The following is a 57,671-nucleotide window of genomic DNA, read 5'->3' on the forward strand; positions in this document are numbered from 1 at the left end:
TGACCTGTAAAATCGTTGGATAAATCTTGGCAAAAAGAAGCAATGCTGGCTACCAAATCAACAAACCTTTCCTCTAAATCAAACTTTTTCTGTGTCATAAACCATTTTGATATGATTTTGAGGTTGACCCAATAAATATAAACGATTTACCTGAATTTGAGTCTTGCACTTGAACTTTATACTTGTGCTTGCTCTTATCCTGAGCTTGAGCTTGAACTTGAGTTTGGCACTTGACCCTTATTTATGATGATACAGAACTTTAATCTCCATCTTCGCAAACTGCCTGAACATTTCCATAACGCCGCAATATTTTTCTACGGATAGGTCCACGGCCTTTTTTAATTTATCCTCATTTAGATTGGAACCCGTGAAGTGATATTCTACCGTAACGGAATCATAGTACTTGGGGTGTTCATCCGTAAGATTGGCAATGGTCTCAATGGAAAAATCATCCACCTCCAACTTCATTTTCTTGATCAACGAGGCAACATCCAATCCAGAGCAGCCGGCCAATGAGGAAAGCATTAGGGCTTTGGGACGCAGTCCCGCTCCCGATCCACCATTTTCAGGTCCAGCATCAATTCTCAAAGTATGCCCAGATGGATTGTTACTTTCAAAGGCCATTTCACCCAACCATTTGGTAGTGATGTGATTTGTCATAAGATCAAATTTTTGTTTCTTGTAGTACATCAAAAATACGATTTAAAATCGCACTTATGGCCTTAGTAACTCCCCTTGACCCCAATCATGACCCAGAAACCCGGCAGTTGGCTGAGTTTTTTAATGAGACTCTTGGTTTTTGTCCCAATTCCGTTTTAACGATGCAGCACCGACATGCGATTTCCAAGGCGTTTATCAACCTCAACAAAGCTGTGATGGCGAACGAGGGGCGCGTCACCTCAGCCTTAAAGCGAATGATTGCCTGGGTAAGTAGCAATGCGACAGGATGCCGTTATTGCCAAGCCCATGCCATTAGAGCGGCGGAGCGTTACGGGGCAGAACAGGAACAACTGGACAACATTTGGGAATACCGAACCCACCCTGCTTTTTCTGAAGCGGAACGAGCCGCGCTGGATTTTTCTCTGGCGGCTTCGCAAGTGCCCAATGCCGTAAATGCCGAAATCAAGGGACGCTTGTACCAACATTGGAACGAAGGCGAAATTGTGGAAATGCTGGGGGTGATTTCTTTATTTGGCTACCTCAACCGTTGGAACGATTCCATGGGCACCTCTATTGAAACAGGGGCTGTGGAAAGTGCTGAGCAATATTTGGGAAAACATGGCTGGGAAAAGGGGAAGCATGATGGGTCGAGGTATTAGAGAATAGACTTTAGAAGTTAGACCGCTTCGCTGTTAGATTATTCTTCTTAATCGCTTTTTAAATATTTAAAGCTCGATAGGTTTGTCCTATCATAATTCAATAGATAATAAATATTATTTATTATATTTGTATAGACAAAATCTATTGTATGCCATTTTTATAATTTGATATGGAAGAATTTCTTTTTGTTGGTCTTTTAATTTATGCCTTAGGGTTAAATAAAATACTCTTAATAATTACTCTAAAAGTACTTTATCCCAATGCTGATATTAAGCAAGCCGAAAGTTTTATTAAGAATACAGGGGCAACATATTTCAAAGAAGCTCTTTTATCATTTATCAAGTTTTTGAAATCACAAGGATAGTAGTACAGATTTCTTGATTTGCATCAATATTTATCTTTGGTTCTTGCCGCAACTTTGCCTTAATCAAAAAACGAACAGTCATGGCAAGTTTAGTGCTCACCCCTGAAAACCACATCCAGCGATTAAACGCTATTCTCAACAAAGTTGACCAGCTTCAAAGTCTGGGGTTGCCTTTGTTGACTACTCCTCCCAATAGCAAGTCATGGAACATTTTAGAGGTCTTGGCGCATCTCAATATTGCGTATGGCCATTACCAACAAAAATTCAATCAATATATTCCAAAATTACCAGACACCAAGTCTGAAAACGAGGGTTTTAGAATTAGAAGATGGCAAAAATGGGTGGTTGATAGCCAACGGCCAAAAAAAGGTATTCGCAAATGGAAAATGAAGACCTTAAAAAAGTTTGAACCTCTTTTGGACCGCAACCTATTAGATCCCGAAAAAGCGGAAGAAATCTTTAAAACTTTTTTTGAGCTGCACAACCATCTTAAGAACGCAATCTTAGTCTGCAGGAAAAAAGAGGTCTCCCAACTAAAAATTCCTTCGGCTATTGGTTCTGTGGTCCGTTTTTATCTTCCGGAAGCTTTTGAGTTTCTAATTTGTCACCTAGAACGGCATATGGTGCAGATTGATGAGATTCTTGAACAACAAAAATCCTTGGTTTCTTCGTAACAATCTTCTTTCTTACAGGAATAGATTCCCTATTTTTATGGAAAAACAAGCTACTCTAAAAAATGGACGATGATGCCTACCTCATTTTAAAAAATTTCTTTCCAAATATTGGCTTAGATAAAGAAGAGGAGGAATATTTTAAGTCGCTATGGTCCATTAAAACATTTGATCAATATGACTTAATCACCGAAGCAGGCAAGATTGAACGCTATTTTTACATCGTGCTTGATGGTGTTCAGGCCATTTATCTTTTAAATGAGAAAGGTGAAAAAGTGGTGCTGGGGTTTTCCTATTCTGGGAGTCCGTCTGGAGCCTTTGATTCCTTTATTCAACAAACGCCCTCAAAAACGTTTTTGGAGGCCTTGAAACCGTCAAAACTCTTGGCTATTTCGCGGAGCGACTATGATTCCATGTTCAAAAAACACCCTTGTTTTTATACTTGGGGGCATCATTTTTTTCAGGATATCTTGTTTGGTCGCCTCTCCCGTGAGGTGGAGCTATTGACTCTTACTGCCGAACAGCGGTATATTGCATTTATGCAGCGCTGCCCAGATGAGCTAAAAGTAATTCCCCAAAAATATTTGGCATCGTACCTTAATATGAAACCTGAAACTTTTAGTCGATTAAGAGCTTCTGTTTCCTATTGATTTTTTAGGGTAGTGGAAACTGCTTTTTGAAGCTGAGGGATTACTTCCTCTTCAAACCAGGAATTTTTACTCAACCAAAACCGATTTCTTGGGGATGGGTGGGGCAACACCATATATTTTGGCAAATAACTTTTATAATTCTTCACAGTTTCTGTGAGATTCTTTTCCATGGCGTCCCCTAAATAACGAACTTGTGCATATTGGCCAATGAGTATCGTCAGTTTTAATTTTGGCATTTGGTCCAATAACGATTGATGCCATAGCGGAGCACATTCGGGTCTAGGGGGCAAGTCGCCCGATTTCCCTCTTCCAGGATAGCAGAAGCCCATGGGAATAAGTGCGAGCAAACGCTCATCATAAAACTGTTCATCTGTTACGCCCAACCATTTCCGAAGTTGCTTTCCACTAGGATCGTCCCATGGCACACCGGTTTGGTGCACTTTGGAGCCCGGTGCCTGTCCTATGATGGCGATTTTGGATTCTGGATGGGCAGAGACTATAGGTCTAGGGCCAAGCGGTAGGTGTTCTTTACAAACGGAACAATTCTTGATTTCGGAAAGTAATTGATTCATCTCAACATCCATAACGGGAATTTACAATAAAGAAGAAAATACCCCAACAGAATTATGTCGAGGTATTTTCAACACACAACCACCAGAAAAAAACTAGTTATAGGTGTTCTTTAGCTTGCTCCAATTCTCATTGGCCTTGTTTACCAATTTGGAATGGTTGTTTTCTGCCAGCCACAATTGTTGTGCATCAAGCTCCAAATTGTACAGGTACAAAAAGTACTTTCCGTCCTTCACGATAAATTTGTTGGGGTCGGGTCTAAATTTCGCTCCTGCATAAACTCCAAAAGCACAGTATCCCCCATATTGGGGCAAGTATTTTGAAGGGTTTTTGTCAAACTTCTTCTTTTGCTCCGCATCGGTAAAATAGTAGACCACTTTGTCGTGCTCAGATTTGTGCTCTTTTATCCCTTTTTGGGCAATTCCCAAATCCAAGTAGGAAACAGGACTGTACCCCTGCAACGCAATATTGCTATTGTCTATATTGTAGGACTTTTTGTCTTGGGCAAAAGCCGTGTTCATGAAAACTGCGGTTAGCAGTAAAATTGAAATGTTCTTAATTGTCTTCATTGTTCTTGTTTTTTGTTTAAAATGAAAAATTATTTGCTCGCGCTTAGCGAGACCACTAAAAAGACCACCGTTGCATTGAACCAATAGTAGATAGCATCTATTCCTTTTAGTGCAAACACAAACGGTACGATCATAAAGGTTACGGCCACCAAAAGATCTATGGCCAAATGACCTTGAAACGGGATAACACGCGCCAAGCTATATTTGTAATCAGTAAGCAAACTGGCTACAAATACGGCCAATCCCGTAGCCACCGAAAACCAAACTGCTACGTTCGAGGATTGACCAAGACCTAATAAAAATGGCGCAACGATCAACCCCAAACCGGCTGTGTAGTCTGCAACCCCATGAAGGGTCGGTGTAATAAATCTAAGGTTCATGATGTTGGATTAAGCGTTAAAGTATTCCTCATGAATTACTTTGCCCTCACTGTTCCAAAGGCGTCTAATAATTTCATGCCAGTACACTCTGCTGTTGTCCTTCATCAAAAAATCGAAGGTAAATTCCGATGCAGATGCATTACCATCTACCAAGGTTCTGTGCAGTTCTATCCCATTCACTTTTGCAATAGCATCTGCAAAACCTCTCATTTTTTCCACCATTTGTGCTTTTCCGGAGGTGGTTACCTGATTGTAGTCCGAAGTGTTTGCATCCTCAGCAAAGAACTTCTCCACAGCTTCAACAATTGCACCTTGTGCAACAATGCTGTCCATTTCTGTAGCTAACGTTTTAATATCCATTTGCTCTGTTTTTACGGTTAAACAATCTTTGTTGTAATTACATGGCAAATTTGCGGTGGTAACGTTGCTTAAAGGCTACAAAAAAGGAGCATTCCCTTGTACTTTTTCCAGTTTAAATTTTGATGGGTTGCTCCCCGTATACTGTTTAAAAAAAGAAGAAAAATGATTGGGTTCCTCAAACCCCAGTGCAATGGATATTTCCTTTACGGAGGCATCTGAGCTGAGTAGTTTTTTAGAGGTATTGATGAGTTCATTCCTTATGAGCCGGCCCAAGGAATCGTTCATCTTATCCCTAGTCTTTTTGGCCAAGGCCTTTACGGAAAGGTTCATTTTATCGGCATAAAAGGCCAACGACCGTTCTTGCATGTGATGCTCCCGTAGCAGAAAAACCAAATCTTCCACAAAAGGATCTTTTCTTTCAAAGTCAAAGTTTTCGCGGAACTGGGTGGGGCTGTAGCCTGTACGTTTTTTAAAAACCCTATTGAAATAGGCAGGGTCCTTGAACCCCATATCATAAGAAACTTCTTGAATGCTCTTATCGGTGAAGGCTACATCTTTTTTACTTTCCACCAATCGTTTCTCCTCCAACATAGATTTAACGGTAATTCCCAATTTATCCTTTATAAGTGCATGGGCCTGATATCCGTTTTCCCGAAATAGGGCTTCCAATTCTGCATTGGTTAGGTGATTCGGGTATTCTTTGTCGATTACATCCTTGATATCAAAAATGATTTGATACTCACTCTTACTGGCATTGAAGGGATTCTGCCAAAACCATTGCTTCAAAGAAACGTCCATAATCTGACGGGTATTTCCTTCGAATAAGCTCTGTGAAAGGTATTTTTCGCAATCCACACACTCCTTAAAATTGATGTAGCCCAAAGAGATGAGATGTTTGAACAGCACCCGAACATCCCTGTTCTCAAAAACATCTTTATTGGGAAACTCGATGGTTCTTACTTCAAAATCTTCCGAAAGGAATTTTATGTATTGCCCTTTTTCCAAATAAATGGCCTTATCCTTCCAATCGGTGTAATTTTTAAAATCGACCTGAATACTTCCTGAACCGGAAAGAATATGGAAAAGGGTGTATTGGTTAATGAAGTAAACCTTATTGATTTCTGGGTTGAATTTTCGGACCATGGTTTTGAGTTAGCTTACCCAATAGGTCGGATTAGCAACGGGTTACTGACATTACTTTTTCCCGCCAACCACTACCACAAATTCTCCTTTGGGCGGGTGATTGGTAAAATGTTGCAATACTTCAGATAACGTTCCCCGTATTGTTTCCTCGTAGAGTTTAGTGAGTTCCCGCGATACAGAAACCGGTCTGTCTGCCCCAAAATATTCCACAAATTGGGTCAGGGTTTTTATGAGTTTGTGGGGAGATTCGTAGAAAACCAAGGTTCGGGATTCTTCCGACAGCTGTTCCAATCGGGTTTGACGACCTTTTTTTAAAGGGAGGAACCCTTCAAACACAAAACGGTCATTTGGTAATCCACTATTTACCAAAGCAGGCACAAAAGCAGTGGCTCCGGGAAGGCATTCCACTGCAATGCCATTTTCAACACAAGCTCGGGTCAATAAAAATCCTGGATCAGAGATGGCTGGTGTCCCAGCATCAGAAATTAAGGCGATTGTGGTTTCGCCCTTCAATTTGTTCACCAAAGCATCCAACTGTTTGTGCTCATTGTGCATGTGGTGACTTTGAAGCGGGGTACCAATTTCAAAATGTTTGAGTAATTTTCCACTGGTACGGGTGTCTTCGGCTAAAACCAAATCCACATCCTTCAAGACTTTTATGGCCCTAAGGGTAATGTCGTCAAGGTTTCCAATAGGGGTCGGAACCAAATATAGTTTTCCCATGGACCTAAGTTACGGTCTTCCTTCTAAAAAGTAATTGGAATGTTGTTGAATTAAGCGAATCGACGTTCAATCAGAGCCATCAAGCGGGTTTCGTATTCCTCCTTGCCTTCCCAGTTATCATACTCAGGTTTTACCATATTGGTGATAAAGGCAATGGAACGCTCCTCAGTTTCTATGGTATTCAACTGGGACAACACTCGGGTATAATCCTCCATGTTACCATTGAACAGGTGCTTTACAAAAGCTAGCTTATCATTCAGACCTATTTGAAGGTCCTTAACAAACCTATCATTCAAAGATTTTGACTTGCTTTTCTGCTCTGTTTCTTCAATTTTTTTGGCTACCCCTACATTCTCCTTATCGTTTTTCATAAGGTCTGGCTTGGCCACAAACTCAGCAAAAACCTGTTCCAGTGCGGTTTCAGTAGGCATCTCGGAAACCATATCCTTTATGGTCTCCATTCCAGGCGTCATAATATCTTCTTCGTGGGGATTGCTTTCCGGAACGGAAATATTCCCGCTCAAAACAGCATTGGCCACTTTTTCAAAACGTGAAGCGATTACATTTTTGGAAACATCGACCTCAACATCACTCAACTTCTCATCTATAAACTTGAGCACTGCCAATTTCTCATAGATCTTCCGTGACTTATCATACAACTCCGCCAATTCCTGATCTTCCCTTGCGGTGATGATCTCGGTGGAGAGCTTTATCAATTCTTCTCGTAACTTCCGTATCATAGCTCGTCTTCTTTACTATAAAAATATAATCATTTTGTGCTTTCCCGTGCGAACAAAAGGTTAAATTTTAACCCATCTGCTGGGGTGCATTTTTTTAGTAGCTTTGTGTTTCGTTTTCTAAACAACGAAAAATCACGCAATTTCTTTCAAAAATACGGTATGTTTCTCGAAAACACGGTAAACCCTAAGGAGCAGTTTGGATGGATAGAGGTTATCTGCGGTTCCATGTTTTCTGGTAAGACCGAAGAGCTCATCCGAAGACTGAAAAGAGCCCAATTTGCCAAGCAAAAGGTGGAGATTTTTAAACCCATTGTAGATACCCGCTACCATGAAGACATGGTGGTTTCCCACGATGCCAATGAAATTCGTTCTACTCCCGTACCCGCTGCGGCCAATATTCGTCTGCTTGCAGATGATTGCGATGTAGTGGGCATTGATGAAGCCCAGTTCTTTGATGATGAGATTGTTACCGTTTGTAACGACTTGGCCAACCGTGGCGTACGTGTGGTGGTTGCTGGTTTGGACATGGATTTTAAAGGCAACCCTTTTGGTCCTATGCCGGCCCTCATGGCCACAGCGGAATATGTTACCAAGGTGCACGCCGTCTGCACCCGCACTGGAAACTTGGCCAATTACAGTTTTCGAAAATCCAGCAACGACAAGCTTGTCCTTTTAGGCGAAACGGAAGAATATGAACCTTTGAGCAGAGCCGCTTTTTACAAGGCCATGCTGCGCGAGAAGGTCAGACAAATGGATGTGGAGGTTGAAGAGGTGGAAGCTAAAAAGAAAAATGCCGATGGGTAAGATTGGGGAAACCACGTTGCAAATAGACCTTTCGGCTCTGGAACACAATTACAGGTACTTGCGCTCCAAAATAGCTGCAGAAACCAAATTTTTGGCTGTAGTAAAGGCTTTTGCCTACGGAAGTGATATGGTGGCCGTTGCCCAAAAGATGGAACAGCTGGGTGTGGATTATTTGGCGGTGGCCTATGCCAAAGAGGGTTCATTGCTTCGCGATGCGGGAATTAAAACTCCCATTTTGGTGTTGCACCCGCTACCATCAAATTTTGATGAAATCATAGACCGATGCTTGGAGCCCAGTCTGTATTCCCGAAAGATTCTCACTGAGTTTTTAGATGTGGCCAAAGCAAAACATCAGAAAGCATATCCAGTGCACATCAAATTCAATACGGGATTGAACCGATTGGGTTTCAATGAGAGTGATGTAGACTTTATTGCTGAACAGTTGGAAGACAATAAGGAGGTAAAAGTGGCTTCGCTATTTTCCCATTTAGCCGCTTCGGAAGATTTGGAGGAAAAATCATTTAGCCTGGACCAAATCAATACCTTCAAAAAAATTAGTGAGAATCTCACGGAAAAATTGGGGTCCACGCCTATGCGACACATGCTGAACACTTCAGGGATAATCAACTATGCTGAAGCGCAATTTGAAATGGTACGCAGTGGCATCGGATTGTATGGTTATGGCAATGATGCGATTATCGATACCGAATTGAAACCGATTGCCTCATTAAAGACCATCATTTCGCAAATCCATACCATTAAAGCAAACGAAACGGTGGGGTATAATAGAGCTTTTACTTCAAACAGTTCCAGAAAAACAGCAACCCTGCCTTTGGGTCATGCCGATGGTATTGGCCGGCAATATGGTAATGGAAAAGCCAGTGTGCTTATCCGTGGTAAAAAAGCGCCTATTATTGGAAATGTCTGTATGGATATGATCATGGTGGATGTCACCGGTATTGATTGCCAAGAAGGAGATGAAGCCCTAGTTTTTGGACAAGATAAGTCTGCGGAGGGTTTTGCTGAGGGGGCCAAAACTATTTCGTACGAAATCCTTACGGCCATCTCCCAGCGAGTGAAAAGGGAAATCATAGCGAGTTGATTTTTAGCTTTTTTTCTTCGAACCAATCCCTTTTTTAGCTATTTTGTTTTCATATTAACCAAAAACCTTAACTATACATGGGATTTGTAAAAGAATTTAAGGACTTTGCCATGAAAGGAAACCTGGTGGATATCGCCGTAGGTTTCGTCATGGGTGCCGCATTCAATAAAGTGGTATCTTCATTCACTGGAGGAATCGTCTCTCCGCTAATAGGTCTGTTGTTCAAATCAGATTTCAACGATTTGAAATATGTAATAACTGAAGGGACCGTGAACGATGCAGGAGAAACCGTTGGGGAAATTGCCGTACTCTACGGAGAGTTCCTAACCAACGTCATTGATTTTCTAATTGTGGCCTTTGTGATGTTCATGATCGTAAAAGCAGTGAACCGAATGAAGAAAAAAGAGGAGCCTGCTCCAGAACCACCAAAAGGTCCAACTGCGGAAGAATTGCTTGTGGAAATCAGGGATGCCCTTAAAAAATAAGATTTGATTTCCCATTCAACTGGGAAACCGCAACACCACAATAACCATTTAAAAACCATCAATGTGTTTCGCTAACATGTTGATGGTTGTTTTATTTGTAACATTTTGTTATTTTTTGATTATTGGATGGTAAAAAGCTTGTTTAAATGGCTAACAGCCGTACCTTTGTTCCAAGAAAATTAGTAAACAATGAAAGTAGCAGTTGTTGGTGCCACCGGAATGGTAGGCGAGGTCATGTTGAACGTATTGGAAGAACGCAACTTCCCCATTACCGAATTGTTGTTGGTAGCCTCGGAGCGCTCTGTGGGCAAAAAACTTACCTATAAAAATGAAGAACATACCATAATCGGTTTGGAAGATGCCGTTGCGGCCCAACCTGATATTGCCATTTTCTCCGCCGGGGGTGACACCTCATTGGAATGGGCACCAAAATTTGCCGAAGTAGGTACTACCGTCATTGATAACTCCTCCGCTTGGCGTATGGACCCAACCAAAAAATTGGTGGTTCCCGAAATCAATGCCAGTGAGTTGACCACTGAGGACAAAATCATAGCCAACCCCAACTGCTCCACCATTCAATTGGTGATGGCGTTGAACCCCTTGCACAAAAAATATAAAATGAGACGGGTGATCGTTTCTACCTATCAATCCGTTTCTGGGACTGGTGTAAAAGCCGTTCAACAAATGGAGAACGAAGCTTCTGGCGTAGAAGGTGAAATGGCCTATCCGTATCCCATCAATCGAAATGCATTGCCCCATTGCGATGTGTTCTTGGAAAATGGCTATACCAAGGAAGAAATGAAACTGGCACGCGAGCCACAAAAAATATTGGATGACCGAACTTTTTCCGTAACAGCTACTGCAGTTCGTATTCCCACCGCAGGCGGACACTCAGAATCCGTAAATGTGGAATTCCACAACGATTTTGATTTGGCTGAAGTACGAAAATTGCTTAGCGAAACACCAGGTGTCGTGGTTCAGGATAATCCCGAGACCAATACCTACCCCATGCCAATCTATGCCAATGGTAAAGATGAGGTTTTTGTGGGACGTATTCGAAGAGACGAGACCAACGCCAATACCTTAAACATGTGGATTGTGGCGGATAACCTTCGGAAAGGTGCGGCGACTAACGCCGTACAGATTGCGGAGTATTTGGTGGAGAACAATTTGGTAAAGAATTACTCACTTAGCCAGTAGTTGACCAACGGTTATTCATAGCATATACCATCACATGGGGTGGCATTGTTATAATTTTTGGCATCTATGGTGTATGTCCATGTGTCCCCTTTTCTTTGGTAGGCACTAAAATCAAACAAGCTATTTCCAGCAGGCTCATTGTAGAACAATTTATGATTTTCAATCCGTTGATTGTCAAAAATTAGCTCAATGGAGTCTGCTTGAAAAATTTCGTGAATCATCACTCCAGTATCTGTATCCCCATCCCGAAAAATCTCTCCTTTCCCTTGTCTGGAAATCACTTTCTTCCCGCTGGGAAGCCCTTGGCTAAAAAACCGCATTTGGACTTGGAGGTCCAATCCATTAGTAATAATTAAATTAACCGTCCCTATCATTTCTCTCGGCCAACAAGACTGAAGAAACATAAATAGAACTAGAAAGACTGTCTTTTTTGTGTCCATAACTTAATTACACCCATTTTCACATAAGATTGAGGCATCAAGGTTTGCTTGATTTACCCGATAAAGAAATTTACCATCTCCCAACTTTTCATAGTCTTCCTGGTTCAACAAGCACATCGCTGCTGGTTCAAATAAATTATGCCCTTGAGCCCTTTCTCCATTAAAAACTATTAAAATGGAGTCTGCGTTTAATACATCGAATGGGGAAGTGGACGAACCCAAACTTTCTCCTGCTTTTTTGTACGTTCCTCCAGAACTTTTGAGTGAAACTGGGGCAATTTTGGCATTTGGCAATCCATTTCTAAAAAACCGCAAGGTTACAGGCGTATTAAGAGTGTTCTCTATGGTGTATTCTGCTATTGTGGATTGTTCAGGGGTACATCCAACAAACACAAAAAGAAGTAAGGCTATCATTTTTTGGTTTTTCATTTGCTAGCCCTCAATTGCACGGCCCATCACAAGGGTTGGCGTGGTTATAATTTTCTTCGGTAATGGTATACGTAAAATGGTCTCCATTTCTTTCATAGTTGGTAAGCATTGAATTACCCGCAGGGCTGTTGAAGGTATGCCCTTCAACTCTTCCGTTGTTGAAAATAAGGGCTATGGAATCCGCTTCGAAAGCTTCACCTGGATTATTCGTCTCTAACGCATAGGTTTTCAATGTCCGTTCAATGACTATTCCCGAACCGTCCAACTCCGCAGCAAATACAAAATTTGTTTGTCCTTTTAGAGGAAACTCATAAAACCGAAGCTCTACATCATGTTCTGTTTCATTTGCAATCCTATATGAGGCGTAATAGCTCCCAATGTCTGGACATCCGAACAAAAAGAGGACAAGAAAAACAAACCATATTATTTTTCATGAATTCTCAATTACACGGCCCACCACAAGAGATGGCATTGTTATAGTTTTCTTCGTTTATGGTATAGGTAAACTCAACACCATTTCTTTCATAATCTCCTAAATTCATTATCGAACCAGACATCGGTTCAATAAAAACATGCCCCTCGATTCTTTCCATGTTGAAAATAACGGCAACAGAATCTGCTTCATAGACATCTGTTGGCCCGTTAGTGTCAGGAGGATACGTTTTTAAGGTTCGTTCCAAAACCAAACCTTCTCCTTCAATCTCCACTTTAAAGACAAAACTTCTTTCTTGAGTTGCTATGCTTGCTTTGTAAAAACGAAGTTCCGCAGCATGGATAGTCTCGTTAATAATTCTATATTTTCTTGTTGTCGTGCTAGCATCGGTACAACTGAAAATGAAAATCAACGCGATTATGCCCAAAGTAAGAGTTTTCATTTTGTCAAATCATCAATTGCAGGGCCCATCACACGGTGTGGCATTGTTATAATTTTTGGCATCTATAGTATAAGTCCCTGTATTTCCATCATTGTCATACGAATCATTACTAAACAAACTGTGCTCTTTTGGCTCTACTGTATCCAGAAGATGGGTTTCAAAACGTTCATTGTCAAAAATTATGATAATAGAGTCAGCTTGAAGAATTTGATTGATGAGCACAACTGTAGAAGTATCTTCCCCTCTAAAAATTTCTCCTTCCCCTGTTTTGGAAATTTTTTCTTTCCCGCTAGGCAAGCCATTTCTGAAAAATCGCATTTGCACATTGTTTTCTAAGCTATTGTTTATGATAATAATGCCTGTTTCTTCATAATCTATTACTCCACAGGAAAACATCAATACCATAACACCAAAAATTGCGGCTACTATTTTTTTACGTTTCATAATTCATATTTACCAATTTCCAAACAATTCACGAATTTGAGACGACCGCCCAGAAATAGCAATGTTTTTATCCCTACATTCTTCCCATCTAGTCGTTCCAATTAAAGATTTTTCCATATTTCGCCATGTTACTCCTGACACCCTGTCTAAGGGAACACTTATACCATGCTCATTCCTTTGATTAAATGAATCGTACATATCATAAAATGCTGTAGTATAAAACTTAGATTCTGACCCGTTATCAATCTTTCTATCTTGCAAGTTTGTGTCCTGATAGTCATAGCTATTCGGCCCCAAGCGTCTATAGCGCATATTGGTAAGATATATTTCCACACCTGTTGCCCAACTCTCTATAAGTCGTCGGGCACTTTCCCCAGCTGGCCCAGGGTTACTGCTTCCAAAATTATAAAGATAGCCGCGTTCCACCAGATTGTCCCATGAAATGGGATCCACACGCCAATGCGCTGCGTGCGCCAACTCATGAATGGTTCTCCCATAAACCATCTCTGGGGAATCACCATATGCTTTGATCTTAATATGGGGTACTATACCAAATGTCCCATGTCCCAACTGCATTTTTGTGGATGAAGGCCCTTGGTTTTTTTCAACGGCTGCAATCTTAATTTGGGTTTTCCAAAACCCATTCGTGGGTGGCCGGGTCAACCCGCCAATATTATGATAGTAAAAATGCATGGCCGCTTGGAAAATTTGCCCCCTGTACTTCATTCTACCCCCTGTTATCTTAAGGTTCCACGGTTGGTTGTACAGTTTGGGCCCCTTGTCCTCGGCTTGGAAAAACCCAGAATTGTCCCGTATACTAAATTGATGGCGGTCCCACTTGATTACATAGCGCACCTTGGCCCTAACTTCTTTGAACCTAAAATTTCCTTGGGCATCGGCTATGGCACGGTCCAAGGTCCAAGTGTCCCGTATAAGCATATTGGCCCCATCAATGGGTACATAACTCCCCGGCCGGCTCTTGGTCACATTTTTGCAGCTCCTCCTCTGAATTCTTCTAGGACAGTTGGCATAATCTCCACGGTAACATGGGCTAAAATCATAAGTATAGGAGGTTGTACATTGCGTAACCGTATAAGTAGATGTTCCCATATTGTCATCATAGATTTTTACATTGCCCCGGGGTCTCCATTTCCTTCTGAGGTTAATGCCCAGAAAACAGGTTTCGCAGTCACGCTTTTCTTTGCTTGAAGTTGGGCTGGGAAGTAAATCTTTATTGTTGGTGTCTATATAGGCTTGTTCCAAAACATGATTCATAAGGTCCACCTTGTCATCCACAAAACCCCTGCGTGTATTTTTATCCGGTTCTGTATCAGTGTCTAAGTTTCCGTCATTTTCCGGCATGTACATTTCTTGAAGTATGGTGTGGGATATTTCTTTTGGATACTTACTATCAATGGGAATACTTGCATAAAATGACAATCGCTCCCCTTCCTTTAAAGGGTTTTGCCGATGGAAATGCTCACCATTTTCATATTCAAAAGGATAATCCACAAAAACAATGTTTTGATGTTGTTGCAATATATGCTCTTGTTCATCAGTTTTTGGGCTGAACTTGATGTAGAGGTGATTCGGCTTGATATCATAGGCATTGCGATTGACGCTTTTATCTTGTTCATAGGCCTTTCCCGTTTTATAGGTTCCCGTGTTTACACTGTCCAAAACTTTCTGATAGGCTTTTCGGAACGTTTGTATCTCATACGGGTTTTGCAACAGTTTTGGCTTGAAATTTGTCTTTTTCTTCTCTATGGATGCAACAGGAAGGTCAGCCTCAATAAATTCTTCTTCACAGCTTTGTAATGTGTAAAAAATGGCCAGTAGGATAATGTACGGTTTTCTCAACAGTAGTTTTTTCATGTTCATCGATTTGGGTGTTCTAAAGTTTTGGCGCTCTGCCAAAAGATGGAGGTTGATGAATACAGTTTAAAAACCTGTAAGATTTTCTGCGTTAACTCGATTTTAAGGTTAAAGCTTTGGTTTTTTGGGTTTCAATTGACAGAAGAGTATTCTAGGTTGACGTATGGGCGTTTTCAATTGACCAAACAAACTAAACGTCAAGACTTCACTTTTTTGAACCCTGTTTTTAGCCGAAGGCGTAAAAAAAAGTTAACTACAGGAGGGTCTTGTAGGTAAAACCAATATTACTTGTACATTTATCCGAATCAATCTGATAAAAATGAAAACTGCATGCCTGTTGACTGTTGTAGTCTTGTTCGCTGCATGTCAAAATACTCCAAAAAGAGAGCTCATTACCGTGAATTACCCCACTACCCTAAAAGTTGATACTGTAGATACGTATTTTGGAACGGAAGTTCCCGACCCCTACCGTTGGCTGGAAGATGACCGAAGCGCCGAAACCGAAGCTTGGGTCAAGCAACAAAATGCCGTAACCTTTGGTTACTTGGAGAAAATTCCATTCCGAGAAGATTTAAAAAATCGTCTTGAAAAATTGTGGAACTATGAAAAAGTAGGTTCCCCGTTCAAGGAGGGCAATTATACCTATTACTATAAAAACAATGGGTTGCAAAACCAATATGTGGTGTACCGAAAGAAAGAGGGTGGCGAAGAAGAGGTTTTCTTGGACCCAAACACCTTCTCGCAGGACGGGACCACCTCTTTGATGGGTCTAAGTTTTACCAAAGACGGCTCCAAAGCGGGGTATCTAATTTCTGAAGGTGGCAGCGATTGGCGCAAGGCCATTGTTTTAGATGCAGAGACCAAAGAAATTGTTGAGGATACGTTAGTGGACATCAAGTTCAGTGGTATTTCATGGAAAGGCAACGAAGGTTTCTTCTATTCCAGTTATGACAAACCCGAAGGAAGTGAACTTTCGGCCAAAACAGACCAGCATAAATTGTACTACCACAAATTGGGAACGCCGCAATCTCAGGACCAAGTAATTTTTGGTGGAACGGAAGATGAAAAACATCGCTACGTTTGGGGCTCTGTTTCGGAAGATGAAAAATACCTCTTTATCTCTGCATCCGTGTCCACTTCAGGAAACAAATTGTTCCTAATGGATTTAACCCAAGACCACCCAGAGCTTGTCACCATCTTGGATGACACGGACTCCGATACGAATGTCATCGATACCGAAGGGACCAAGCTGTTTTTGGTTACGAACCGAAATGCACCCAACAAAAAAGTCGTGGTGGTCGATGCTACCAATCCAACCCCGGAAAACTGGAAAGACCTTATTCCCGAAACCGAAAATGTGCTCACCGCAGGAACTGGTGGTGGCTATTTCTTTGCCGAATATATGGTGGATGCCATTTCTAAAGTGTTGCAATATGATTATGAAGGGAATTTGGTCCGTGAGGTAAAATTGCCCGGTGTGGGAAGCGCCAATGGTTTCGGTGGAAAAAAGAAAGAAAAGGAATTTTACTTCTCATTCACCAATTATAGCACGCCCGGTTCCTTGTACAAATACAATGTAGAGACGGGTGAATACGAACAATATTGGCAGCCGCAAATCGATTTTAATCCAGAGGATTACGAGTCCAAACAGGTGTTCTACACCTCAAAAGACAGTACTAAGGTTCCCATGATCATTACCTATAAAAAGGGACTGGAACTCAATGGGAAGAACCCTACCATTTTGTATGGGTATGGCGGGTTCAACATCAGTTTAACGCCATCGTTCAGTATTGTGAATGCCGTTTGGATGGAACAAGGCGGCGTGTATGCAGTTCCTAATCTTCGCGGTGGAGGTGAGTATGGAAAAAAATGGCATTTGGCTGGGACAAAACTTCAAAAACAGAATGTTTTTGATGACTTTATCGCAGCGGCGGAATATCTGATTGAAAACAACTACACCTCCAAACAATATTTGGCCATTCGGGGTGGATCCAACGGTGGACTCCTGGTAGGGGCTACCATGACCCAACGCCCAGACTTGATGCAAGTGGCATTGCCTGCGGTGGGTGTTTTGGATATGCTCCGCTACCACACCTTTACCGCTGGCGCAGGTTGGGCGTATGACTATGGAACTTCTGAGGATGACGAAGAAATGTTCAAGTATCTCAAAGGGTATTCCCCAGTCCACAATGTAAAAAAGGGTACGGAGTACCCTGCCACTTTGGTGACCACGGGCGACCACGATGATCGTGTGGTTCCCGCCCATAGTTTTAAGTTTGCCGCAGAGCTTCAGGAAAAACAAGCGGGACCTAACCCCACTTTGATTCGGATTGAGACCAATGCCGGTCATGGTGCAGGTACCCCGGTAAGTAAGACCATCGAGCAATATGCTGATATTTTTGGGTTCACGTTGTACAATATGGAATACGATGCATTGCCCAATCAGGCCGTGCTCAAGGAATTTAAGGATTAAAAATTGTCAGAGGTCACTAAAATTAATTTAAATCGTCATTCTGAACTAGTTTCAGAATCTTTTATATTCATCAACAACACTTTATGAGAACCTGAATCAAGTTCAGGTTGACAAAATTTATATGCTCAAAGTTCATATTCCTTCATTTCAGTATAAATCCCGACCTATTTTAGAGGATATTTCCTTTGAAGTGGCCCCCGGCGAACATGTGGCCCTAATGGGCGAGAGTGGTTCTGGAAAAAGCACCCTCCTTAAAATTATTTATGGGCTTTTGCACGTGGAAGACAGTTCCATTTTTTGGGGTGAAAAACAGGCGTTGGGACCCAACTTCAATTTGGTTCCAGGTGAACCATACATGAAGTATCTCTCCCAAGATTTTGATTTGATGCCTTTTACCACGGTTGAAGAAAACATTGGTCAACATTTATCGGTTTTTGAGCGAGAGACTCATCAAGAACGCATCGATGAACTTTTGGCGCTTATTGAATTGGAAGCGTTTGCCAAAACCAAGGTGAAAAACCTCAGCGGAGGTCAACAACAACGCGTGGCCCTCGCACGGGTCTTGGCACAAAAACCTGAAGTACTTTTGCTGGATGAACCTTTTGGCCACATTGATAATTTTAAACGGGGTTCCCTTCGGAAAAATTTGTTTCTCCATCTCAAAGAAAAGGGAATTACCGTACTCACCGCCAGTCATGATCCAAGTGATGTGCTTCCGTTTGCCCAGCGAACACTTATTCTGGAAAAGGGCAAAGTCATTGCCAATCAGAAAACCAAAAAACTCTACAACAATCCACCCAACCATTATACTGCAAGCTTATTTGGTGAGGTGAGCCAAGTGCCCATTAAATTGTTGAAATCCTACTCCCAACTCGATAGGTCGGTGTTGGTGTATCCACATGAATTTCAGATCTCAAAAAGCTCTGGAATGAAAGTAGAACTGACCCATTCCTTTTTTAAGGGCAGCCATTATTTAAATGTTGGAAACGCAGAGGATGGAACACTTTTGTACTTCAATTCCACAAAAAAGCAGAAGTTGGGCAATACCATTTTCCTTAATGTATCTTTGAAGACCATCAACAGACGGCTTCAAGTTAATGCGAAAGTAAAAGCCCATTAAATCATAGCATGCAAATCTCAAACTATTGATTTTCATGGATAAAATGGATACAGACTTCACCCAATATAAAGGCGACATTGGAATAAAACTTAAAGTATCCGTGTTACTTCAAAAAATTTTATCCCAATATCGCCATGATTGAACAGTCTATTTTACTGTTCCAGTGTACTACAACTACTATACCTTATTGAAAAAGGTTGCCTAGGTCTAAATCTTCAAATTGGTTTGCAGTTTCCGCATCGTCATTTATGTTGGCCCTATTGTCTTCTACTGCAATACCATAACCCAACCCGTTGGATATTATACAATTAGCAATGTAAAGGTTGGCAAGATAATCCCCATCCAGTCCAATACTGGCTACCTTGTTTACGCCCATCATTGCTGTTTTTCCAGCATTTTTAATATTCACATTGCTGAACACATTGTATTCACTGCCAGACTGAAAAAGAATTCCGTTCCAAGAACCCTTAACATCATTTTTGCCTCTAAAAGTAATCTGAGATGTATTATTGCCGACCGCATGCAAATATGCATTGCCAAAAACACCGATCATTGCATTATCTGCCATTTGAAGCACAGTGCCTGGACTCAATTTCAATCCAGATTGCAGGGCAAGGTTCCCACTGACCAGATAGGTGGCACCAAAATGGAGTGCGGGCCACACGGTTTCTGACCCTCCCAATTTTAACAGGATAGACTCAAAAATTTCTACACCATTATGCCCATTTTCCAAATACTCAACTGCATCCGCATGATTCATGATTTCCGCTGCGTTGGCAGATAAGGAAATTGCTGAATTTTTGTTGTTCTTAAACTGAACAAAACCCAAAGAATTTAAGTGGGCATGGTTTTCAAGGAACAAACCATGTCCTCCACTACTTAAAATTTTGGAGTTCGTCAGTTTTAAGGATGCTTTGGTGGAACCTTCCAAGGCAACAGCTGCCTTTTGGGTAAAGCCTTCCATTTCCTCGCTACCTGCCCCAGAGATTTCCACATATTTAAACTCGTTTTTGGGACTGTCAGAAGTTATGGAAATCCCTCTCCAAAAACCACTTTCAGATTCAATCTGCTCCGAAAAGGAGATGGGATAGGTAGCTGTTCCTACAGCCATTAAGGAACCTGTTGGTAGTACATTGATTTCCGCATCTTGGCCCATTACAAACCTAGTACCTTCAGCAATGTACACCTCCGAAGCGATTTCTATGGTGCCTCTTACAAAGTAAGGGATGCTGTTGGTAAACTGACTGGAATCGGTCTGTGGACTTGACCAAAATGAAGTCTCAGTAGAATTTACCCGGTTACCGATAACCTCAACCACATTAATATTGTTGTTTTTGAATTCCTGTAGCCCATCAATCTTGCTTAGTTGGGACGCCGCAATGAGCATTGGTTTATGGTTATTGGAAAATGTATTGCCCACATTCGCGTTCCAAGTGGTTCCCGGTTCAACCAGCAAGCCGTAGCCAGCACTGGCATGTATGGTAGAATTGGACATGGTAAGGATGGAAAAACTTTCATTGTCCAAAGCCACCGAAGCCGGTAAGTCCATACCTCTGCCATTATAACCTCCAGCATATTCCACCCTTGTCCATTGCAAAAGGTTTTGGTCCTTGTTGGAGTTGATAATCAATCCTGTCCAAAAACCCGATGTCTTGGTTTTTCCTGTAAAAACGATGTCTCCGTTAGCTGTGCCATTGGCATTAATGGTTCCAGGATTGTCAATGTACATCCCTTTCCCTGCTTCAAATGCTATGGTTACCGAAGGGTCAATGGTCAACAACGCTCTTACCGAGATATCCTCCGTCACCAAATAGTCAATCTTGGTGTCATCTTCAAAAATATTGACCAAATGGGTGTCTTCAAGAATGTCCGCATCTAAAATCACCGTTTCTTCCCCAGGCTGGGTGTCGCGCTCTTCCACGGAAATGGTAATTTCATCAGTGTCGTGAGAGGTCTCATTGTAAATTTTCAGTTCAACCACATACTCCCCTTCCATATCTGGGGTAAAACTTGGTTTTGCCGTATTCTTGTTTTGGAGTTCCGATTCACTATCGGTCGGCACTTCCTTAAATCGCCATGAAAATTGGAAAGGTTTACCATTGGTATCCTTGGATTTTGAACCATCTAAATTGATGGCCTCTCCAACATACTGAACCCCTTCAATGGTTCCGGCGTCTGCTTCGAGTGAGCTGATGGGTTCAGCAGTTGAATCATCTTGCTCACATCCCAACAAACCATACAGGATCATTGGGAATAATACTATTATTCTTCTCATTGTTTTTTGATTTGATGAATGAATTTTTTAAAAAACCCGCCAAAATTAGAAATGTGTTCCAAAATCCAGCTAGAATTTAAATCGAAGTGCAAAAAAGCCTCATTGAAGTGCTTTGATTTGAATTTGGAGTGTTCTTTTTAGTTCAAATTGAAGGGTTTACCGCTACTTTTTAAATGCAAATATTTTCTAAAATTAAATCGCCATGATTTTATTATCGCCTACCTTTAACTTTAATAAGCACCTATTGTTCAGGGTAAAGAATGTTTCTCTATCGGAACAATGGATTCTTTGCTATTCCATAATTTGGGTTTCGCATAGAATCATTTAACTCTTAGCGATTTAATCATTGTAATGCATTGCAATGTTACATGACCAAGGCCATCATTATCGAAAAGGAACCTTCAACGGCTAAACGTTTGAAGCGATTGATCAGAGAATTGGATTCTTCGATCAAAGTGATTAAAATTCTAGATTCCATCAACAACAGTTTGGCCTATTTTAAGAAAAATGAAGAGCCCGATCTGCTGTTTATGGATGTTCAGCTCAACGATGGGGAAAGCTTTGCCCTATTAGATAATTTACCTTTACAAACCCCTATAATTTTCACCTCACATTGTACTGATCGTGCAGTGGATGCTTTTAAATACAACGGTTTGGGTTATCTAAAAAAGCCAGTTACCAAAGCCGACCTTGGATTTACCATAGAAAAGTTTAAAAAGCAGCGCGGCCTTGATGAAAACATTGATTACCGAAAATTGCAGTCCTACTTTAGCTTTATTTCCTACAACTCTCCTCAACAACAGTACAAGGAACGATTTGTGGTCTGTTCGGGAAAAACCAATCTTGTTGTGCCGTCCACGAATATCGCTTACTTTGAGAAAGACGTACTCATTTATTTGACCACCTACGAGAATATGACCTATACAACCGATTTCCAAACGTTGGAAGAATTAGAAAAAGTAGTGAGTCCTGATCAATTTTTTAGGGCCAACCGACAAATTATCGTTCAGGCCAATGCCATTGAAAGTTTTAGAAACGATTCGTATGGAAAACTCATAGTTAAACTTCATAAACCCATTCCCAAGACCGTTGTAATCGGCAGGGAAAAATCCGTCGTTTTCAAACAATGGCTTCAAGGACATCATTGATTCCCCATTGCTTCATGTATCTTTGAAGACCATCAACAGGCGGCTTCAAGGTGAAAAAGCAACAAGTCCATAGCGAATTACAATTTAAAGCTGTACGAAGCAGCGGTGCCGGTGGGCAGAACGTGAACAAGGTTTCCTCTAAAGTGGAACTGTCTTTTGATGTGCCTGCTTCGGAAGGATTGTCCGATGTAGAAAAAGAACGCCTCCTGCAAAAACTAAGAACCCGACTTACCAATGATGGCGTCTTGATTTTGCAATGCGATGAAGCCCGAAGTCAACACAAAAACAAGGATTTGGTAATCAAGCGGTTTTTTGAGGTGTTGAGAAAAGCCCTTACCGTTCCCAAAAAACGAAAGCCCACAAAACCGACCAAATCTTCTATTGAAAAACGATTGAACACCAAAAAGAAAGCTGCTGAAAAAAAGGCCAACCGTAAGCCGCCGGATGTGGGTTAGTATCAACCCACCGTCAAAACCGAATGGGTGGCTCCATTAAAAACGAAATTCTCACCAGCCTCTTTCCCCACCAACAATTTTGCAATCGGCGATTCCATGGAAATGCAGTAAACGGGTTTTTCTTCCAGTGTAAACGTTCCGCAGGAAACACTGATAAAATAATTGGCCAAACTTGTGGTCACCAGACTCCCCAAACCAATTTTGGTGGACTTTTTTGTAATGTCAATTTTTTTGAGAATCCCTTTCACACGGTCCAATTCTTGAACTTGTTGAGCGAGTTTTTCCTGCTCCAACTGCACCATGGCCCTGCCAGTCTCGTGCTTGTCCCCAGCCGTGTTCTTGGTTTCAGAATCCAGTGATTCCTGTAGGGCGGTATTGGCCTCTTTTAAGCGTTCGGTCCGTACATTGACCTGGTTCCAGCAAAATTGTAGAAGTTCCTCTTTTTTACCCATTTTAATTGTAATACATCACGCAAAAGTAAGTCGAAAAACGGTTTCTTGGTTGGGTACAGAGTGAACTTGTATGCCTCCACCGTGCAATTGCATCACCCGTTTGGAAAGACTGAGTCCAATTCCGGTGCCTTCGCTTTTGGTGGTAAAAAAAGGCACAAAAATTTCATCCATCATTTCTGGGGGAATTCCCGGGCCATTATCTCGAATTTCAATGTATTTTTTACCATTGTTTTCAATGCCGGCCACCATAAGAACCTTACCTTTTTCCACAGCGCTGACGGCTTGCAGCGCATTTTTGCCCAAATTGATAAGCACTTGGGATATCAGTTTTTCATCAACGAACAATTCCAAATCTTCGGGATCGTATTCCACGGAAAACTCTGTTTGTCCATCATGCAATCGGGCGGACATTAAAACCTCCATTTTTCCCAAAAGTTCCTTGGCACTTACAATGGTTTTGTTTGGTTCTGGCACATGTAATAAACTGCGATAGGATTGCACGAAATCCATAAGATCGCCACCTTGCTCCTTAATGACCTCCAATCCTTTCAGTGTATTCTTAATTTGACTTTCCTCCAATTCTTCCAGTGGAACAATTTTTCCATTGTTCCGATAATACTTGATAATGGAATCTGAAATAGAAGCAATCGGGGTAATGGTATTCATAATCTCATGGGTCAACACCCGGATGAGTCGCACCCACGATTCTGTCTCCTTTTCATCCAATTCCTTATGGATATCCTGTACCACCACCAATAAAAGTGATTTTCCATCCAGCATCAGCGGAGTGGATTTTATGGCCAATTGGGTTTGCTCCCGCTCGTTGGAGAGTTGAAACAGCTTTCGCTCAAAAGGTTCAAACGACTCAAAGATTTTATACAGATTTCCATCCACCTGATTGAGTTGTTTAATGTGATTCAACGGGCTGTGGTCCAACAATTTTTCCAATGTGGGGTTGGAAAACAAAATATGACCCTTTTCATTATAGGTCATTATGCCGATACTGGCCTGCTTCAGAATTTCTTGATAGTATTGTTCTCTGATCTGCAGCTGCAGATGTACCTCTTGGATCAGTCCATTCACCCGATTGAGACTTTGGTTGAGCTCTTTAAAGGATTTTATGGAGACCCGTTCTGGAAACCGCAGGGTAAAATCCTCGTTGCGGATGGCATCAAAAAAGTAGGCAATCTTTCGGTTGGTCCTATTGATGAATACAATGAGTGAATACACTTGAGCCACCAAAGCAATCATTGAAAAGAACAAACTCAAATACCATTGGTAGGCCACCGAAAACCCCAATAAAAGGGCTGTTAGCGTAATTAAAAGTACTCTGATGAGAAGCTGAATATAGAAATGTCTGCTGGCCATTACTCGTTCTTTTTCTTCAACTTATTATAGAGGGTCTGTCGAGAAATTCCCAGTTGGTCGGCGGCTGCACTGTAGTTTCCGTCATGTTGGTCCAATGCTCGGGAAATCATTTGCTGCTCCATCTCGTTTAGGGTCTTGGGCTCATCCCCAAAAGACTGCATGGGCTTAGCATGAAGTAGAAAATCTGTAGGTTTTAGCACGTTCCCATCCGAAAGAATTACGGCTCGTTCCATGGTATGTTGCAATTCCCGAATATTGCCGGGCCAAGCATATTCCATCAATTTTTCTTGGGCCACATTGTTGATGCGTAATCCTGGCTTATCATATTTGTGGGCGAACCGTTTCAGGAAGAAATCCGCCAAGACCAAAACATCCTCATCACGCTCCCGTAGCGGTGGCACTTCAATATGAATGGTGTTGATTCTATACAACAAATCCTCGCGGAAGAGTCCATCGGCCACCATTTGTTCCAAGTTGCAGTTGGTGGCGCAAATCAACCGAATATCTACATTGACAGGCTTGTTAGACCCTACACGTACCACCGACCGATTTTGAATGGAAGAAAGTAATTTGGCCTGCATTTGCAGTGATAGATTTCCAATCTCATCCAAAAACAAGGTGCCTTGATGGGCCGCTTCAAATTTACCGGCACGATCTTCCTTGGCATCAGTGAAAGAGCCTTTAACATGACCGAACAATTCACTTTCAAATAGATTTTCGGCAATGGAACCCATATCCACATTGATGAACACCTCATTTTTTCGGGAAGACAATCGGTGCAATTCCCGTGCAATCAACTCCTTTCCTGTACCATTTTCACCTGTGATCAACACATTCACATCGGTCTTGGCCACCTTGGCCACCAAGTTCAACACAGAGGTCAGTGCTTTGGATTGCCCAATAATAAAGTTCTTATCCTCGTTGATGACCTGTTTTAAGTTGCTCTCCTTCTTTTTAAGATTGTGGATTTCTAATTTTGATTTTCGCAGCTCATAGGCAGAACGTACCGTCGTCATTAATCGTTCATTGTTCCAAGGTTTCAGGACAAAATCAGTGGCCCCTTGCTTTAGTGCAGTCACCGCTAAATCCACGGCACCGTAAGCGGTCATCATAATTACTGAGGTATGGGGAGACTTCTTTTTGATCTCATTCAACCAAAACAGTCCTTCATTCCCCGTGTTCACTCCCGCGGAAAAATTCATGTCCAACAGCACAATATCAATATCCTGCATGTTGGGAAAAGAAGTAATCTGATTGGGGTTGAAAAGAGCCTGGACACTTTTGTATTCAAACTGCAACAAAATCTCCAAAGCACTCAACACGCTTTTGTTGTCATCTATGACTAAAACTTTGGCATCTATCATCACTTTTGGCTCAAAAAGGAAGTTAAATCTACAAATTGGACGCATACAACCCTACACTGTGTAAAATAATTTGACATTTTTTGTATAAATATTTTACAGCTTCGTTTTGTCCTCATCATCAAATAAATTATAATTTATTGATTATCAATAGATTATTTTTTTGGCACAAGAATAGCCATTACTTTGGCACAGGAATATACTATGACCCTTAAAACATACCTTTTTAGTACACTATTTTTTATCTCTGCCCTAGCATCTTCGCAAGAGGTCTGGACTTTGGACGAGTGCGTGGCATATGCCGTAAAAAACAACCTCCAAATCAATGACTTTGAGCTGAACACTGCATCGAACAAGGAATCGTATCGCCAATCCGTCCGTAGCCTATTGCCCATAATAAACGGGTTTGCCGACTATAACATAAATTTTGGTAGATCTATAAACCCAGAGGACAACAGTTTTGTGAATACTGAATTCTTCTCCAACAATTACTCCTTGCAATCGTCTTTTGATGTTTTTCAAGGGTTTCAGAAAATAAATAGCATAAAGGCTTCCAAGTTTTTATACAAGGCAACCCAGGAAGAAAGTCTTCAGCAAAAATATTTATTGGCTTTTCGGGTAATGTCCGCTTATTATGATATCCAATTTATTCAAGGACTTATTGATATTGCCAAGGAACAGGTAGAAATATCCCAGACCAATTACGATTTGGTCAAAAAACAAGTAGAACTCGGGGTTATGGCAGGGGCAGATTTATATGAGGCCGAATCGCTGCTCTACGCTGACAGTTTAACATTGACCCAGAATGAGAACCGATTGAAGGCGGCAAAGCTCACCTTGTTGCAAGCCATGAATATTGAGGGCGAAAATGATATCACATTACAGCCTGAACTTATTTCGACAGGTTCTTTTGAGGAGACGGAAAAAATGATTTCGGACTCCATATTTGTAGTGGCAAAAGATTTTATGCCCTCAGTAAAAGCCCAAGATTTTCGTGTAAAAGCTGCCAAAAAACAACTGTCCGCGGCACGGGGGAGCCTCTATCCGTCCATTAGCCTACAGGGTGGTATCGGTACCGGATATTTTGAAACGATCAGGGATTCACTGGGCACCACCATTCCTTATAGAGACCAAATACGTGACAACACATTTAAATTTATTGGAGCTTCCTTAAATGTTCCCGTATTTAATGGATGGGCCAACCGTTCCAGAGTGAAGCAACAGAAAATAGCGCTGGAAAGAGCAAAGAACAACGCCAAAATCACAGAGCAGGAGTTATATCAAATCATTCAACAATTGGTGCAAGAGCACGAAGCTTTGATGGCAGAGACGATACAAACACAAAAGGGAATGGAGTCTCAGGGCCTTGCCTTTGCCATAGCACAAAAACGCTACGAAAAAGGAATGATCAATGCCATTGAGCTCAGGCAGTCGAAAAACTTGTTCGCAACAGCGCAGAATCAAAATTTACAGGCCCAACTTCGATTGCGGGTGAACAACAGCACACTTGATTTTTACAAGGGCCTGCCCATTTTTAATATCAACTAAAGAAAACAATGGATATACAATTAGAAAAAAAGAAAGGACTTAAACCAAAACATTACGGTTACATCGCTTTGGGTGTATTGTTGCTCTTTTTGGGGTTGAAGCTGATTTTTGGTAGTTCGGTATCCACGTTTAGGACAGAAAAGGAGCGACTTTCAATTTCAGCGGTAAGTGCTGGAAAGTTCGATGATTACATAACCATAAACGGAAATGTGGCGCCCATTGCCACCATTTATATGGATGCTTATGAAGGCGGGCGTGTTTCTGAAAAATTGATTGAGGAAGGCTCCATGGTCAAGAAGGGTGATATCATCCTAAAACTGGAGAACATGGCGCTCTACGAGCAGATTCTGGCCAGTGAAAGTAATTTGGCCCTGAAGCAGAACGACCTCAGGTCCACCAAGCTAACCTTTGATTCCAGACAGGTTGAAGGCAGAAGAAACTTGGCCACTGCAGAATATGATTTGCAACGTCTAAAACGAAACTTCGAACAGAACGAGGAACTGTACCAGGACGAATTGATTTCCAAAGAGACCTATCTCCTCTCCAAAGAAAATTATGAGTTGGCCAAAAAGCAATATGACATTGTTAAACTACAGACCGAGCAGGATGACGAGTTGCGCAAAACCTCGTTGACCGGATTGGATGCTGATCTGGAGCGGATGCAAAAAACGCTTTCCATGGTGTATGAGCGATTGGATCACCTGAATGTTCGGGCCCCTGCTGATGGACAATTGGGATTTTTGGATGCAGAAATTGGCCAGAGCATTTCACAAGGAGAGCGCATTGGTCAAATTAATGTGCTTACCGATTTTAAAATAGAGGCCGAAATAGATGAGCATTACATTGACCGAGTAAAGCGGGATCTTTCCGCCATCTTGGAGCGAAATGAAAAAGAGTACACCCTTCGAGTGCGAAAAGTATACCCAGAAGTTCGAAACGGTCGCTTTAAGGTTGACCTTGTTTTTGCCGATGAAAAACCGGAGACCATCCGCGCCGGACAGAGTTATAGCATACGGCTCCAATTGGGAGAATCCAGTGATGCTTTATTATTGCCAAAAGGTGGCTTTTTCCAAAGTACAGGCGGACAATGGGTGTTTGTGGTAAATCCAAATGGAGATGAAGCCATCAAACGGAATATCCGTTTGGGCAAACAAAATTCAAGATATTATGAGGTCCTCGAAGGGCTTCAGCCTGGCGAACAGGTGATTACAAGCAACTATGACAGTTTTGGCACCGCAGAACGAATTGTGTTAAAATAGTCCAGAACCGTAACAGTACAGGAATAAAATAAGTCTATATAACAACAGCTAAAACAACCATAAAAATGATACAGATCCAAAATCTAAAGAAAAGCTTCCGAACTGAAGAAGTGGAAACACTTGCCCTCAATGGGGTGAACCTTAAGGTGGCCGATGGTGAGTTTGTGGCCATCATGGGGCCATCTGGATGCGGAAAATCCACACTGCTCAACATCATTGGAATGCTGGACAACCCAACCGAGGGAAGTTATCAGTTTGCAGGCCACAAAGTGGAAGGTCTGAAAGAGAGTCAGCGTACCCAACTTAGAAAGGGGAATCTAGGTTTCGTTTTCCAAAGCTTTAACCTCATCGACGAGCTTACCGTCTTTGAAAATGTGGAACTTCCCTTGATCTATTTAAAAATGAACAAGTCTGAACGGAAGGAAAAAGTGCAGGCCGTTTTGGAGCGTATGAAAATTGCTCATCGCGAAAAGCATTTTCCACAACAACTTTCAGGAGGTCAGCAACAAAGGGTAGCCATTGCAAGAGCGGTAGTAACCAATCCAAAACTGATTTTGGCGGATGAGCCCACGGGAAACTTGGATTCCAAAAATGGAATAGAGGTCATGAATTTGTTGACAGAGCTCAACCAAGAGGGAACTACAATTGTAATGGTAACGCACTCCGACCGTGATTCGCACTACGCACACAGGGTCATCAACCTGTTTGACGGACAAATTGTGACCGAGAGTCAAAACAAACCCATGGGCGCTATGATCTAGGAGTTTATTCATCAATCGCAATCAAAAAACAATCAATCACCATGTTCAAAAACAACATTAAAATAGCTTGGAGGAGTTTAAAAAAGCAGCCCTTTTTTACATTCCTCAATACCTTTGGGTTGGCCATTGGCATTGCTTCAGCAATATTGATTGCTCTATTTATTTATGATGAATTGAGCTATGACAAAATGTTCGCTGATGCAGAACGAATTTATAGAATTGACAGTGATATTAAATTTGGTGGTGCCGAAATGAGATCGGCAGAAGCAGCCGCACCCATGGCCGCTACCATGCAACGGGATTTTCCACAAGTGGAATCTACCATTCGGTTCCGTGATAGAGGTAGTCTGCTACTTCGAAAAACAGACACCGAAACCAATGCAAAAGAACTCAGGGTAACCTTTGTGGACTCTACTTTCTTTGATTTTTTTGGCATAAAACTTCTGGTAGGGGACAAAAGAACGGCCCTAAATGAGCCCAATACCCTAGTACTTACCAAAACAGCCGCAGAAAAACACTTTGGCGTGCAAAATGCCTTAGGCCAAAGTATGTTGTTGAACAACACGGACACCTACACTGTAACTGGAGTCATTGATGATTTGCCAAAGAATTCCTTTTTGCGTGAACATTCTGTCTTTATGGCAATGTCTGGTTATGCAGATTCCCGGGACCCGAATTGGGGCAGCAACAACTATTTTACATTTGTTAAATTGATTCCCTCGGCCAACGTTCAGGAATTTGAGAGGCCGTTGAACGGTATTGTGGACGATTATATATTTCCATGGGCACAGCAATACTTCCCGGGGATGACCAAAGAATCCTTTATAGCATCTGGCAACTATGTTAACTTCTATACCAAACCGCTCACCGATATTCATCTCTATTCCCATCGTGATGCAGAAATGAGTGCCAATAGCAGTATCCAAAATGTATATATTCTATCTTTCATTGGGTTGTTCTTAATTGTATTGGCCAGTGTCAATTTCATGAACCTATCCACGGCCCAGTCCTTAAAAAGGGCAAAAGAAGTTGGGGTTAGAAAAACGTTGGGTTCCAAAAAAATAGATTTGATCCGCCAATTTCTTATGGAGTCTGGATTGATTTCGTTTATATCATTGGTGTTGGCGTTGATAGTGACCATTTTGGTTCTCCCATTGTTCAATGACCTTTCCGGAAAATCAATTGCTATACCCTATTCCAGTCCATTTTTCTGGGCCTTGCTTTTGATGGGCACTGTGTTGTTGGGTCTTTTTTCAGGTAGCTATCCCGCCTTCTTTTTATCTCGATTCGTCCCTGTTAAGACCTTGAAGGGAGATACCCAGGGTGATGTGGGGGGAGGCACCATTAGAAATGCCTTGGTAGTATTCCAATTTGCAATTTCTGTCTTTTTGATTGTGGGCACCATCGTGGTATATCAACAACTACAGTTTATTCAAAACAAAGACCTTGGTTTTACCAAAGATCAAATCGTATTGGTTGATGATGTTTTTGCCGTTGGAGACCAAACACAGGCTTTTAAAGAAGAGATTACAAATCTAAGTCAGGTGGAAAGCTCAACGTTGAGCTTTTTCTTCCCAACCCCATCATCCCGTTCCAACAGTTCCTTTTTTCCTGAAGGCTCAAGAAGTCAAGAAAATGCGCTTCAAATGCAAACTTGGTATGTTGATGAAGATTATGTCCCTACCATGAACATGGAATTGATTGCCGGAAGAAACTTCAACAATGACTTTGCTACGGATACCACTGCAGTGATTGTCAACGAGGCAACCCTTAAAGTTCTTGGCGTAAGTCCCCAGGAGGCATTGGGCATGCGAATCTCCCAGGAGGCAGAATCGGAAACCCCCCAGTTCAACACCATAATCGGAGTGGTCAAAAACTTTCATTATGAGTCGCTACGTGAAAATATTGCTTCCTTAGGTCTGTTTTTTAGTGGGACCTCTGGAATGTTGGCCATAAAAATGAACCCTGGGGATTTTGCTTCCACACTGGCAAATATTGAGGGTATTTGGAACAAGTTCGCTCCCGGACAGCCCTTTAGCTACAACTTCATGGACGACTCTTTCAATTCAACCTATGATGCGGAGCAACGTCTGGGGAAAATATTTGTGGTGTTCACCATCCTCTCCATCTTAATTGCTTGTTTAGGTCTCTTTGGCCTGGCGGCTTTCAATGCACAAAAGCGTACAAAAGAAATTGGGGTTCGTAAGGTACTTGGGGCCACGGTCGGTCAGATTACCTTCAGGCTCACCACAGATTTCCTTAAAATGGTGGGTATTGCCATTCTTATTTCAATGCCCATTGGTTGGTTTGCTATGAATAAGTGGCTGGAGGACTTTTCATACCGAATTGAAATAGGTTGGTGGGTGTTTGTTCTGGCCGCTCTTTTGGCAGTTGGCGTAGCTATATTGACTGTGGGGTACCAAAGCATTAAGGCTGCTGTGGTAAATCCCGTGAAAAGCCTTAGAACCGAATAAATCATCATCAAAACAAACCATCATGATTAAGAATTATTTTAAAATCGCATGGAGGAACCTTACCAAAAATAAGGCTTATACCATCATCAATGTAGGGGGACTGGCCCTTGGCATGGCCGTAGCCTTGATTATTGGGCTGTGGATACAGGATGAGTTGTCCCACAACAATTATTTTACCAAAAAAAATAAGATTGCCCAAGTTTTCCAGTCGCAGACCTTTAACGGTGAGACCGGAACTGGCCCCGCCCTTCCGCGTCCTTTGGAAAAAGCATTTCGAGATGGCTATATGGACAATTTTGAGCATTTGGTGATGTCTTCTTGGAACAATTCCCAATATTTAAAATACAAGGAGACAAGCATTTCCAGAGAAGGTAACTTTATGCAGCGGGGAGCTCCCGAACTATTCGACCTTAACATCCTTAAAGGAGAAAAGGATGGGCTTCGGGAAATCAACTCTATTATGCTTTCTGCTTCAACAGCAAACGCCTTGTTTGGCAATGAAGACCCTATTGGAAAGTCAATTAAGATCAACGGGCAATATGATATGATGGTCACCGCGGTATATGAGGACATTCCTTATAACACTTCCTTTAAGGATGTAAAATTTTTAATGCCTTGGGATAAATATGTTGCTGTAAATGAATGGATCAAAAATGCTGAGACGCAGTGGGGGAACAATTCCTTTCAAATGTTTGTTCAGATCGCGGACAACACTACAATGGAGAGTGTTACATCTACTATAAAAGATGTAAAAAAGAACCTGAACGAGGATACTGTTGAATTCAACCCGCAGCTTTTTCTATTGCCCATGGAAGACTGGTATTTGCGCAACCGTTTTGAAAACGGAAAACAAGTTGGGGGACGGATCAAATATGTATGGTTGTTTGGTATCATAGGCATTTTTGTATTGCTCTTGGCGTGCATCAACTTTATGAATCTGAGTACGGCACGCTCCGAGAAGAGAGCCAAGGAAGTTGGAATTAGAAAATCAATCGGGTCCCATAGAGGGCAATTGATCAATCAATTCTTGGGAGAATCCTTTTTGGTGGTTGTGTTGGCTTTTGTCATCGCCCTTTTGATTGTGGTACTTTCTTTGGGCGGTTTTAACGAACTCGCTCGAAAGGAAATAGCATTTCCATGGACGAACCCTACATTTTGGTTGACATCTTTAGTATTTATTCTGCTAACCGCACTGTTGGCCGGTAGTTATCCTGCATTATACCTATCCTCCTTTAGACCTGTTGATGTACTTAAAGGCACTTTCCAGGCTGGGAAGCATTCTGGTTTGGCCCGAAAGGCATTGGTGGTACTGCAGTTTACAGTTTCAGTGGCTTTTATCATTGGCACCGTCATTGTGATGCAGCAAATCAACCATGCCAAAAACCGTCCCGTTGGATATGATAAGGAAGGACTGGTACAGCTTCCAACCATGAGCCCAGAGTTTTATGGTAAATATGAATTGATGCGCACGGAATTCCTAAATTCTGGAGCGGTGGTTGAGATGTCCTCTTCCAGTAGCCCCACAACCAACATTTGGTCCAATAGAAGTGGTTGGACCTGGGAAGGTAAAGCAGAAGGGTTTCAAGAAGATTTTGCCTGGACGGAAGTCTCTCCAGAATACGCAAAATCCCTTAACCTTAAAATTGTGGAAGGACGAGATTTTTCTAGGGAATTTCCATCAGATTCCAGTGCCATTCTACTCAATGAAACTGCCGTAAAATACTTGGGTATTGAAAATCCTGTTGGTATGTTGTTCAGGGATACCGATAAGGAAAATCCGAGTGAGCCCCTTAAAGTTATTGGCGTTGTTGAAGATATGATAGCCCAGTCCCCTTATGAACCTGTAAAACAAGCTATTTACGCGTTTGATAGATATGACAATGCATCGTATTATAATCTTAGACTTAACCCTAGGCAAAGTGCAAGTCAAAATTTAGCTGTAATAGAACGTGTCTTCAAAGAGCATTTCCCCGATGTTCCGTTTCATTACGATTTTGTGGACTCGGAATACGGTGAGAAGTTTGCGGCTGAAGAACGTATAGGGCAATTATCGGGAATTTTTACGGCTTTGGCCATCATAATAAGTTGTTTGGGGCTATTTGGCCTCACCTCGTTCGTGGCCGAACAGCGTACCAAGGAAATTGGAGTGCGAAAAGTTCTTGGCGCAACCGTATTCAATGTATGGAACATGCTTTCCAAGGATTTTTTAAAACTCGTTATTATCTCTTGTTTTATAGCAGTCCCCATCGCCTACTATGTGATGAACGGTTGGTTACAGGAATATCCCTATCGGGTAATCCTTAAATGGTGGATTTTTGCCTTGGCCATGATTGGAGCCTTGTTGATTACGGTGGTTACCGTGAGTTTTCAGGCGATACGAGCGGCAAGGGCCAATCCAGTAAAAAGTTTACGGACAGAATAGTTAAAAAATGCTACTACAACTCAACAACCTTTTTAAGTGGGTCAACTCTGGCGGCCAACGGGTGTTTCTTTTAAAGGACATCAATCTCCAAGTTCAAGAGGGAGAATTTATTTCCATTATGGGACCATCCGGTTCTGGAAAATCGACCTTGCTCAATGTCATTGGTATGCTGGATACGTTTGACGAGGGCGAATATCAATTTTTGGATGAGCCAGTACATTCCTTAAAAGAAAAGTACCGCGCCAACTTATACAAGGAATACATCGGTTTTGTGTTCCAATCCTATCATTTACTGGATGAACTTACTGTAAAGGAAAATTTAGAAATGCCTCTGCTCTACAAAAAACTCAAAGGCTCCGAGCGTAAAGCCAAGGTGGCCGACATGTTGGACAGATTCAACATTGTGGGCAAAAAAGACCTTTTCCCAGCCCAATTAAGTGGTGGACAACAACAATTGGTAGGCGTTGCACGGGCCTTGATATCCAACCCCAAGCTCATTTTAGCGGATGAGCCTACCGGAAACCTGAATTCTAAACAAGGAGAAGAAATTATGGAGTTGTTCAAGGAACTAAATGATGAAGGGGTAACCATAATCCAAGTCACGCATTCCGAAAAGAACGCAGAATACGGCTCTCGAATCATCAATTTATTGGATGGGAGAATGATATAATCAAACTCAAGCATCAAGTTCAAACTCAAGTATCAATATTTTGTGCTTGGTCTTGAACTTGGATTTGAACTTATTTGGCCAAATCGGCAAGTTCTTGGCCCACTAAACTGCCGAGGGCTACTCCCATTCCGCCGAGACGGACACCACAATACACGGAATTGGAAATTTGCTTTACAATCGGTGATTTTTGGCTGCCTACGCCCATAATACCACTCCACCTGCGGTCTATTTCTATCGTTTGGTCTGGTAAAATCACCTCGCTGAGCAATTTTTCCAAAGAATTTTGAATGATTTTGGTCTCTCCAAAGTCTATGGTTTCTTCCGTTTTTATATCCAAGTTCCGGCCACCGCCAAACAAAATCTGGTCATTAATATTTCTGAAATAGTAATAGCCTTGATCAAAATGAAAGGTTCCTTTTATGTGAAGATTTTTAATGGGTTGTGTTACCAATACTTGAGCCCTGGCCGGTTTCACCGCTTCAGATTTCAACAATTTTGAGGCAAATCCGTTGGTGGCTACAAAAACCTGTTTGGAATCAAATTCAAAACCGTCTGCAATGATATGAGCTTTTGCTCCTGTTTCCTGAATTTCCCTAACCTCTACTCCATTTAAAATGGGAATATGAGCATCATAACATTTTTGGAGTAACGCTTGCATCATCTTGCCGGTGTCCAACTGTCCTTCAAATTGATGGGTGATGTATTGCTCTTGAATCTTCCCAAACCCAAATAGGTTTTTCGTCTCTACGAAAGGAGCGTCTCCAAAAATCGGTAGTAACAATTCGTTTAAATCATCCATCCGATTCAAACAGGTCTCGAACAATTCAGGTTTTTTTTTCAAGAAAAGCTCATGCCCTCCGTGTTGTTCAAAACCAATGGTTTTATCGCCCAAAAGTTTACGCAACAATTGGATTCCTGAATACCTTTTTTGAACCAGTTGAACAACCTCTCCTTCAGAATGGGAATTTAGATCGGAAACGAGTTCAGAAATGCTTCCAAAACAGGCAAATCCTGCATTTTTGGTGCTGGCGCCCTGCGGAAGACTTCCTCTTTCCAAGACCAAAATTTTGCTTTGGGGATACTGTTCTTTTAACCGAAGCGCACAATTGAGCCCTACCAAACCGCTTCCGATTACGGTGAAGTCCACTTGGGACAGCCAAGTCTTATATTCCCAATAGCTTAGTTCCATAGCATAAAAAACCCCGATGAGAATCGGGGTCTATTTTAATCTTGATATTTAGGATCCATTTTAAACCCTTCCATAAATTTGGTGGTGTAATTCCCTGCCAAATAATCGGGGTGGTCCATTAATTGTCTGTGGAACGGAATTGTGGTCTTTACACCTTCAATCACAAACTCATCCAGTGCCCTTCTCATTTTGTTGATGGCCTCTTCCCGGGTTTGGGCAGTGGTAATCAACTTGGCAATCATGGAGTCATAGTTCGGCGGAATCATGTAGCCGCTGTACACGTGTGTGTCCAAACGTACCCCGTGTCCACCAGGCGTATGAAGTGTTGTAATCTTACCCGGAGAAGGTCTAAATTCGTTATATGGGTCCTCCGCATTGATTCGACATTCGATGGAGTGCAACTTCGGATAGTAATTCTTTCCGGAAATCGGCACACCACCGGCCACCAAAATTTGCTCACGAATCAAATCGTAATCCACCACTTGTTCGGTAATGGGATGCTCCACCTGAATACGGGTGTTCATCTCCATGAAGTAGAAGTTTCGGTGCTTATCAACCAAAAACTCCACGGTTCCCGCTCCTTCATATTTGATATATTCAGCGGCTTTTACCGCTGCTTTACCCATATCGTCACGGAGCTTGTCCGTCATAAAAGGTGATGGGGTTTCTTCCGTCAATTTTTGGTGTCTACGTTGAACAGAACAGTCTCTTTCAGATAGGTGGCAAGCCTTCCCATATTGGTCCCCCACTACTTGGATTTCAATATGTCTTGGCTCTTCAATGAGTTTTTCCATGTACATTCCACCATTTCCAAAAGCAGCAGTGGCTTCCTTCACTGCGCTTTCAAAATTCTTTTCCATTTCATCCTCCGACCAAATAGCGCGCATTCCTTTTCCTCCACCTCCAGCGGTAGCCTTGATCATAACGGGATATCCCATTTTCTTGGCTTCTTTTCTGGCATGATCAACATCTTTCAGCAACCCATCCGAACCGGGAACTGTGGGAACACCTGCTTTCTTCATCGTTTCCTTAGCTGTGGCCTTGTCACCCATTTTCTCAATCTGTTCGCCCGATGCACCAATAAATTTGATATCATGTTCTGCACAAATTTTGGAAAACTTGGCATTTTCAGAAAGAAAACCATAACCAGGGTGTATACCATCGGCATTGGTAATCTCTGCCGCAGCAATGATGTTGGGTATCTTTAAATAGGATTCATGACTGGGCGCTGGACCGATACAAACAGCTTCATCCGCAAATCGAACATGAAGACTTTCCTCATCGGCTTTAGAATAAACGGCCACGGTCTTAATGCCCATTTCCTTGCAGGTTCGTATAATACGAAGTGCAATCTCGCCCCTATTTGCAATTAATATCTTTTTAAACATAGAATACAATTTTAAATTTTGGATTCTAAATTTTAAATGGTTTTAAATAACTAATAACTAGTCACTTAAAATTTAGCATTTAAAATTATCTATGATGGGTCTACCAAAAACAAAGGTTGGTCAAATTCAACCGGAGAGGAGTCTTCAACCAAAACTTTTACAATTTTACCGGAAACTTCAGATTCAATATCGTTGAAGAGTTTCATGGCTTCGATCACACAAAGAACATCGCCTTTGCTAACATTGGTTCCAACCTCAACAAACGCTGGTTTGTCTGGGGAAGGCTTTCTGTAGAAAGTTCCAATAATTGGCGATTTAATGGTAATATATTTAGATTCTTCCGATTTTGGTGCTGATTCAGCCTTAGGTGCTGCAGCTTCTTGGGCAGCTGGAGCATGTGCAGCTGGAGGAGCAGACTGTGCTTGGGGTACAGGAATCTGCTGTACAATTGTTGTTTCTGGGGAGCCACTGCTAGTGCTTCCCGTGCGGATTGTGATCTTGAGGTCTTCCATCTCCAATTTCACCTCGCTGGCGCCAGATTTGGCGACAAACTTGATCAAACTTTGAATTTCCTTAATGTCCATGGAATATAATTTAGTTAGTAGTGTGCTATTTTGAATTATAGGCCCATTTTAAATATATGGAACCCCACGTAAACCCTCCGCCAAAGGCGGCAAAAATTAAATTATCCCCTTTCTTGAGTTGTTTTTCATAATCAAATAACAACAAGGGCAAGGTAGCGGATGTTGTATTTCCGTACCGATCTATATTGATCATTACCTTTTCAGGAGCCACGCCCATTCTGTTAGCGGTGGCATCAATAATCCGTTTATTGGCTTGATGTGGTACCAACCACTGTACATCCTCATGCGTAAGATTGTTTCGTTCCATGATCAATGCGGATACATCAGCCATATTTGAAACGGCAAATTTGAAAACAGATTTACCGTCTTGATACACATAATGTTGTTTGTTCTTTACGGTTTCTTCTGATGCGGGCAAAATGGAGCCTCCTGCATCAATCTTTAAAAACTGTCGTCCAATACCATCCGATCGCAGGTATTCATCCTGTAGGCCCAAACCCTCTTCATTGGGTTCAAAAAGTGCAGCTCCTGCGCCATCGCCAAAAATGATACATGTGGTACGATCGGTATAGTCTAAAATGGATGACATTTTATCCGCACCAATCACCAAAACTTTCTTATATCTTCCAGATTCAATGTAACTGGCTGCCGTTGACATGCCATACAAAAAGCTGGAGCACGCTGCTTGAAGATCGTAGGCAAATGCGTTCACCGCACCAATTTGTGAAGCCACATAAGCCGCAGTAGATGCAACTGGAAGGTCTGGTGTGGCCGTGGCCACCAACACAAAATCAATTTCAGAAGGGTCTACCCCGCTTTTTTGGATTAAATCCTCTGCGGCCTTTATGGCCATATATGAGGTTCCGGCGTTTTCTTTCTTTAAGATTCTTCGTTCTTTGATTCCGGTCCGGGTAGTGATCCATTCATCATTGGTATCTACCATGGTTTCCAGTACTTTGTTGGAAAGAACGAAATCTGGAACATATCCACCTACAGCTGTGATTGCCGCTGTTGTTTTTTTCATTTTAGCGTCTCTTTTTTTGTCAAAAACATTGAAATTTGACCCAAAAGCGGTGAAAATTAGTCATTTTATATGACTTTTTCGTCAAAACGGGTTCGTTTTTAAATCAGAATATGGGTCCATAAAAAAACTCCCGTTGCAGAATAACGGGAGTTGGTTTAGTATGAGAAGGTTGCGGTTAGGCCGCAGTCTCTTCTTCGGTCTTGTCAATTAAAACTTGGCCTCTGTAGTACAATTTGCCTTCATGCCAATGCGCTCTGTGGTACAGGTGCATTTCACCGGTAGTTGAATCCTTGGCGATGGTAGGGGCCACAGCTTTGTAGTGGGTTCTTCTTTTGTCCCTTCTGGTCTTTGATGTTTTTCTTTTAGGATGTGCCATTATAAACCTATTTGTCCGTTAGTAACTTTTTTAAATCATCCCATCTGGGATCTGTTTTTTCTGATGGTTTCTTTTCCTCTTTTGGTTGTAATTCCTCCAACTTGTCCAAGATATCCGACTTCAATGTTCCATCTTCAACTCCAGGGTGAACCCGTTTTTGTGGAACGGCCAACACCAACATCTCATAGACATACTGTGCAATGTTGAATTGGTGTTCGCCATGGGGAATAATAAGGATTTCATCATCCTCATCATTGTATTCTTCCCCAAACTTGATTACCAATTGTAAATCTGAACTGATGGGTTGATCATACGGCTCCCCTGTTAGATCACAGTCCACATTTACCGTGCCCTTTGCTTCCACTTCAAGTTCCATCATGGTGCTCATTTTTTCCAAAACGGCGGTCACTTGAACGGATGCTCCGTTAAATTCTTGGTATTCAAAAGATTCAAAGAACGCATTGTCAATCTCGTACACAAATTCATGTTTTCCCAACTTCAATCCTGAAAAAGGGATATAAAACTCCTTCAGCTTCATCGTTTCTACACTTAGGGTTTGTGTACCAGCCTGTAAAGGCGGGTGCAAAGATACTACTTATTTGCAAAACTGCAATTCCAAAGCTAACAAATATCAAATCCAAGCACAAGTTTTTAACTGGCTCTCTTTGTCTTTTGTTTTTGCAATGGATTTTTGTTCAATTCTATATACTCAGAACGGTTCCTAAAGACTTTAATTGCCATAAAGACGGCTTCTTTAAAGGAACTTTCATCTGCCTTTCCTTTTCCTGCAATTTCATAGGCGGTGCCGTGGTCCGGGGAGGTGCGAATCCGTTCCAGTCCGGCAGTGTAATTCACCCCTTTTCCAAAGGAAAGGGTCTTGAACGGAATTAGACCTTGATCGTGGTACGCTGCTAAAATCGCATCAAACTGGGCATGTGTGTTGGAGCCAAAGAAACTATCCGCAGAGTACGGGCCATACACTAAAGTTCCTTTATTGAACATTTCCTCAATCGCCGGCTTCATGATTTTATCGTCTTCCTCACCAATAGTACCATTGTCTCCACTGTGTGGATTTATGCCCAACAGTGCAATCTTGGGCCTGCGAATACCAAAATCCATTTTGAGGGACTTTTCCATGGTCATTACTTTATGCCGAATCAATTTTGGGGTAATGGCCTGGGCTACATCTTTTACCGCGATATGATCCGTCAACAATCCTACCCGAAGGGTATCCGCCACCATAAACATGAGGCTTTCACCTTTGAGCTCTTGGGCCAAAAAGTCGGTATGGCCCGGAAATTTAAAATCATCGGCCTGTATGTTGTTCTTGTTGATGGGTGCCGTAACCAACACATCAATCTTTTCTTCTTTTAACGCTTTAACGGCCGCTCGTAACGATTTAATGGCATATTTTCCACCTTCTTCAGTCGCTTTTCCATATTCAATGTTGGGAACTTCCTTCCAAACATTTACAATATTGATTTTTCCCTCTACGGCTTGGGAGGCATCCCGCACACCATTAAAGGTAATATCGATTCCCAAATCCGATTTTTGCTGGGAGATGGTCTTGTTCGAAGCAAAAATGACGGGAGTGCAGAAATCCAACATTCTGGCATCTTCAAACGTCTTGAGTGCCACTTCACACCCTATGCCATTAATATCCCCGATGGAAATCCCAAGCTTTAATTTTTGCGTTTCTTTCATAGAATCAATGCTGATATAGCTACTTTTGCACTACAAAGCTAGTCAATTAATAACATTCATGTTCACAGGTATTATAGAGACTTTGGGGAAAGTTGAAAAGCTCCAAAAAGAAGGTGGAAATTTGCACATTACCGTTTCTTCCGGCATCACCCAAGAATTGAAAATTGATCAAAGTGTGTCCCACAACGGGGTATGCCTAACCGTGGTTTCCATTGAAGGTGACTTGTATACCGTCACCGCCATTGAAGAAACCTTGAACAAGACCAGTTTAGGTGCTTTAGCCGTTGGAGATGTAGTGAATTTGGAACGTGCTATGCTTTTGGGTGCCCGTTTGGACGGCCATATTGTGCAAGGCCATGTGGACCAAACTGCAGTTTGCACTTCTATTGAAGAAAAGGATGGAAGCTGGTTTTTCACTTTTCAATATGATTCCAAACTGAACAATATTACCATTGAAAAGGGCTCCATCACCGTGGATGGAGTAAGCCTTACCGTGGTCGATTCCAAAAAAGACAGCTTTAGTGTGGCCATTATACCGTATACGTATGAGCACACCCGTTTCCATACCTATAAAGTGGGTACTGTGGTCAATCTTGAGTTTGATGTGGTGGGCAAGTATGTGGCCCGATTAATGGAATTACGAAACTGATTATCCGGCCTTAATCCTCGCATGAAAACCCAAGATATCATTTTGGGTTATTTTTGTATCTGACCAATAAACCGAATGGATCTTACTCCCTTATCCCAAATTTCAATTGCCTCTTGGGTCTTGGCAGCCACGGCAACATTTCTTCTGGGCATATCAAAGGCCGGTTTAAAAGGCATGTCTATTTTTAATGTGACCTTGATGGCATTGGCTTTTGGCTCCAAGGCTTCAACGGGTTTGTTTGTGCCGTTGCTGATCGTTGGAGACATCTTTGCCGTTATCTATTATAATCGACATACCCAGTGGAAATATATTTTACGCTTTCTCCCATGGATGATATTGGGCATCCTCATTGGAGTACTGGTTGGGAAAGACCTTCCGGAACGGGAGTTTAAATGGGGTATGGTCACCGTTATTTTTATCAGTTTGGGGATGCTCTACTGGTGGGACCGCAGAAAATCTGAACATGTTCCAACCCACTGGCTATTTGCAGGGTCTATGGGCGTTATGGCCGGAATATGCACCATGATAGGAAATTTGGCGGGCGCCTTTACCAACATCTTCTTTTTGGGCATGCGCTTACCAAAAAATGAATTTGTTGGCACGGCGGCATGGTTGTTTTTTATTACCAATACATTTAAGCTTCCGTTTCACATTTTTGTTTGGAAAACCGTTACTGCGGAAAGTCTCTTGATTAACCTGCGACTATTGCCTGCGATTTTGGTAGGGCTTTTTCTTGGGGTGCTCATCGTGAAGAAAATTAACGAGAAAAACTATAAGCGTTTTATTTTGATTGTGACCGCTATTGGGGCGATTGCGATTTTGTTTAGATAACATTGAGACTTTATTGTTTATAACCTTTAAAGTCAAATTTGTTCATATTTAAGGCAAATGAAGGATTCGATTAAATATGCTTTTCTATATCTTTATCAAAAGAAAAAGGAAGGAAAAATATCCCTCCTTTTCTTGTGGCTCCGGTAAGATTCGAACTTACAACCTGTGTCTACGCTTTCACACTGCTCTATCCATTGAGCTACGGAGCTTTTAAGGACTGTGGTGGCAGTCCTTTTATTTAATAAAGTAAAATTATGGTTTTGTGATGGTTAAATCATGAAATTATGCGTTTGCGTTTTCAACAGATACTCAACAATTTAATTGTTGATAATCCGAATGTTTGGTTGATAACTCCAAAGTATTCTAAAGAATTTTTCAAATACATTATCGAATTGGATGGAACTCCTATTTTTTATTGATAAAATCAATAATTTTATTTTTAATAACTTTTTGAATTAAAAACGAGGACCAGAATTAAAAAAAGCCGCATCAATTTGATGCGGCTTTCTATTATACAATAATACAACACTGTCTGCTATTCCGAAGCTCCCTCATAAATCGCGTTAAAAATCAATTTATAGGTGCCGCGGGGCTGTGCACGAAATTGCGGCCTGAAAGCATACAATATTACCGCCCCTTTACCGTATTTGGCTTTGACCATGGCAGGCTTTTTGGCAATGTACTTATCTTCGCCCATGGCCCAGCCACTCATCAACAAGTTCTTTTCGGCATAGGTGGCAATGACCTCAACTTCTGGTTTAGGGGCGTCTTTGATGTCCTCTTTTCCGCCTTCACCCTCTTTACTTTGCTTATCGATCACGAAAGCCCTACTCTTATTGAAGGACACTGAAACCGTATCTTTCATGCCAAAAGCAAGGGGATTTGTGGTATCAATTCCGGTTTTAATTAACGAGCCCGGAATAAAGAAATCCTTGCTGTCCACTCCTTTAACAGCATCTTTTAGGGGTAGCCCAAACTGTTCAATGACAAAGTCACTGGCAGCGTCAAAAGCCAGTAGTGTGCCTCCTTGCTTAACATAATTGCTTAGGGCCAGAGAGCCTTCCAATCCGATACCTCCTGTAAATTTTTTAGGCATTTCTAAAGGGGTGTGGCCATGTAAAATGGATTTTGCTTCTTGTGATGGAAGGATGATGGCATCATACTTCGACAAATCCACCGTTCTGATGTCTGCGTCGTGAAGGGTATCGGTATCAAAAGCATATTCATTCATAACAAAACGAGTCCATCCTTCATCCATATTGGCCACCCAAGATTTGTAGAGCCCCACTTTGGGTAAATGAAGCTTTGCCAACTGAACCTCTGGTTTGGCCATCAACCCAGTGAACTCCAATCCATACTCATCGGCAAGGGATTCCATCAAAGTTTTATCGCCAGTAACCACAAAAGATCCTGCCGGAAAATTAACTTTCCCAGCCTTAAACTCGGTCATGGCCTTAAAAGCGGCACCTCCAGCTTTCAAAATTTTGTTGGTAGCTGCAACAGAGGCGTTCGTGTTAACGCTAAGCGCATACCCATAGGAACCATTTCGGTTGAGGCTGCCTTCATGGTAATCCACCAATCCAGCCACCTTTTCGGTGGAAGCATTGAAGGGTTCCTCAATTTTTGCAACATCGACTCCCATTTGCATGGGCAATGTCCATCCCGCCAAATCATAAGGCGTGTCCGGTGGCCCTCCGGGGTATTGGAAACGGGTGGGGTAGTTCTGCTTTTCCATCAAGTCCAATAAATACGGCCGAAATGCCTGGCCTCCATAAATTACATAGGACCCTTTTTGATAATTGGTGTCACCAATGGTAAAGTTCTTGGTGGCCCTTTCGATTTCAATACCGCCTTGCAACAGCACATTCACCAGATTGACGGCTTCGAAGGAATCCCACTGGTCCTTACCAATCACATAGGCAAAGGGGCCTTCGGTTTTGGCTTTTTCAATGGCCGAAGCCCCCATTTTGTAAATGTTGTAGAGGTAATTGCTCTTTCGGTCTGAAGCTAAATCCAATACGGCCCAAGTTGCCGTGAGCATGTAATCAACCGCATCCCTAAAATGGGATTCGCCCCCTTTCCAAGGGTCTGGGTACATAATATCTGTTCCATCGGTTGGAGTTCCGCCAGCCACAGTTTTTGGCAATTTTTCCGGGTCGTAGAATCGTGGTGTTGGGGAAGTGTGCCCTGTTTCGGTGAGGATGCCTATCATATTGTGGTAATAAGGCACCGTTCTCCCACCGCCATTCCAGAACATGGTATAGAAGTTATCGGCAATGGCACCCGGCATATTTTCCAACGAAAAACGCTTCGACATAGCAGAACCTACTTCGCTCACGCCAGCAGTTACAGCAGGGTGAATCTTTGGATTCACGGGGTCGGCATACGGCGGAATGGAAATCTTGGTCCATGAAGGTGACGATTGGTGATGGTTATACACAATCTGCGGATACCATTCGTTGTACAGTATTTTGGTGACGTTGTAAGTCTCCGGCATGGTGTTCATAAACCAGTCGCGGTTATTGTCGTGCCCCATATAATAATGGTAAAGAATAGGGGGCCTTGATGTTTCGTATGGTGTATCGCGATTTTTTCGATACCAATCCACCACAATGTCCAATCCATCAGGGTTCATCACAGGCATTAATAAAGTGATGACGTTTTCCCTAACTTTCTGTATCTCAGGTGTTTCCGAAGTGGCCAACGTATAGGCCAATTCTGAAGTCATTTGACCATGGGCCAATTCAGTGGAATGCATTCCGCCATCAATCCAAACAATGGCCTTTCCCTCTTGGGCGAGTTTTGCTGCTTCGTCATCCTCAACCTGAACTCTGGCCAATTTGGTGCTGATATCTTTCCATTTATCCAACTGCGCTAAATTTTCCTCTGTGGAAATAAAGAGCAAATACATTTTTCGCCCCAATACCGTTTTACCAATCTCAATCTGTTTAACGCGGCTGGAAGCGTTGTCCAGCTTGGTCAAATAATCTTCAATTTGGGAGTAATCGGCCAACTGATAATCATCTCCCGCGTTAAAACCATACACATCTTTTGGTGAGGGTACATTTTGTGCAATGGTGGAGGAAACGAAGATCAAAGCCATTATTGCAGGAAACAACAACGCTTTAAGGTTTGTGCTTTTTGAAATCATTTTCTGAATTAGTTTGAATTTCGTTGGAAATTACGGAATCCTGAGGAGTAAACTAAATCTACCGGGCTTGAATTGAAGTTCCAAGAAGTCTTTTGCGACCAGAATCAATATGCTAACTGCAGATTACAGAATTGGCAAACCAACTACCCAATGGTTTACAAAACTTTCAAAATTTTAGAGTCCTTAGATTTTTTATGGGTCAATCCAAGAGCGAAAGCATAGTATAGGCATACCGTTTTCCCAGCTTTCTATAGCCCTCAGAATCAAAGTGGGCGTTATCCTTAGCCGTGCAGTTTTTGGATAAGATAATGTGGGCCGATTCAACGGTATTGGGCAATTCGTTGATAATGGTATTCATGCTGGCACAGCAGCTGTTTTCAACAGCAACCACCTCCCCGGCCAATAAAGGAACATCCTTTGCGCTCAAGGAAAGTTCATCCAAGAGATCGTTGTATATCTTTTTTACATACTGTGGCCAATTGGCATCTCCTGTATTGGTTTCGCCTTGGTGCAGCAAAATACCCTTGATCACGCCCTCCTTTTGGGCAAGTTTTGCCAAATCGGTGAGATATTTGTAGGGATTCCCCTGATAGGCTTTCACCTTGTCCGTAAACCAATCCTCGGTGTAGGTGGAATCAAAATCTTGGTAAAGGTCCTTATCAAACAAACGGATATCACACCCACCCACGGCTACACTTACAACCCCAACCCGTATGCTATCAGGAAGATTAGCGACCATTGTTCGTCCAAAGTAATCCGCAGGAGAAAGACCGGAATAGCATTGGCACAAAGGAGGTACGGCCGTATACCAGTTGCCTTTGTTCCTGTTCATATCAGGGCAATCCAAAGCCTGCATCACCAGAAAGCGGTCATCCACCACCTTATCCTGAGGTTCAATGGCGCCTTGCCCTTCCATATTTGATTGCCCGAAACACAGATAAATATGCAGGTTGGGGTCTTGGGCATGACTTTTCCCAGTAAAGACCAGCAAAATAAAACAGGACAAAAACAAAGGGCGGAACAATTTCCTTTTCATAAAGTGACGCATTTTAAAATGAATAGTTATAAGGTTTACAGATGGGGACGTATACCAAAGTAAGAAAAAAATCGACCTAAAAATACCTTAAACCAACAAAGGCCCGTCAAAGAAATTATGTAAAAGCCTTGGGGTGATATCCATAGAAAAGAATCATGCAAAATCTATGGAAGTTTTGCGTTCTTATATGTCATTTCGCTGGATTTTGATGTCAATTTGACAAAATTGTATCTATTATCAGCCTGATAATTAACTAGATTTATAGGTTAAATCAATATCATGGGCAAGATGAAATTTTTAAAAAAATTAATCCTATTCTTATGTGTAAACGCATTTTTTCTGAATATTTCCTTCGGTCAGGGTGGATTGGACCGAATTTCTGTTAAGGGGAACAGCTTTGTGAATCAAAAAGGGGACACCTTGGTGTTTCGGGGGATGAGTACAAGCGATCCTGATAAGCTTGAATTGGATGGGCTGTGGAACAAAAATTATTTTAATGAGATAAAGGATTGGGGCGCCAATTTGATCCGATTTCCCATACATCCGAGCCGGGTGCGCAACAGAGGGTTTCAAGAATATCTAAAGCTGTTGGATGATGGCATCAAGTGGGCTGGGGAATTGGGCGTATACGTAGTATTGGATTGGCACAGCATTGGTAATATTGAAACTGGAATCTACCTTTTGGACATGTACGATACCACCAAAAAAGAAACCTACAATTTTTGGAAGGTTATGGCCGAGAGACATGGCAAGAACAACACAGTAGCGTTTTATGAAATATTCAACGAGCCAACAACCAACGATAATAGGTATGGCGCTTTGGACTGGGATTCTTGGAAAGGTTTTAACAAAGAGGTCATTACAATCATAAGGGCCAATGGCGGTGAGGGTATTCCATTGGTCGCTGGTTTCAATTGGGCCTATGACCTTACCCCAGTGAAATGGAGTCCGCTTGAAATGGAAGGAATTGGCTATGTAAGTCACCCCTATCCCCAAAAACGGGAAAAACCTTGGGAGGAAAAATGGACCAACGATTGGGGTTTTGTCAAAGACAATTATCCCTTAATATTGACAGAAATGGGCTTTTGCGGGCCGGAAGACCCCGGTGCGCATATTCCGGTAATCAGTGATGAATCCTATGGGATTTCCATCACCGATTATTGCGATGCCCGGCAGATTTCATATTTGGTATGGGTGTTTGATATGGAATGGGCGCCCAATATGTTCACTGACAGAAAATTTACGCCCTCAAGACAGGGTAAATTTTTTAAGGAAAAGTTCAAAAGTTATCCGTACAATAAATAAAACCTGTTTTTCATTGGATCAAGCAGTGATGTAGCTCCAATCAATTCATACTCTGGTCTAGGTACATGTCCAAGGCTTGGATATCTTCTTGAAATAGGGTCTTGGCACTGTTTCTGAACGCAATGAAATCATCTTTTGCATCTTGCGGACTTTGCGCATTGGGAATGAATAGGTTGTTCTGACTACTGTCCCACGGAGCATTGAACCAGCCCAAAACCCATGCAATCCGGATGTCGCTGCCACCTTCTTCAATGGCGTTTAGAATGTTGCCCGTCCAAAAATCAGTGTTGTCAAAAATATAATTCTGTTGACCGGTTTCGGTGAGCGCTGCAATCTTGTGGTGTTGTTCCACAAAATCCGTCAACTCGACCAAGGCTTGCTGTAACGAAGCTTTGCTTGGAGTATAATAATCAATTCCCACCACATCCACATAGGCATCACCTGGATAATAACTTTCATCAAAAGGGTAGTTTGGAGACCAAGCAAAGAGTACATGATCGGTACGGTCCTTCATATAATCCACCGTCATTTGATACAGTTCAATGTAGAGTTCGGGTGAATGGTTCTCCGTTTGCGTACCCCACCAGAACCAACCTCCGTTCATCTCGTGGAGTGGTCTAAAAATGATGGTGAACCCCAAATCGTTGTTGATGATGTCCAAGATGATATCAATCTCATCAAAATACCAGTCCCTAGAGCCGTTGAGATTGTTAACAATGTCATACATCAAACTCTTGTCGGTGTCCGTGGTAAGCTGGTCATAATAGATTTGGCCATCGGTTCTGCTCTGCTGATGAAAATCGAAGGTTACAATGGAACCATTTTCATAGGCAGCTTTAGTCTCATCAATATGAAGCTGTCGCTCTGAAGCACTTTTGTACAGCATATAGTGTGGGTCGATACCAAACACGGCCGGATGGTCGCCCGATACATCCTTGCAATCAGAAGTATTTAAATCGTAATTCAATGCATTGAGCTGAAATGAAAGTGGAAACTCCTGCCCAAATGCAAATGTTTCGCCATAAGCAAGAGCCGCCAAATTGTTCAACACATTTTGGGTCTGTTGAGTGGCCCCTGAATCAATAGGAGCAAAAACGCCCAACTCACGAATTTCTACTGTTATGTTGTCCGTTCCTGATGCTCCCTCTGCGTCGGTGACCACAAGGGTTATTTCATGTATGCCAAGTTCCAAGGCCACTTCCGTCATTTCAGTGTCCGCAATTACAGTATCATCGAGCATCCACTCGTAGCTTAGTTCACCCTCTTCAGGGTCAGTCGATGCGAAAGCATCCAAAGCTACCGATATGGTCTCACTGGCTGCTGGCAAATACAAAATTAAGTCATTGCCAGCATTGGCCATGGGTGCTTGGTTCTCATAGGGGTTGATGGCCACACTGAAATTAGTGGTGCTTCCATCCTCAGCTTTTATGGTATAGGTTACCCTACTGCTGAAATCATTTGTGGTAGACCCTGATTTTTGTACTATTTCCCCAATATACACTGTAGCTCCTTTTGACACTTCAAAAATAGCGGTCAGATTTGTGATATTTGCATTGCTGATCAAATCAGCTTCCAACTGACCTTGGCTCAATCCAGAAAAGGTCAAATCTGGCAATTCTTTTATGGAAAATGAAAAGAGGGACTTGTTACTGCTCAAAAAAGTGTCTTCCTCTGAATCACCGGAGCAGGAATAGAGTAAAACAATCAGGAAAAACAGTTTAAAGCGTCTTATTTTTTGGTTTAAAATTGATGGATTCATCCACAGTATATTTAGTAGGTCTTATTCTTTTTTCTGATTTCATCCCGAACCATGGTTCCCGAGGTGGTCAAGTCTTCTGCGGTCCACCCCCCTGTAGTACTGGCGCCAGGTTTTAATGCAGCGGAAAGTTCCTCCTTGTCTGCTATGGACCAATTGAAGTGGGATATTTTGTGCTCGTCCAGAAAATTCCACCATGTTTCCGCTTCGGGTGCGTCTATGGATTCATCACCGGAGGCTTGGGTAACTCCGTATTCTGTCACAAAAATTGGGATATTATTGTTGATTGCAACCAAGGCTTTATCCCGAAGTTCTTGCTTATGTGTTGCAGCATAGTAATGGAGCGTGTACATTACATTGGGGTCATCAATTTTTGCTACGATGACGTCATCCACATCCTGTGACCAATTGGGCGTGCCACAGACAATCAGGTTATCGGGGTCGTGCTTTCTGATTTCGGCAATTACCGCTTCATGATAGGGTTTCAGTACATTTCGCCATGAAACGGCCAAAGGCTCATTATAAGGTTCATAAATAATATTGGGATAGCTGCCGTACTTTTCGGCCATCTCACCAAAAAATGCCACAGATTCTTCCAGATGGTTTTCAGCTTCATGATCATGCCAATCGATAATGACGTACAATCCATGTTCAATGGCCGCATCAACCACGGTCATTATTTTCTGTTTTTCCACTTCCGGATTCACCAAATATCCTTCGTAATCAATAGCCAAAGCTGCCCTTACTGCAGTGCAATACCAATCGTCCTTTAACCACTGTACAGTTTCGTTGGTGTAGTATTTTCCAATCCATTGGCTCCAAAAGAATGACATTCCCCTAAGTTGAACCGGATTCCCATTTTGATCCACCAATTTGTTGCCCTCTACAGATAGCTGTCCGTATTCCTCAACCACAGAGGCAAAAGAAGTACTCTCATCGGTTTCATCATCCATTTCCTCGTCTTCCTGTGTTGAATCATCGTCTGTGATGTCCTGCACGATTTCTTGTTCCGTATCTTGTTGTGAAGAAGAACAATTCACGGTTATGAATAATAGCAGAAACGTGCTGAACAGGCATGAAAAACAGATTTTCATTACAAATCTTTTAAATATGAAGATTCCCACAGGTTTTGATACTGTAGGAATCTTGCGAATTAAAAACTAACTCAACTTATTATTGTTTTTCCTCGAATCTGACATTGTCGATGGCGAAGTTCAAGAGGACATCGGCACCCTCGAAAGCCATTCCAAACTCGCTGTCCACCAAACTAAAATCTGGAACCCCTAATTCGGTCAATGGAATTTCAATGGTTGTCCAGCCCCCGGTATCCAAGGGTTCCCCTGTATCAGTCCAAGGAGCCCAATCATAGAAAGCGTCCACTCCATCAGCATCATTAAAACGAATCCTGAACATTCCGGCGGAAAGAGGTTCAATGGTGTTCAGGTCAAACTTCAGGACATAATCGTCTAAATTACTGCCCACAGTTGCGGCTCCATGAAAGGTTGTGGGGTCATTTCTCCAGAAAAGATCCTGCCAGCCGGTACCTCCAGTTTGGAAGTTGGCGCGTCCATAGCTAGAGCCGTCCAGCGTAATGGAAGGGTCATTCTCAGCAGCCACATTGCCCCACCATGCACCATTGGCATCCCAATCAAAGAAAACCAAAGCTGGGTCGTCCACTTCATCAGGGCCGCCGCATTCGTATCCTGGGGCATCAAATCTTACGTTATCAATAGCAAAGTTCAACAGGACATCGGCTCCCTCGAAGGCCATTCCAAACTCGCTGTCCACCAAACTAAAGTCGGGAACCCCAAGTGCACTCAATGGAATTTCAACAGTTTGCCATCCCCCTGTGTCAAAAGGTTCTCCAGTATCATCCCATGGGGCCCAATCGTAGAAGGCATCCACACCATCAGCATCATTGAACCGAATTCTGAACATACCATCGGAAATTGGTTCAATGGTGTTTATGTCGAACTTAAGGACATAATCATCCAAATTGCTCCCCACGGTGGCAGCTCCGTGAAAGGTTGTTGGGTCATTTCTCCAGAAAAGATCTTGCCAGCCTGTACCTCCTGTCTGGAAATTAGCACGACCATAGCTAGAGCCATCTAAAGAAACGGAAGGGTCATTTTCTGCTGCAACATTGCCCCACCATTCACCATTGGCATCCCAATCAAAGAAAACCAAATTGGTGTCACCAACAGGATGTAAGTCACAATTTGGAGCTACTTCGATGCCCAATGCATCCAATAATTCTTCTGGAATCAATACCCTGTTCACTTCATGAATAATACCATTGGTCGCGCCAATATTGGCATCGACTACTTGGGAAGGAATAGCATCTGAAAAAGAAGGTCTTAATCTAATGGCATCACTAACGCTCACATCGAACGAATCGCCCAAAACAGTAGTTACAGAACTTCCATCCGTAAGTTGAGATTCAACAAGACTTCCTGCATATAGGTGGTATTCCAGTAGTTTTTTAAGGGTTTCTATTTCTTCTGGAGTATCAAAATCTTCCAAAGCATTAAAATTGTCAATGGCAGAGAACAATGCTGCAAACGCATCATTGTTCGGTACAAAAACGGTTAGGTTATCCGCGGTAAGGCTCTCTGTTAAGCCCGCAAGTTCAACTGCGGCCAAGAATGAGGTGTATCCCTTATCTTCTGAACGAGCCACCAAATCAAGCGTTGCACCCAGCACTTGTTGAAAAACAGCATCCGGCAGAAGCACTTTGTCCACACCATGCATAATGCCATTTATGGATTGTACATCAGTAAGATTGATTTCCGCATCAATATAAGAGGCATCGTCAATTGTAGTCCCCGCTGCCGAAAAAGATTCGCCTTGGGCGGTTTCAAAGGTTGTGCCGTCCACATCGTCAGAAACCACATTGCTTCCAACAATAACATGGTACAACAAGACTTCTTCCAAAATATCATTGGGCACATCCGCCAACGTGGCATATCCAAAGGCAGCTTCCAACTGTGCCAGAAGCATTTCAAAAGCTGCATTATTGGGTGCAAAAATGGTGAATGGTCCATCGCCTTCCAAGGTTTCCACCAATTCAGCCTGGGTAATTGCAGTGGCCAATGATGTATATTCCGGATTGGCCGCAACGTGGTCAACTACTGTTGGAGGAAGTAGGAGATTATCTACCATGTGAACCACGCCGTTGGTTGCTCCCAAATCGAACTGTCCTTGAACGGGTGATGCCACGCCATTAAATGTGATAGATCCTTCCGTATTGGTAAAAAAGCTGAGATTCAATCCATCTACCCCAGTTGCCATAGTTGTCCTATATCCTGTTTGTAGATTGGCTGAAAGATCGGCGGTGGTAGTGCTCCAAACATGGTTCAAGAGCGTGTTCCTCTGCTGGGCTTCTGTCATGGTTGATAAATCGACCCCAGAGAATGCGGCATTGACAGGAGCAAATACCGTAAATGTGGTGTTATTGGCCAATGTTGCGTCCAAATCGGATTGTTCCAAGGCGCCCAACAGGGTTGAAGTTTCCAAAGAGCTTGCCAAGATTTCAACAATATTTTGATTTGGACTATCCGACTGGGGAAATACTTCATCGTCCTCATCACAAGAGTAAAGTGAAAGGATTGCCAAACCAACCAAAAGCAGCCCCTTTATTCCTTTATGTTCAAAATATCTCATAGTTTGTCTAGTTTTATATTTTTAAAAGTTCTCCTATTCTATGAGTCCTACTTGGTCCACATAAAATAGAAAGGGTGCGGTGCCTGCGGAGAATTCCTGAAAATCGATTCGTGTAATTAATTCTGGGGCAGTACCTGGAGGATAAAAATCGGTAAGAGGGATACTGAAGCTGTTCCATTCCCCTGGTACCAAATCGAGTTCCACCTGAACGTCAAAATCGTTGAGTGCACAGGCAACTCTAATCGTTTCACTGTTGGCAGGATAAATCTGGAAGTTAATGGCACTGTAATCTGCTATCACCAAATCTTCGGTCATATCATTGGACACAAAGGTAAGCCCACCCCAACTAAGGCTCTCCCTGCGGATTGAGGTTGACCCCAGGGCCACTTCCGTGGAGAGTTCTTGGGCACCATCCCATCCTCCAAGTTCCCATCCGTTGATCAACTCATCGGTAAAAATTGGGTAGTTGAACCCGTACGAAGTGGATTGGGCAATGGCTCCATTAACGAAAACATGAATAAAGGCCTGAATTACGCCATCAGGAACTTCTACGGTAATTGCTGAAGCTGTTTTGTTTATGATTCTTGCTTCCCTTTCCACCAAGTTTCCATCATCTTCCGATCCCGAAACGAAAAGGACTTGGTCAGCATCAGTGAAATCACCACCGTTTAAGGTTACTGCATTTGCCCCGTCCACTAAACCTTCATCAAAACCAGTAATGGTCAAAAGAGAAAAATCGGCTTCGGCTACACCATATAGTGTTTCTACGGTTAATTTATTTGATGCGTTTATATACGGAGCACCTAAGGGAATCTGTGAAATAATAGTATTGTCCGTCACCAAGGTTGGATTGAATCCTGCATCAAAACCATTGTATTTAATGGATGTGGTTGTGCTTAGATTCTCGCCTTTTATATAATACATGTTTCCCAAAACACCGGTCTGTACGGTGCTGTTTTCGGTAGCGTCGGCTATGCTTGTTATCATCGGTGGTTCCGTACTCCCTGAGGACAGATCTGATTGATTGAACTCATTACTACATGCTGACATTATGGTCAATGCTACGATGAAGGCAGCATATTTAAAATTGACTCTGTTACGACTATATTTTTTCATTGCTCTTTTTTTTAATTGAAATAGGGAACGGGTGGATCCAGCAATGCAGGATTGTTCAGCGTTTCATTGGTTGGATACGGAAACAACAATTTATCCGCGGTAACGGTGACGAACCTATCGGTTATTCCGCTTGTTGCTCCACGTTCTGTATCATTAAACCATCCTCTTTGTATTGTTGCGAGATATGCCAATGCGTCAGACCTTCTGATGGCATCGTACCAGTGCTCCATTTCCATGGCGAATTCAATCTTCCTTTCCCGGAAGACATCTTCAAAAGTTGGATTGGTTATTGAAGGCAACCCTGCCCTATTCCGTATTTTGTTCACTGCTGTTTCTGCCTCGGCCAAGGAGCCCACATTGCCCAAGATAATGGCTTCGGCTTGTATCAATAATATATCGGCATATCGAAGTAGATAAATATTGTTGGCATAACTGCTTCTCGCTCCCCCACCATTGTTGGCAGGTGTCCCCACGACATATTTTTTAATGGCCACATTGGTTCCCTGGGCATTACAACCTGAAGGTCCGGGGGCAGTATATCCACCATTAAGGTCAGGATAAAAGGATTCTGGATCCATGATTGTGGCTTTATACCGTTGGTCCATTTCTTTGTCTTCGTAAGTATCTTGCAAATCAAGGGATGGCCCAATTGCTGACCAACCATCATCAAAACCGGTAATTCCAGACAAGGCATAAAGACTTTGAACTCCATTTCCTTCGGCGTAATTTCCGCTACCAGTCCATTGGGTGGCAATAATACTCTCTGAATTGTTGTCGTTCTGAGTAAGGAATAGATCGTTGTAGCTTCCTGTAGTGCCATCTGCCCCAGTGCCTCCTAAAAGTTTAAACTCCCCTGAACCAATCACCTCTGTTGCCAACTGATAGGCTTGGGCATATTCTTCCTGGGTCAAGTGGACTTTGGCCAGCAGTGCCTTAGCGCCATTACTTGAAATTCTTCCGGGGTCTGATGATTTTGTATTTGTGATGTTATCAATGGCAAAGTTTAAGTCATTCTCTATAAAGGTGTAGACGTCCTCAACTAAATGTCTTGGGATATAGCGCTCATCAACAAGTTCCAAGTTGTTTTCCACAATAGGGACCGATCCAAAGATTCTAACCAAGTAGAAATAGGCCGTGGCCCTCATGGCCCTTGCCTCGCCCACAGCATTATTAATCACTGATTGGGGCACATCTGGGTTGGCGCTTGCAGGGATAGTGTTTATAATGGTATTTGCATGTGCAACAACCGCATATAATGATCCCCAGGCTTGGCCCAGGGTGTTATGCTCTCCCGTAATGGCAAAAAGGTCGAAATCTTGGTTTCTAGGGTCCCATGTTCTACCAGTACCTCCAGCCAAATCTCCAATACACCATGATACATTGGAAATAAAATTATACCATGGCACACTATATAGGATATTAGTGGCCACTTCAATTTGTTCTGTGGTCTTATAAAACTCTTCAGAGTTTGGAGAGTCTTCTGGCGGACGATCTAAGAATTCCTTACTACATGAAACCAAAATTGGCAAAGAGAGGAGTGCAATCAAAACTAATTTTGCAACATTTAATCCTTTTTTCATAATTCTAGCTATCTTTTATTTAATTAAAAATCAATATCAATCCCAAAAGTGAATGTTCTAGGAAGTGGATACCTTCCATTGTCCACACCGGCCAACAGGGGGTTTTGGTTGAACGCCCCTACTTCTGGGTCATACCCAGAGTAGTTGGTAAACGTGTAAAGGTTCTGCACAGATCCGTAAATGTTGACCTTGTTCAATCCTCCTATTTTATCCAATACTTTGGATGGAATCTGATATCCCAATCGTACGTTTTGAATCCTCACATAAGATCCGTCCTCTATATATCTATCCGAGATAAATATATTGGGGGTGGCATTGCTTGTATATCTTGGGTGTGTGGCATCAGGATTTTGGAAAGTCCAAAAATCCCGTACGGATTCCAACTGGTTCCTGTATGTTAAATTGGTACCCGTCAATGAACGGTTCAGTGCATTGAAAATCTCGTTTCCGTAGGAACCTTGCACAAAAACAGACAAATCGAAGCCCTTGTAACTGAAGTTGTTCTGCCAACCGAAAGTAAAATCGGGATGGGGGCTACCAATAACCGTTCTGTCTTCGCCATCCACAACACCATCACCGTTTACGTCCTTGAATTGGATATCTCCGAGCCATGTTCTTCCCACTGCACTGGCATCACCTACGGGTTGTCCAAATTGAACAGGGGCATTGTTCAAATCATCCATAGACCGAAACAGGCCCTCTACTTGGTATCCATAAAATACACCAATGGGTTCGCCCACCCTTGTTTCGGTAAGTATCTGGTTGGTATCATCCAAATCGGTTTGGCCATTAATGGTCAATCCATCCACCAACTCCAGTACTTCATTTTTGTAATGGGAGAAGGTAAGGGTGGAGTTCCATGAGAATGCACCTGCGCTAAGTGTATCAAAATTGAGGGTTACATCAATACCCTTGTTCTCCATCTCCCCCAAGTTTACCCAAGGTGGGGTAATAGACCCTGCAATGCTGGAGTCCCCTCCGAGCACAAAGTCGTTAAGACCCAATTGAAAGAGGAAATCACTATTCACCTTTCGGTAAACCTCTACAGTGGTGTTCAAATGTCCACCGAACAAAGAAAAGTCAACCCCCAAATTGGTCTGCTTTGAAGTTTCCCATCTCACATCTGGGTTTGGGATATTGGACACCGAAAAGGCGGTGCCCAATTGTGTGGCGTTAGTGTTTAATATAGATAGAAAAGGGTTGTTGCTGATTTCCTGATTGCCCACTTCGCCATAGCCTCCAAAGAACTTAATGTTTTGGATGGCCGTGAAATCTTCCATGAATTTTTCATTGGACAATCTCCATGCTGCCGAAACGGATGGGAAATACCCCCATTTGTTACCTTCAGCGAACCGTGAAGAGCCGTCTGCCCTTATTGAAGCTGTAAGA

The 57,671-nt window shown here is 42.3% G+C and carries 55 protein-coding genes and 1 pseudogene (2 of these 56 only partly in view); 21 read left to right on the plus strand and 35 right to left on the minus strand.

Annotated features, from left to right (window positions below):
* On the minus strand, positions 1-98 hold the 5' end (the start) of the coding sequence (locus AB1A65_RS03640; RefSeq protein ID WP_366585738.1) for a four helix bundle protein. The gene continues 253 nt to the left of window position 1, outside the view; the window shows 98 of its 351 coding nt (coding positions 1-98); the start codon lies at positions 96-98; its stop codon lies off the left edge, out of view.
* 139 nt (positions 99-237) lie between these two features.
* Positions 238-660, minus strand: coding sequence for an OsmC family protein (locus AB1A65_RS03645; RefSeq protein ID WP_366585740.1), 423 nt, complete (start codon positions 658-660; stop codon positions 238-240).
* A 56-nt stretch (positions 661-716) separates the two neighbouring features.
* Between AB1A65_RS03645 and AB1A65_RS03650 the strand changes: the two genes are divergently transcribed.
* From AB1A65_RS03650 to AB1A65_RS03665, 4 genes are all read left to right on the plus strand, one after another.
* On the plus strand, positions 717-1,319 hold the full coding sequence (locus AB1A65_RS03650) for a carboxymuconolactone decarboxylase family protein (protein ID WP_366585742.1): 603 nt from the start codon (positions 717-719) through the stop codon (positions 1,317-1,319).
* A 170-nt stretch (positions 1,320-1,489) separates the two neighbouring features.
* On the plus strand, positions 1,490-1,684 hold the full coding sequence (locus AB1A65_RS03655; RefSeq protein ID WP_366585744.1) for a hypothetical protein: 195 nt from the start codon (positions 1,490-1,492) through the stop codon (positions 1,682-1,684).
* Between the two features lie 80 nt (positions 1,685-1,764).
* Positions 1,765-2,358 carry a hypothetical protein gene (locus AB1A65_RS03660; protein ID WP_366585746.1) on the plus strand — a complete coding sequence of 198 codons (594 nt, stop codon included), beginning with the start codon at positions 1,765-1,767 and terminating at the stop codon, positions 2,356-2,358.
* Between the two features lie 62 nt (positions 2,359-2,420).
* Positions 2,421-3,005 (plus strand): Crp/Fnr family transcriptional regulator, encoded by a 585-nt coding sequence (locus AB1A65_RS03665; protein ID WP_366585748.1) that lies wholly within the window; start codon positions 2,421-2,423, stop codon positions 3,003-3,005.
* Here AB1A65_RS03665 and AB1A65_RS03670 read toward each other — a convergent pair.
* From AB1A65_RS03670 to AB1A65_RS03700, 7 genes are all read right to left on the minus strand, one after another.
* Positions 2,999-3,577, minus strand: a complete 579-nt coding sequence (locus tag AB1A65_RS03670) for a uracil-DNA glycosylase family protein (protein WP_366587051.1) — start codon at positions 3,575-3,577, stop codon at positions 2,999-3,001. The two genes, AB1A65_RS03665 and AB1A65_RS03670, sit on opposite strands and share 7 nt — an antisense overlap.
* A gap of 93 nt (positions 3,578-3,670) precedes the next feature.
* The gene (locus AB1A65_RS03675; protein ID WP_366585750.1) at positions 3,671-4,144 is read right to left on the minus strand and encodes a YHS domain-containing (seleno)protein; all 474 of its coding nucleotides are present in this window, start codon (positions 4,142-4,144) and stop codon (positions 3,671-3,673) included.
* Positions 4,145-4,173: 29 nt separating this feature from the next.
* A complete protein-coding gene (locus AB1A65_RS03680; protein WP_366585752.1) occupies positions 4,174-4,524 on the minus strand; it encodes a hypothetical protein in 351 nt (116 codons plus the stop codon).
* 9 nt (positions 4,525-4,533) lie between these two features.
* Positions 4,534-4,884, minus strand: coding sequence for a SnoaL-like domain-containing protein (locus tag AB1A65_RS03685; protein ID WP_366585754.1), 351 nt, complete (start codon positions 4,882-4,884; stop codon positions 4,534-4,536).
* Between the two features lie 75 nt (positions 4,885-4,959).
* Positions 4,960-6,027: an AraC family transcriptional regulator gene (locus AB1A65_RS03690; protein WP_366585756.1), complete on the minus strand. Its 1,068-nt coding sequence runs from the start codon at positions 6,025-6,027 to the stop codon at positions 4,960-4,962.
* A 51-nt stretch (positions 6,028-6,078) separates the two neighbouring features.
* Positions 6,079-6,750: a 16S rRNA (cytidine(1402)-2'-O)-methyltransferase gene (gene rsmI, locus AB1A65_RS03695; protein ID WP_366585758.1), complete on the minus strand. Its 672-nt coding sequence runs from the start codon at positions 6,748-6,750 to the stop codon at positions 6,079-6,081.
* A 50-nt stretch (positions 6,751-6,800) separates the two neighbouring features.
* Positions 6,801-7,490, minus strand: coding sequence for a hypothetical protein (locus AB1A65_RS03700; protein ID WP_366585760.1), 690 nt, complete (start codon positions 7,488-7,490; stop codon positions 6,801-6,803).
* A 159-nt stretch (positions 7,491-7,649) separates the two neighbouring features.
* Here AB1A65_RS03700 and AB1A65_RS03705 point away from each other — a divergent pair, with 159 nt between their 5' ends.
* From AB1A65_RS03705 to AB1A65_RS03720, 4 genes are all read left to right on the plus strand, one after another.
* Positions 7,650-8,294, plus strand: coding sequence for a thymidine kinase (locus AB1A65_RS03705; protein WP_366585762.1), 645 nt, complete (start codon positions 7,650-7,652; stop codon positions 8,292-8,294).
* Entirely contained in the window at positions 8,287-9,396 is a 1,110-nt protein-coding gene (gene alr / locus AB1A65_RS03710) for an alanine racemase (protein WP_366585764.1), read from the plus strand. The genes AB1A65_RS03705 and alr overlap by 8 nt, the downstream gene beginning before the upstream one ends.
* A 77-nt stretch (positions 9,397-9,473) precedes the next feature.
* Entirely contained in the window at positions 9,474-9,881 is a 408-nt protein-coding gene (mscL, locus tag AB1A65_RS03715) for a large-conductance mechanosensitive channel protein MscL (protein ID WP_366585766.1), read from the plus strand.
* A gap of 189 nt (positions 9,882-10,070) precedes the next feature.
* Positions 10,071-11,081, plus strand: coding sequence for an aspartate-semialdehyde dehydrogenase (locus tag AB1A65_RS03720; protein ID WP_366585768.1), 1,011 nt, complete (start codon positions 10,071-10,073; stop codon positions 11,079-11,081).
* Between the two features lie 11 nt (positions 11,082-11,092).
* On the opposite strand, the gene AB1A65_RS03725 is transcribed toward AB1A65_RS03720, so the two are convergent.
* The 6 genes from AB1A65_RS03725 to AB1A65_RS03750 form a co-directional block, all read right to left on the minus strand.
* The gene (locus AB1A65_RS03725; protein WP_366585770.1) at positions 11,093-11,401 is read right to left on the minus strand and encodes a hypothetical protein; all 309 of its coding nucleotides are present in this window, start codon (positions 11,399-11,401) and stop codon (positions 11,093-11,095) included.
* Between the two features lie 123 nt (positions 11,402-11,524).
* Positions 11,525-11,935, minus strand: a complete 411-nt coding sequence (locus AB1A65_RS03730) for a hypothetical protein (protein WP_366585772.1) — start codon at positions 11,933-11,935, stop codon at positions 11,525-11,527.
* A gap of 25 nt (positions 11,936-11,960) precedes the next feature.
* The gene (locus AB1A65_RS03735; RefSeq protein WP_366585774.1) at positions 11,961-12,347 is read right to left on the minus strand and encodes a hypothetical protein; all 387 of its coding nucleotides are present in this window, start codon (positions 12,345-12,347) and stop codon (positions 11,961-11,963) included.
* 43 nt (positions 12,348-12,390) lie between these two features.
* Positions 12,391-12,825 carry a hypothetical protein gene (locus AB1A65_RS03740; protein ID WP_366585776.1) on the minus strand — a complete coding sequence of 145 codons (435 nt, stop codon included), beginning with the start codon at positions 12,823-12,825 and terminating at the stop codon, positions 12,391-12,393.
* Positions 12,826-12,837: 12 nt separating this feature from the next.
* A complete protein-coding gene (locus tag AB1A65_RS03745; RefSeq protein ID WP_366585778.1) occupies positions 12,838-13,269 on the minus strand; it encodes a hypothetical protein in 432 nt (143 codons plus the stop codon).
* Between the two features lie 9 nt (positions 13,270-13,278).
* On the minus strand, positions 13,279-15,144 hold the full coding sequence (locus AB1A65_RS03750; protein ID WP_366585780.1) for a hypothetical protein: 1,866 nt from the start codon (positions 15,142-15,144) through the stop codon (positions 13,279-13,281).
* A 319-nt stretch (positions 15,145-15,463) separates the two neighbouring features.
* Between AB1A65_RS03750 and AB1A65_RS03755 the strand changes: the two genes are divergently transcribed.
* Positions 15,464-17,617 (plus strand): prolyl oligopeptidase family serine peptidase, encoded by a 2,154-nt coding sequence (locus AB1A65_RS03755; protein ID WP_366585782.1) that lies wholly within the window; start codon positions 15,464-15,466, stop codon positions 17,615-17,617.
* A 121-nt stretch (positions 17,618-17,738) separates the two neighbouring features.
* Positions 17,739-18,737 carry an ABC transporter ATP-binding protein gene (locus AB1A65_RS03760; RefSeq protein ID WP_366585784.1) on the plus strand — a complete coding sequence of 333 codons (999 nt, stop codon included), beginning with the start codon at positions 17,739-17,741 and terminating at the stop codon, positions 18,735-18,737.
* Positions 18,738-18,921: 184 nt separating this feature from the next.
* Here the strand turns inward: AB1A65_RS03760 and AB1A65_RS03765 are convergent, their stop codons facing one another.
* Positions 18,922-21,012: a hypothetical protein gene (locus tag AB1A65_RS03765; RefSeq protein WP_366585786.1), complete on the minus strand. Its 2,091-nt coding sequence runs from the start codon at positions 21,010-21,012 to the stop codon at positions 18,922-18,924.
* Between the two features lie 368 nt (positions 21,013-21,380).
* Between AB1A65_RS03765 and AB1A65_RS03770 the strand changes: the two genes are divergently transcribed.
* Together AB1A65_RS03770 and arfB are read left to right on the plus strand one after the other, a co-directional pair.
* Complete coding sequence (locus AB1A65_RS03770) at positions 21,381-22,160, plus strand: LytTR family DNA-binding domain-containing protein (RefSeq protein WP_366585788.1); 780 nt, start codon at positions 21,381-21,383, stop codon at positions 22,158-22,160.
* Positions 22,161-22,210: 50 nt separating this feature from the next.
* On the plus strand, positions 22,211-22,615 hold the full coding sequence (arfB, locus tag AB1A65_RS03775) for an alternative ribosome rescue aminoacyl-tRNA hydrolase ArfB (protein ID WP_366585790.1): 405 nt from the start codon (positions 22,211-22,213) through the stop codon (positions 22,613-22,615).
* A gap of 2 nt (positions 22,616-22,617) precedes the next feature.
* Here the strand turns inward: arfB and AB1A65_RS03780 are convergent, their stop codons facing one another.
* Genes AB1A65_RS03780 through AB1A65_RS03790 form a run of 3 tightly spaced genes read right to left on the minus strand, consistent with a single transcriptional unit; the run spans position 22,618 to position 25,799 of the window.
* Positions 22,618-23,067, minus strand: coding sequence for a 3-oxoacyl-ACP synthase (locus AB1A65_RS03780; RefSeq protein ID WP_366585792.1), 450 nt, complete (start codon positions 23,065-23,067; stop codon positions 22,618-22,620).
* 15 nt (positions 23,068-23,082) lie between these two features.
* On the minus strand, positions 23,083-24,435 hold the full coding sequence (locus tag AB1A65_RS03785; protein ID WP_366585794.1) for an ATP-binding protein: 1,353 nt from the start codon (positions 24,433-24,435) through the stop codon (positions 23,083-23,085).
* Positions 24,435-25,799, minus strand: a complete 1,365-nt coding sequence (locus AB1A65_RS03790; RefSeq protein WP_366585796.1) for a sigma-54 dependent transcriptional regulator — start codon at positions 25,797-25,799, stop codon at positions 24,435-24,437. The genes AB1A65_RS03785 and AB1A65_RS03790 overlap by 1 nt, the downstream gene beginning before the upstream one ends.
* Positions 25,800-26,000: 201 nt before the next feature.
* Between AB1A65_RS03790 and AB1A65_RS03795 the strand changes: the two genes are divergently transcribed.
* The 6 genes from AB1A65_RS03795 (at position 26,001) to AB1A65_RS03820 (ending at position 34,930) form a co-directional block, all read left to right on the plus strand.
* Positions 26,001-27,344, plus strand: coding sequence for a TolC family protein (locus tag AB1A65_RS03795; RefSeq protein ID WP_366585798.1), 1,344 nt, complete (start codon positions 26,001-26,003; stop codon positions 27,342-27,344).
* Between the two features lie 8 nt (positions 27,345-27,352).
* A complete protein-coding gene (locus AB1A65_RS03800; protein ID WP_366585800.1) occupies positions 27,353-28,603 on the plus strand; it encodes an efflux RND transporter periplasmic adaptor subunit in 1,251 nt (416 codons plus the stop codon).
* A 65-nt stretch (positions 28,604-28,668) separates the two neighbouring features.
* Positions 28,669-29,364, plus strand: coding sequence for an ABC transporter ATP-binding protein (locus AB1A65_RS03805; protein ID WP_366585802.1), 696 nt, complete (start codon positions 28,669-28,671; stop codon positions 29,362-29,364).
* Between the two features lie 41 nt (positions 29,365-29,405).
* Positions 29,406-31,838: an ABC transporter permease gene (locus AB1A65_RS03810; protein WP_366585803.1), complete on the plus strand. Its 2,433-nt coding sequence runs from the start codon at positions 29,406-29,408 to the stop codon at positions 31,836-31,838.
* Positions 31,839-31,860: 22 nt separating this feature from the next.
* Complete coding sequence (locus AB1A65_RS03815) at positions 31,861-34,260, plus strand: FtsX-like permease family protein (protein WP_366585805.1); 2,400 nt, start codon at positions 31,861-31,863, stop codon at positions 34,258-34,260.
* Between the two features lie 7 nt (positions 34,261-34,267).
* Positions 34,268-34,930, plus strand: a complete 663-nt coding sequence (locus tag AB1A65_RS03820) for an ABC transporter ATP-binding protein (protein ID WP_366585807.1) — start codon at positions 34,268-34,270, stop codon at positions 34,928-34,930.
* 70 nt (positions 34,931-35,000) lie between these two features.
* Here AB1A65_RS03820 and AB1A65_RS03825 read toward each other — a convergent pair whose 3' ends face one another.
* From AB1A65_RS03825 to pdxA, 7 genes are all read right to left on the minus strand, one after another.
* Complete coding sequence (locus AB1A65_RS03825; protein ID WP_366585809.1) at positions 35,001-36,119, minus strand: FAD-dependent oxidoreductase; 1,119 nt, start codon at positions 36,117-36,119, stop codon at positions 35,001-35,003.
* A 35-nt stretch (positions 36,120-36,154) separates the two neighbouring features.
* On the minus strand, positions 36,155-37,507 hold the full coding sequence (gene accC / locus AB1A65_RS03830) for an acetyl-CoA carboxylase biotin carboxylase subunit (RefSeq protein WP_366585811.1): 1,353 nt from the start codon (positions 37,505-37,507) through the stop codon (positions 36,155-36,157).
* An 89-nt stretch (positions 37,508-37,596) separates the two neighbouring features.
* Positions 37,597-38,091: an acetyl-CoA carboxylase biotin carboxyl carrier protein gene (gene accB, locus AB1A65_RS03835; protein WP_366585813.1), complete on the minus strand. Its 495-nt coding sequence runs from the start codon at positions 38,089-38,091 to the stop codon at positions 37,597-37,599.
* A gap of 25 nt (positions 38,092-38,116) precedes the next feature.
* Positions 38,117-39,115, minus strand: a complete 999-nt coding sequence (locus AB1A65_RS03840; RefSeq protein ID WP_366585815.1) for a beta-ketoacyl-ACP synthase III — start codon at positions 39,113-39,115, stop codon at positions 38,117-38,119.
* 175 nt (positions 39,116-39,290) lie between these two features.
* The gene (gene rpmF / locus AB1A65_RS03845) at positions 39,291-39,491 is read right to left on the minus strand and encodes a 50S ribosomal protein L32 (protein ID WP_207096090.1); all 201 of its coding nucleotides are present in this window, start codon (positions 39,489-39,491) and stop codon (positions 39,291-39,293) included.
* Between the two features lie 7 nt (positions 39,492-39,498).
* Complete coding sequence (locus AB1A65_RS03850) at positions 39,499-40,029, minus strand: DUF177 domain-containing protein (RefSeq protein ID WP_366585817.1); 531 nt, start codon at positions 40,027-40,029, stop codon at positions 39,499-39,501.
* 113 nt (positions 40,030-40,142) lie between these two features.
* On the minus strand, positions 40,143-41,195 hold the full coding sequence (gene pdxA, locus AB1A65_RS03855; RefSeq protein ID WP_366585819.1) for a 4-hydroxythreonine-4-phosphate dehydrogenase PdxA: 1,053 nt from the start codon (positions 41,193-41,195) through the stop codon (positions 40,143-40,145).
* A 58-nt stretch (positions 41,196-41,253) separates the two neighbouring features.
* On the opposite strand from pdxA, the gene AB1A65_RS03860 reads away from it, so the two are divergent.
* Positions 41,254-41,844, plus strand: coding sequence for a riboflavin synthase (locus tag AB1A65_RS03860; RefSeq protein ID WP_366585821.1), 591 nt, complete (start codon positions 41,254-41,256; stop codon positions 41,842-41,844).
* Between the two features lie 75 nt (positions 41,845-41,919).
* Positions 41,920-42,675: a sulfite exporter TauE/SafE family protein gene (locus AB1A65_RS03865; protein WP_366585823.1), complete on the plus strand. Its 756-nt coding sequence runs from the start codon at positions 41,920-41,922 to the stop codon at positions 42,673-42,675.
* A gap of 135 nt (positions 42,676-42,810) precedes the next feature.
* On the opposite strand, the pseudogene AB1A65_RS03870 reads toward AB1A65_RS03865, so the two are convergent.
* The 3 genes and pseudogenes from AB1A65_RS03870 to AB1A65_RS03880 all read right to left on the minus strand — a co-directional run bounded on the left by AB1A65_RS03870 (position 42,811) and on the right by AB1A65_RS03880 (position 46,862).
* Positions 42,811-42,883, minus strand: a pseudogene (locus AB1A65_RS03870).
* Positions 42,884-43,210: 327 nt separating this feature from the next.
* Positions 43,211-45,826 carry a M14 family metallopeptidase gene (locus tag AB1A65_RS03875; RefSeq protein ID WP_366585825.1) on the minus strand — a complete coding sequence of 872 codons (2,616 nt, stop codon included), beginning with the start codon at positions 45,824-45,826 and terminating at the stop codon, positions 43,211-43,213.
* Between the two features lie 199 nt (positions 45,827-46,025).
* Positions 46,026-46,862, minus strand: a complete 837-nt coding sequence (locus tag AB1A65_RS03880; protein WP_366585827.1) for a sialate O-acetylesterase — start codon at positions 46,860-46,862, stop codon at positions 46,026-46,028.
* 279 nt (positions 46,863-47,141) lie between these two features.
* Here AB1A65_RS03880 and AB1A65_RS03885 point away from each other — a divergent pair, with 279 nt between their 5' ends.
* A complete protein-coding gene (locus tag AB1A65_RS03885) occupies positions 47,142-48,167 on the plus strand; it encodes a cellulase family glycosylhydrolase (protein ID WP_366585829.1) in 1,026 nt (341 codons plus the stop codon).
* 40 nt (positions 48,168-48,207) lie between these two features.
* Here the strand turns inward: AB1A65_RS03885 and AB1A65_RS03890 are convergent, their stop codons facing one another.
* The 6 genes from AB1A65_RS03890 to AB1A65_RS03915 form a co-directional block, all read right to left on the minus strand.
* Positions 48,208-49,926, minus strand: coding sequence for a glycosyl hydrolase (locus AB1A65_RS03890; protein WP_366585831.1), 1,719 nt, complete (start codon positions 49,924-49,926; stop codon positions 48,208-48,210).
* Between the two features lie 11 nt (positions 49,927-49,937).
* The gene (locus AB1A65_RS03895; protein WP_366585833.1) at positions 49,938-51,017 is read right to left on the minus strand and encodes a glycoside hydrolase family 5 protein; all 1,080 of its coding nucleotides are present in this window, start codon (positions 51,015-51,017) and stop codon (positions 49,938-49,940) included.
* Positions 51,018-51,096: 79 nt separating this feature from the next.
* Positions 51,097-53,586 carry a glycan-binding surface protein gene (locus tag AB1A65_RS03900; protein WP_366585835.1) on the minus strand — a complete coding sequence of 830 codons (2,490 nt, stop codon included), beginning with the start codon at positions 53,584-53,586 and terminating at the stop codon, positions 51,097-51,099.
* Between the two features lie 33 nt (positions 53,587-53,619).
* Positions 53,620-54,702: a hypothetical protein gene (locus AB1A65_RS03905; RefSeq protein ID WP_366585837.1), complete on the minus strand. Its 1,083-nt coding sequence runs from the start codon at positions 54,700-54,702 to the stop codon at positions 53,620-53,622.
* A gap of 11 nt (positions 54,703-54,713) precedes the next feature.
* Positions 54,714-56,282, minus strand: a complete 1,569-nt coding sequence (locus tag AB1A65_RS03910; RefSeq protein WP_366585839.1) for a RagB/SusD family nutrient uptake outer membrane protein — start codon at positions 56,280-56,282, stop codon at positions 54,714-54,716.
* A gap of 23 nt (positions 56,283-56,305) precedes the next feature.
* Positions 56,306-57,671, minus strand: the final stretch of a protein-coding gene (locus tag AB1A65_RS03915; protein ID WP_366585841.1) for a TonB-dependent receptor. The gene runs 1,781 nt beyond the window's last position; only the last 1,366 of its 3,147 coding nucleotides appear in the window; the start codon falls outside the window, past its right edge — the gene reads right to left on this strand; the stop codon is at positions 56,306-56,308.

It is taken from the genome of Allomuricauda sp. ANG21, from assembly GCF_040705235.1.
Classification (GTDB): Bacteria; Bacteroidota; Bacteroidia; order Flavobacteriales; family Flavobacteriaceae; genus Flagellimonas; species Flagellimonas marina.

Bases quoted from the DNA above. Each gene is read 5' to 3' on its own strand.
- AB1A65_RS03645 (WP_366585740.1), bottom strand. From the start codon at position 660: ATGACAAATCACATCACTACCAAATGGTTGGGTGAAATGGCCTTTGAA.
- AB1A65_RS03650 (WP_366585742.1), top strand. From the start codon at position 717: ATGGCCTTAGTAACTCCCCTTGACCCCAATCATGACCCAGAAACCCGG.
- AB1A65_RS03655 (WP_366585744.1), top strand. From the start codon at position 1,490: ATGGAAGAATTTCTTTTTGTTGGTCTTTTAATTTATGCCTTAGGGTTA.
- AB1A65_RS03660 (WP_366585746.1), top strand. From the start codon at position 1,765: ATGGCAAGTTTAGTGCTCACCCCTGAAAACCACATCCAGCGATTAAAC.
- AB1A65_RS03665 (WP_366585748.1), top strand. From the start codon at position 2,421: ATGGACGATGATGCCTACCTCATTTTAAAAAATTTCTTTCCAAATATT.
- AB1A65_RS03670 (WP_366587051.1), bottom strand. From the start codon at position 3,577: ATGAATCAATTACTTTCCGAAATCAAGAATTGTTCCGTTTGTAAAGAA.
- AB1A65_RS03675 (WP_366585750.1), bottom strand. From the start codon at position 4,144: ATGAAGACAATTAAGAACATTTCAATTTTACTGCTAACCGCAGTTTTC.
- AB1A65_RS03680 (WP_366585752.1), bottom strand. From the start codon at position 4,524: ATGAACCTTAGATTTATTACACCGACCCTTCATGGGGTTGCAGACTAC.
- AB1A65_RS03685 (WP_366585754.1), bottom strand. From the start codon at position 4,884: ATGGATATTAAAACGTTAGCTACAGAAATGGACAGCATTGTTGCACAA.
- AB1A65_RS03690 (WP_366585756.1), bottom strand. From the start codon at position 6,027: ATGGTCCGAAAATTCAACCCAGAAATCAATAAGGTTTACTTCATTAAC.
- rsmI (WP_366585758.1), bottom strand. From the start codon at position 6,750: ATGGGAAAACTATATTTGGTTCCGACCCCTATTGGAAACCTTGACGAC.
- AB1A65_RS03700 (WP_366585760.1), bottom strand. From the start codon at position 7,490: ATGATACGGAAGTTACGAGAAGAATTGATAAAGCTCTCCACCGAGATC.
- AB1A65_RS03705 (WP_366585762.1), top strand. From the start codon at position 7,650: ATGTTTCTCGAAAACACGGTAAACCCTAAGGAGCAGTTTGGATGGATA.
- alr (WP_366585764.1), top strand. From the start codon at position 8,287: ATGGGTAAGATTGGGGAAACCACGTTGCAAATAGACCTTTCGGCTCTG.
- mscL (WP_366585766.1), top strand. From the start codon at position 9,474: ATGGGATTTGTAAAAGAATTTAAGGACTTTGCCATGAAAGGAAACCTG.
- AB1A65_RS03720 (WP_366585768.1), top strand. From the start codon at position 10,071: ATGAAAGTAGCAGTTGTTGGTGCCACCGGAATGGTAGGCGAGGTCATG.
- AB1A65_RS03725 (WP_366585770.1), bottom strand. From the start codon at position 11,401: ATGCGGTTTTTTAGCCAAGGGCTTCCCAGCGGGAAGAAAGTGATTTCC.
- AB1A65_RS03730 (WP_366585772.1), bottom strand. From the start codon at position 11,935: ATGATAGCCTTACTTCTTTTTGTGTTTGTTGGATGTACCCCTGAACAA.
- AB1A65_RS03740 (WP_366585776.1), bottom strand. From the start codon at position 12,825: ATGAAAACTCTTACTTTGGGCATAATCGCGTTGATTTTCATTTTCAGT.
- AB1A65_RS03745 (WP_366585778.1), bottom strand. From the start codon at position 13,269: ATGAAACGTAAAAAAATAGTAGCCGCAATTTTTGGTGTTATGGTATTG.
- AB1A65_RS03750 (WP_366585780.1), bottom strand. From the start codon at position 15,144: ATGAAAAAACTACTGTTGAGAAAACCGTACATTATCCTACTGGCCATT.
- AB1A65_RS03755 (WP_366585782.1), top strand. From the start codon at position 15,464: ATGAAAACTGCATGCCTGTTGACTGTTGTAGTCTTGTTCGCTGCATGT.
- AB1A65_RS03760 (WP_366585784.1), top strand. From the start codon at position 17,739: ATGCTCAAAGTTCATATTCCTTCATTTCAGTATAAATCCCGACCTATT.
- AB1A65_RS03765 (WP_366585786.1), bottom strand. From the start codon at position 21,012: ATGAGAAGAATAATAGTATTATTCCCAATGATCCTGTATGGTTTGTTG.
- AB1A65_RS03770 (WP_366585788.1), top strand. From the start codon at position 21,381: ATGACCAAGGCCATCATTATCGAAAAGGAACCTTCAACGGCTAAACGT.
- AB1A65_RS03780 (WP_366585792.1), bottom strand. From the start codon at position 23,067: ATGGGTAAAAAAGAGGAACTTCTACAATTTTGCTGGAACCAGGTCAAT.
- AB1A65_RS03785 (WP_366585794.1), bottom strand. From the start codon at position 24,435: ATGGCCAGCAGACATTTCTATATTCAGCTTCTCATCAGAGTACTTTTA.
- AB1A65_RS03790 (WP_366585796.1), bottom strand. From the start codon at position 25,799: ATGATAGATGCCAAAGTTTTAGTCATAGATGACAACAAAAGCGTGTTG.
- AB1A65_RS03795 (WP_366585798.1), top strand. From the start codon at position 26,001: ATGACCCTTAAAACATACCTTTTTAGTACACTATTTTTTATCTCTGCC.
- AB1A65_RS03800 (WP_366585800.1), top strand. From the start codon at position 27,353: ATGGATATACAATTAGAAAAAAAGAAAGGACTTAAACCAAAACATTAC.
- AB1A65_RS03805 (WP_366585802.1), top strand. From the start codon at position 28,669: ATGATACAGATCCAAAATCTAAAGAAAAGCTTCCGAACTGAAGAAGTG.
- AB1A65_RS03810 (WP_366585803.1), top strand. From the start codon at position 29,406: ATGTTCAAAAACAACATTAAAATAGCTTGGAGGAGTTTAAAAAAGCAG.
- AB1A65_RS03815 (WP_366585805.1), top strand. From the start codon at position 31,861: ATGATTAAGAATTATTTTAAAATCGCATGGAGGAACCTTACCAAAAAT.
- AB1A65_RS03820 (WP_366585807.1), top strand. From the start codon at position 34,268: ATGCTACTACAACTCAACAACCTTTTTAAGTGGGTCAACTCTGGCGGC.
- AB1A65_RS03825 (WP_366585809.1), bottom strand. From the start codon at position 36,119: ATGGAACTAAGCTATTGGGAATATAAGACTTGGCTGTCCCAAGTGGAC.
- accC (WP_366585811.1), bottom strand. From the start codon at position 37,507: ATGTTTAAAAAGATATTAATTGCAAATAGGGGCGAGATTGCACTTCGT.
- accB (WP_366585813.1), bottom strand. From the start codon at position 38,091: ATGGACATTAAGGAAATTCAAAGTTTGATCAAGTTTGTCGCCAAATCT.
- AB1A65_RS03840 (WP_366585815.1), bottom strand. From the start codon at position 39,115: ATGAAAAAAACAACAGCGGCAATCACAGCTGTAGGTGGATATGTTCCA.
- rpmF (WP_207096090.1), bottom strand. From the start codon at position 39,491: ATGGCACATCCTAAAAGAAAAACATCAAAGACCAGAAGGGACAAAAGA.
- AB1A65_RS03850 (WP_366585817.1), bottom strand. From the start codon at position 40,029: ATGAAGCTGAAGGAGTTTTATATCCCTTTTTCAGGATTGAAGTTGGGA.
- pdxA (WP_366585819.1), bottom strand. From the start codon at position 41,195: ATGAAAGAAACGCAAAAATTAAAGCTTGGGATTTCCATCGGGGATATT.
- AB1A65_RS03860 (WP_366585821.1), top strand. From the start codon at position 41,254: ATGTTCACAGGTATTATAGAGACTTTGGGGAAAGTTGAAAAGCTCCAA.
- AB1A65_RS03865 (WP_366585823.1), top strand. From the start codon at position 41,920: ATGGATCTTACTCCCTTATCCCAAATTTCAATTGCCTCTTGGGTCTTG.
- AB1A65_RS03875 (WP_366585825.1), bottom strand. From the start codon at position 45,826: ATGATTTCAAAAAGCACAAACCTTAAAGCGTTGTTGTTTCCTGCAATA.
- AB1A65_RS03880 (WP_366585827.1), bottom strand. From the start codon at position 46,862: ATGAAAAGGAAATTGTTCCGCCCTTTGTTTTTGTCCTGTTTTATTTTG.
- AB1A65_RS03885 (WP_366585829.1), top strand. From the start codon at position 47,142: ATGGGCAAGATGAAATTTTTAAAAAAATTAATCCTATTCTTATGTGTA.
- AB1A65_RS03890 (WP_366585831.1), bottom strand. From the start codon at position 49,926: ATGAATCCATCAATTTTAAACCAAAAAATAAGACGCTTTAAACTGTTT.
- AB1A65_RS03895 (WP_366585833.1), bottom strand. From the start codon at position 51,017: ATGAAAATCTGTTTTTCATGCCTGTTCAGCACGTTTCTGCTATTATTC.
- AB1A65_RS03900 (WP_366585835.1), bottom strand. From the start codon at position 53,586: ATGAGATATTTTGAACATAAAGGAATAAAGGGGCTGCTTTTGGTTGGT.
- AB1A65_RS03905 (WP_366585837.1), bottom strand. From the start codon at position 54,702: ATGAAAAAATATAGTCGTAACAGAGTCAATTTTAAATATGCTGCCTTC.
- AB1A65_RS03910 (WP_366585839.1), bottom strand. From the start codon at position 56,282: ATGAAAAAAGGATTAAATGTTGCAAAATTAGTTTTGATTGCACTCCTC.